Raw genomic sequence first — 57106 nt, 5'->3', positions numbered from 1 at the left:
CAATCAGTGCTGACTTCATGACAACTCCCGTGCAAAACAACACGATCGGGCAAAAAATGCCCTCCAGGCACTGCAGCGATTGGGCACAACGCTGCGCATAGACTTTTGCATGGAAGGCTGGAAAGTACTACCTGACAGAAATGACAGTTCCGACGAATGGTAGCCGACGATCGACAGCGCTCATCAACTGCGTAATGGACGCCAGGTCCGGCAGAGCGGCCTGGCTCAACCGGACTTTGCCCGCGACTGGCGACAACGGCGCCTGCCGTTCATTGAAGATAAACGCGTGATGAACCTGCGGGTTGTCGGCAAGGAAACTGAACAGGTCCAGCGCTCCAATTGCCATCGCCCCATTGACCAGCACCAGGTCCAGAGGCTCGCAACCGTACTCCACCAGTGCAAGGAGCTCGTCGAGGCTCTGCACCGGAGCCACCCGAAAATAGCCGAGCTGGTTGAACAGTCGCTCGATCCGCAGGCGGTTGAAGTGCTGCGCATCGGCGATCAGGATGCGCAAGGATTTGTTCGGCAAGGTGACCTCCAAATGGATGTCGGTTTCAAGAGGTCGCAAAGCCTACGGAAGACCTTCCTGGGTTTATGTAGGAATATTCCTAAATAAATGCTGGTTAATCTGACGCTTGCCCGGGAAACCTTGGCCGTTACTCCGTGGTACTCGGACTCCAGAACGCCTGCACCACCATGCTCGACGTCGAAATCCGCGCCACCAGCGCATCCAGTTCATCACCATCGACCGAGGTGGTGGCCAGGGTGGCTTCGATTTCAATTTCATCCGCGCCGAAGGCATGCACATCGACATCGCTGGCCGGATAGTTGCTGCGCGCAAGCTCGGCTTCGAGCAAGGCCAGCACGGTTTTCTGCTGCGTACGCCGGGCAATGACATAGACGATGTTGGTGACTTCCGCCGAAATCACATCCAGCGGCTGACGGTTGATGTTGTTGACGATCGGCCGCAGCAAGGTGTTTGCCGCGAGCACGAACAAGGTGCCAAGCAAGGCCTCGGCCAGCAGGTCGGCACCGGCGCAGGCACCCACTGCCGCCGAGGTCCAGAGCGTGGCGGCAGTATTGAGGCCGCGCACATTGCCCTCTTCGCGCATGATCACCCCGGCGCCGAGAAAGCCGATACCGGAGACCACGTACGCCACGACCCGCACGGCGCCTTCGGCCCCGCCGAGCCGGTTGGCCATGTCGACGAAAATCGCCGCGCCCACCGCCACCAGCACGTTGGTGCGCAGGCCGGCGGTGCGTTGCCGGTACTGACGCTCGAAACCGATCAGGCCACCGAGGATAAAGGCCGTGCTGAGGCTGACCAGGGTGTCGATCAGGGAGGTCAGGTTGAGGTTGTTAAGTGCTTGCATGATGAATCCCTTGAAAAATACACGCCCCCCCCTGTGGGAGCGAGCTTGCTCGCGATAGCGGTGTATCAGTTGACATGGATATCGACTGACACTCAGTCATCGCGAGCAAGCTCGCTCCCACAGGGGGTGCGTTGATTGGCCAGCCTCGCGGCTTTATTGCCAGCCAAACCGGCGAATGTAGAACCCCTTCACCGCCTGGGTCAGCGCCATGTACGCCAGCAGGATCACCGGCAGGAACACGAAGTACAGCGACGGCAACGCCTGCAATTTGAAGTAATGGGCCAGCGGTCCCATCGGCAGGAAAATCCCCACGGCCATGATCAGTCCGGTCATCACCAGCAACGGCATGGCCGCGCGGCTTTGCAGGAACGGGATCTTCGGCGTGCGGATCATGTGCACGATCAGTGTCTGGGTCAGCAGCCCGACCACGAACCAGCCGGACTGGAACAGGGTCTGGTGATCCGGGGTGTTGGCATCGAACACGTACCACATCAAGGCGAACGTGCTGATGTCGAAGATCGAGCTGATCGGCCCGAAAAACAGCATGAAGCGTCCGACGTCGCCCGGCTGCCAGCGCTGTGGTTGCTTGAGCATTTCGTCATCGACGTTATCGAACGGGATGGCGATCTGCGAAATGTCGTAGAGCAGGTTCTGCACCAGCAGGTGCATCGGCAGCATCGGCAGGAACGGGATGAACGCACTGGCCACCAGCACCGAGAACACGTTGCCGAAGTTCGAACTGGCGGTCATCTTGATGTACTTGAGCATGTTGGCGAAGGTCCGGCGCCCTTCCAGCACGCCCTCCTCCAGCACCATCAGGCTCTTTTCCAGCAGGATGATGTCGGCCGCTTCCTTGGCGATGTCCACGGCGCTGTCCACCGAAATACCGATGTCGGCGGTGCGCAGGGCCGGGGCGTCGTTGATGCCGTCACCCATGAAACCGACCACATGGCCGTTGCCCTTGAGCAGACGGACGATGCGTTCCTTGTGGGACGGCGTCAGCCTGGCGAAGACGTTGGTGGTCTCCACCGCCTTCGCCAGCTCAGCATCGCTCATACGTTCGATGTCGTTGCCCATCAGCAGGCCTTGCTGTTCCAGGCCGACCTCGCGGCAGATTTTCGCCGTCACCAGTTCGTTGTCGCCGGTCAGCACTTTCACCGCCACGCCATGGGCGGCCAGGGCCTTGATGGCCGGTGCGGTGCTTTCTTTCGGCGGATCGAGAAACGCCACGTAACCGATCAGCGTCAGTGCCTGTTCATCGGCCAGGCTGTAGGTGTCGCGCCCTTCGACCATCGGCCGTGCCGCGACCGCCACCACCCGCAGGCCCTCTGCGTTGAACGAGGCAGTGACCTGACGGATTCGCGCCAGCAGTTCTTCGGTCAAGGCTTCATCGACTTCGCCGTGACGCACCCGCGAGCAGACCGCCAGCACCTCTTCCACCGCGCCCTTGCAGATCAGCAGGTGCGGTTGATCACGCTCGGCGACCACCACCGACATGCGCCGGCGGGTGAAGTCGAACGGAATCTCGTCGACCTTGCGAAACGCCGTGCCGACTTTCAGCTCACGGTGGATTTCGACATGTTCGAGCACCGCCACATCCAGCAGGTTTTTCAGGCCGGTCTGGTAGTAGCTGTTGAGGTAGGCCATTTCCAGCACGTCATCGGAGTCGTTGCCCCAGACGTCGACGTTGCGCGCCAGGAAGATCTTGTCCTGGGTCAGGGTGCCGGTCTTGTCGGTGCACAGCACGTCCATGGCGCCGAAGTTCTGGATGGCGTCGAGGCGTTTGACGATGACTTTCTTGCGCGACAGGAACACCGCGCCCTTGGCCAGGGTCGAGGTGACGATCATCGGCAACATTTCCGGGGTCAGGCCCACGGCAATCGACAGCGCGAACAGCAGCGCTTCGGTCCAGTCGCCCTTGGTGAAACCGTTGATGAACAACACCAGTGGCGCCATCACGAACATAAAGCGGATCAGCAGCCAGCTGACTTTGTTGACCCCGGTCTGGAACGAAGTCGACGCCCGGTCAGTGGCGCCGACCCGCTGAGCCAGGGCGCCGAAATAGGTGCTGTTACCGGTGGTGAGGATCACCGCCATGGCCGTGCCGGACACCACGTTGGTGCCCATGAACAGGATGTTGTCCAGGTCCAGCGGATTGAGTGTGTCATGGTCCTGCTGGCGGGGAAATTTTTCCACCGGCATCGATTCGCCGGTCATCGCCGCCTGGCTGACGAACAGGTCCTTGGCGCTGAGCACCCGGCAATCGGCGGGAATCATGTCACCGGCCGACAGCACGATCAGATCGCCCGGCACCAGTTGCCTGATCGGCAATTCGATGCGCTGCGCGCTGTGCTCCTCAAGGTCCCGGCGCATCACAGTGGCAGCGTTGCTGACCATGGCCTTGAGGGCATCGGCGGCCTGATTGGATTTGGTTTCCTGCCAGAAACGCAGCAAGGTCGAGAGCACCACCATGGAGAAAATCACGATGGCGGCTTTCATGTCTTCGGTCAGCCAGGAGATGACCGCCAGCAACGTCAGCAGCAGGTTGAACGGATTCTTGTAGCAGTGCCACAGGTGCGTCCACCAGGGCAGCGGTTGTTCGTGCTCGACTTCGTTGAGGCCGAATTGCTCGCGCAGGGCATCGGCTTCGAGTTCGCTCAAGCCGTCGGTGTGACTGCCCAGGGTGTTGAGCAATTGACCGGTGTCGCTGCCGGCAGCGGCCACCAGGGTTTGCGCCAGGGTGGGCGGGACTTCACGGCTGACCGTGGTGTCGGTGAAGGTTTCCAGCAACGCCAGGCGGCGAAAGTGCCGGGCGATGTGGCGGTTACGCAGGAAGCCTGCGAAGAATTCCTTGAGGGTAAGTTTCATGGCTGGTGCCCCTTTGGTCAGCCGGGAAACCGTCGAGCAGGCAGGTCCACGCCGCTGCCGCCGGAACAACCGGCAAAGCAAGGCCTGGCGCGCCGGTCACGAATGACAGGCGTGTCGATAGAGCGGCGGCCACGACAAAAAGTCGAAACCACGCACTGTTCAGCGTCGATGAGAGGGACGTCGGGACATGGCCCGGACTGGCCATGATCAGGATGCCGCTGCTCGCTTTTCGGCGAGACAACGGCACAGGAGACTGCGCGTTATCTTGCCGAGAAAATGCCGGTTACCGAGACCGGCCGACAACTGTCACTCGAACAAGTACCCACTGTGGGTCTCCGTAATGGATGAAAACGCGCGAAGCTTACGCCCCGATGTTTGGCGAGTAAACCCGATACAAAAGCTTGCAGGGGCAATCTCGGGGATCTTCAGGAAGGGTTCAGGATTGAGTGTTTTGGGTGATTTCAATCGCCCCATCGCGAGCAGGCTCGCTCCCACAATGGACCTGTGTTCACTGGACTACTGTGGGAGCGGGCTTGCTCGCGAAGGCGGCCTTACAGACGCAGCAAATCTCAGCTCGCCGTCGCCAACAACAAATCCACCACCACCGAGTAATTGGTGTTGTGGTACTCGTTCACCAGTCGTTCGCGCTCGCTGTCGGGTTGCTGGAACACCAGGTCGGTGAACTCCGGCGAGAACACTGCGTTGACGAAGGGGCTGTCGTCGACCGGCTTGAGTGCCGAGCCGCGCAGGATCACTGGGCGTCCCACTGGCGCATCCGCACACGGCAATGCTTCATGGCATTGACGATGTGCTTTTCGACCAGCGCACGGGAAATACCCAGTTGCTCGGCGATTTGCGGATGGGACAGGCCCTCGATCTTGCGCAACAGGAAGCTCTCGCGGCACAACCGTGGCAGCTCCGCCAAGGCCCGCTGGAGCATGTCCAGGCGCTGGCCGTGATCGAGGACCTTGTGCGGCGAAGGCGTGAAGTAGCGTTCTTCGCTGTCGAGTACGTCCAGCGGCTCAGCGCGACGCAAGGCGTTGCGTCGATGGTCATCGATGACCAGATTCAATGCAGTGCGATAAAGAAATGCCCGGGGCTGCTCGATCGGCGCTTCGCTGGTGCGTTCCAGCACGCGCAGGTAAGCGTCATGCACCACATCTTCGGCCACCTGGCGGTTGCCCAGCCTGGCGTTCAGGAAACACACCAGCTCGCGATAGTAGTTTTCCAACATGACTCCCGTCCGCCTGGGGTGCGGTTTCTGTCCTTGAGCCGTTCCGGCGACCGCTGAATCACGCAGCGGCAAGATAGTGGCAATTTGAGTCGCGTAATTTATAGTAATTCTCATATAGATTTAAAGTACTGCTTCGACTTGCCCGGTAAATTGTCTCGAACCCTGTAGGAGCGAGCTTGCTCGCGAAGGCGGTGGGTCAGTCGAGATCAGTGTTGAATGCCTGGCGCTGGTCAATGCCTGGCTGGAAGAACGCCCGGTGTTGGTGTTCGACGAATGGGCCGCCGACCAGGACCCGACCTTCCGCCACATCTTCTACACCGAGCTGCTGCCGGACCTCAAACGCCTGGGCAAAACCATCATCGTCATCTCCCACGACGACCGCTATTTCGACATGGCCGATCAACTGGTGCGCATGGAATCGGGCCGGGTCGTCACCGAGCGCGCGACCGCCTGACGGTCGTTGCCGCACGCAGACCATTGTTTTTTGAAGTTTGTTCTCCGGTTTAGCCAAAGTGGTCCGTCTAATAATAATTATCATTATCTAAAAAACTGCACACACCATTCTGGAGCGATTCGAGCAATGCAAAGCCTTACTCTGTCCCGCGCACCGCTGGCATTAGCCATCGAACGGCAAAAGAAATTCCGAACGGTCGTGCCGGGCGCGCTGCTGACCCTGTTGCTGCTGGGCACTTCCCAGGTCGAGGCAGCCCCGGTGAACGTCAATGTGCCGGCTCAGTCGCTGGCCAGCGCATTGCGCCAACTGGGCCAGCAGACCAACCTGCAGATTCTCTACAGCCAGGACATGGTCAACGGCATCAAGTCCACGACGGTGTCCGGCAGCATGGAAGCGGAACAGGCACTGAAAACCTTGCTGCTGGGGAGCGGCATCAATTTTCAGTTGAATGGCAACACCGTGTCGCTGGTGCCGGCGGCCGGTGACTCCAGTACGTTGCAACTGGGTGCGACGTCCATCACCGGCGTGGCGCTGGGGCCGACCACTGAAGGCACGCACTCCTATACCAGCGATGAAGTGACCATCGGCAAAGGCAACATCAAGGTCAAGGACATCCCGCAGTCGGTGTCCGTCGTCACGCGCCAACGCATGGACGACCAGAACCTGAACAGCCTGCAGGACGCCCTGCGTCAGGTCACCGGCGTGACCATCAAGACCTACAACTCCGGCTCCAGCCTCAATGACATCTACATGCGTGGCTTCCTCGTCGATCAGGTGCAGGTCGACGGCGTCTCGCAACCCACCGGCCAGGGCGACATGGCCACCAGTTTCGACCTGGCGATGTACGACCGCATCGAAGTGCTGCGCGGTCCTTCGGGCCTGTACCAGGGCGCGGGTGAACCCGGCGGTACGATCAACGTTGTGCGCAAGCGCGCCCTGAGCCAATTCGCCCTCGGTGGCGAACTGGCCGCAGGCTCCTACGATCGCTACCGTTCTTCGGTGGACGTCACCGGCCCGTTGAACGACCAGGGCACCGTGCGCGGTCTCTTCATCACCGCCTACGAGAACAACAAGTCCTTCGTCAACTACGCGCAGAACGAACGCCCGATGGTCTACGGTCGCCTGGAATTCGACCTCGACCCGACCACCACCCTGTCGGTCGGCGGCGCTTACCAACAGAACCACTCCACCCCGGCCTTCGGTCTGCCGGCCTACGCCGACGGCAGATTGCTCGACGTACCGCGCTCGACCTTCGTCGATGCCAAGTGGAACACCCTCGACGAAAAGGTCTGGGAAACCTTCGCCGAACTCGACCACGAACTGGACAACGGCGGTCAGTTCAAGACCACCCTGACCTACCGCGACGCCGAAACCCCGCAGCGTAACTTCACCTGGGCCGACGGCGCGGTCGACCCCACCACCGGTGACAGCTCAGTCGTGGCCTATGACTACTACACCCACATCAAGACCATCGGCGTCGACAGTTTCGTCACCACGCCGTTCGAGTTCGCCAATCGCCGGCACGAGTTCACTCTGGGCGCCGAGTACCAGCACCTGGACAAGGACTTCACCTACGGCGGCGGCGAGTACTTCCCGATCAACGTGTTCGACCCGGGCAGCATCGACATTCCCCACAACGACTATGCGCACGTCAACGGCAACTGGTCCAAGTCCGATCAGTACGGCGTCTACACCCGTGCCAAGTTCAACGTCACCGACTGGCTCGATGTCATCGGCGGCAGCCGCGTCACCTGGTACGAAAGCGATGCGAAAAACGCCAACGCCTTCTTCGACAACTTCGGCGAAGCCCACACCAGCATCAACCGCAAGGTCGTACCGTACGGCGCCATCATCGGCAAGATCACCCCGCAGCTGTCGACCTACTTCAGCTACACCGGCGTGTTCAAACCGCAGAGCGAAATCGGCACGGATGGCAAGCCGGTCGGCCCGCGCGAAGGCAAGCAGTACGAGATCGGCGTCAAGCGCGAATTCTACGACGGTCGCCTGAACGCCAGCATCGCCGCCTTTCGCATCTACGATGAAAACCGCGCCGAATACGACAACACCTCCGGTGCCTACATGACCGAAGGCAAGGCACGTAGCGAGGGCTGGGAAACCGAGCTGAGCGGCAACCTGAGCGAGAACTGGAGCATCGTCACCGGTTACGCCTACACCTCCACCAAGTTCCTGGACGGCGATCAGGCCAACAAAGGCAAGACCTTCAGCACCATTACGCCCAGGCACAACTTCAACCTGTGGAACAAGTACGAGTTCACCGACGGTGCGCTCAAGGACTTCAGCGTCGGCGGTGGCGTGCGTGTGGTCAGCGACACCTACTACCAGCGTGACGTGAAGTTCCAGCAAGGCGGCTTTGCCATCGCCACGGCGCAGGTCGGCTACAAGTTCAACGAACACCTGTCGTCGACACTGACCGCCAACAACCTGTTCGACCGCAAGTACTACGACCGCGTCGATGCCTCCTGGGGCACCAACTTCTACGGCGACCCGCGTACCGTGACCCTGAGCCTGCGCGCGCAGTACTGATGGCTGAAAGCCTCATCTGCAACAAAAAAACCGGGCCGTTGTAGGAGCGAGCTTGCTCCGGGCGGCGATCCGACGATGGATTCAAGAGCGCTGCGTTTAGCCAGTAAACACGCGTTATCGTTAACGACCATCGCGAGCAAGCTCGCTCCTACAGGGGGGCAGCCTTTGTATCTGGAAAGGTGCTCACTCGCTGACGAATGGCAACGGTGATGCGCGTTCGTTGCGCCGGGTTCAGGATTCGACCTGACGCTCGTGCGCTTCGGCCCTGAGTTGCCCGGTATCGACGCGGACAAAGGTGGAATCCCCGACAGCGGTCAGGACATCCCCGGCGAAAACCTCGCAAATGACCCGACTTTTGCGCCCGACATCGCCCTCGACTTTGGCACGCAGTGTCAGGGGGACACCCATCGGGGTGGGCTTGATGAACTTGATGCCCAGGTGACCGGTGACGCAGGTAATGTGGGGCAAGCTGCCCGCTTCGCGCTGCTCTGCCCGATAGTGATAAGCCATCGCAGCCCAGTTGGAGTGGCAATCGACCAGCATCGCAATCAAACCGCCGTAAACCAGGTCCGGCCAGCCGCAGTACTTGTCATCCGGCAAATGCTCGGCCATGACATGCACCCCGTCTTCATGCCAGAAGCTCTTGATGTGCAACCCGTGCGGGTTCTGGCTGCCACAGCCATAACAAACGCCTTCAGGCGCGGCGATGTCTTGAAGCGAAGTGTCCTGCGTGGTCATGCCGTGTTGATCCTCAAGATTTAACCCACCTGTTTCGTTCAGCGTTTATGCCACAACGCCAATATGAATCCGGACTTCGTCAGGGCCGCCATAGGATTCAAAGTCCGTGGCGTAACGACGTTGCACCTGTTGATGCTGTTCAAAGTAGTTCCAGATATCCCCCCAGGCCTGAATGACCGCAGCGGGCATTGGGCCACGGGCTTCGAAGACCAGATACTTGCCTTCCTGAATCTCGATGCTGTCGAAGTCCGCGCTCGTCGCGGTCACGGGCACACCTGCCGTCACGTTGTACAAACCGTTGGCGTCAGATTCATAAGTTGAGTACACACCAACAACAGGTGCATTGGGTAAACGGTCCGGGATCTGCTCGGCAACGCTGCTGGCAAAGAACTGCCCCCACAGCCCGGGGATCTTCGCACTCTCCTTCCGGAATTCATCCTGGTTCTTCGTACGTACGGTCAGACCTGATACGAGGAAGCGAGAAACGTGGGCGATGTTGGGTTCCATTCCGAGATCTCCTGATTGAAGGTTTCAGATTAAAGCACAGCCTGAATCGGTGCGAGCGAGGTCGAATCGTTGTGCCTTGAAGCGGACCGGGTCACCCCGGTCCGCACCGTCGAATCAGTATTGGCAGAAGCGAATCCGATTGCCGAACGGGTCGTAGACTTGCAGCTCTTTACCCCAGCCCTGCTGAACAATATCCGGACGCCCGTATCCGTAGCGCTTGCCGAGCAATTCGTCCCGCAGCAGTTCAATATTTTTCATCGGCACAAATACCGTCGAGCCAGGACTGGCATCGCCATGATGTTCGGAAAGATGCAGTTGCAGCCCGTCGCGACTGATGCCCAGGTACAGCGGCAGATCAGCCTCGAAGCGGTGCTCGAACTCGACGCTGAACCCCAGGAAATCCAGATAAAACTCGCGCGCCTTGCCTTCGTCGAACATCCGCAGGATTGGAATGGGTTTGTCGAAAGTCGCAGCAGGCGTGGACGGCATGTTTGCCGGGGCAAGCATCGCTGACGCGGTGTTCCAGTCCTTGTAGCCCAGTTGCTGCGCGACCAGTTCCAGCGCGGTGGAATGGGTCACCACTTGATTGCGTTCCTCCAGCGAGGCGCGCAACTGTTTGGCCATTTGCCTGGCTTGCTCGATTGAAAACATGACTGCTCCTGTAGCCGAGATGCCTTGGTGCTCGCATTGCCAAATCTCGACCGTCAAGAGAGGCGACAGGGTTCGTACAAGAAGGAGATGCTTTCACCTTTCCCAGCGGGAGCGAGCGGCGGGCAGCATCGGGCCGATGCCGATAATACATAGGCGATACGGGATGCGGAAGACGGCTCGGCAGAACCCTGTCCGAGGCCTGAGGACTATTCCTTCAGGCGTGAAAGTTGCTGAACCACAAATGCCCCGACGGTCCATCAGTGAGTTCGCATTGGCTATGTCACATCCACCAATGACTTCATATGCGTCGCAAAATCATCCTGTATCGGCCGGAACCCGCAGCTAAGGTAAAAGACTGCGCCCTCGGGTGTGTCCGTGGTCAGTCGCACAACGCGGAAATACTCAGACGCCAATTCCAGCAGTTGCTGCACCAACGCTTTGCCTACGTTCTGGCCCCTTGATGCCAGCGCGGCGAAGACAAACAGCGTCCAGTGCGGCGCTTGCAACCGCGTGCACAACAACAGCAACAACAGTGCCCCACCGCCCAGCAACGCCGCCACCGGCAGAATCCGCCCCTGGCCATATCGATCCACCAGGCGCGAGACCTGCGGCGCACAAAAGGCCGTGGCCAGGGCGAACGTCGCCGCCACCGCACCGGCCATTCCGTAGCCACCCTGCAACTGCGAGAGCATGGTGATCAGGCCGATGCCGGTCATGGAAATCGGCATGCGCGCGATCATTCCGGCCAGCACGAATGCGCCACTGCCGGGGGCTTTGAACAACTCGCGATAGGGGTTTGCCATGGGTCCGGCCTCAGTCAGGGCATGCACGTTGCCATAACGGCGAATCGAGGGGGAAGCAGCAATTTGTTGGTTGAATGTGAAGGCCTCTTCGTCAAATGAACTCTCGGCCACCCAAACCAGTCAGCTACTTAGGACCCAGATTCCCGGAGTTTCACGACAATGGCTGATCCCCCTGAACGCCAAAGCCCCATCGACGCCCACGGCATCATCGGCGACATGCGCAGTGCGGCGCTGGTCAACGACAAAGGCAGTGTGGATTTTTTCTGCTGGCCGGAATTCGACAGTCCGTCGATCTTCTGCTCACTGCTGGACACCCCCGAGGCGGGGATTTTCCAGTTGTCGCCGGACTTGCCCGATGCTCGCCGCGAACAGATTTACCTGCCCGACACCAATGTGCTGCTGAGCCGCTGGCTCAGTGATCGCGCCGTGGTCGAAGTTACCGACCTGCTGCCTGTCGGCGACACCGAAGATGACCTGCCGCTGCTGATGCGGCGGATCCGCGTGGTCAGCGGCAGCGCCACTTTCCACATGCGTTGCGCTGTGCGCCATGACTACGCCCGTGCCACGACCCACGCACGCGTGGACAAGCGGGACGTGATCTTCGAGGCCGCCAGTCAACCGTCGCTGCGGCTATCTTCGGATCAGGCCTTACGCATCGACGCCAATGTGGCGGTCGCCGAATTCACCCTCGAGCAAGACCAGACAGGCCAGTTCCTGCTCGGCGCCGTCAACGATGCTCGCTTCAAGGAAGGCGCTGCCGAACTGTGCCTGGAGCGCACCCTGAAGTTCTGGCGCGACTGGATCGGCCAGTCCAACTACCGCGGCCGCTGGCGCGAAATGGTCAACCGCTCGGCCCTGGCAATGAAGCTGCTGACCTCGCGCAAACACGGCGCGATTCTCGCCGCCGCGACGTTCGGCCTGCCGGAAAGCCCCGGTGGCAAACGCAACTGGGACTATCGCTTCACCTGGATCCGCGACGCCTCATTCACCGTTTATGCATTCATGCGCCTGGGCTTCGTCGAAGAGGCCAACGCCTACATGCGCTGGTTGCGCGGGCGGGTCAGCGACTGCCATGGCAAACCGATGAAACTCAACATCCTGTACGCCATCGACGGTCGCCAGGAATTACCGGAGGTCGAGCTGCCGCACCTGTCCGGCCATGCTGGCGCACAACCGGTGCGCATCGGCAATCAGGCCTACGAACAGGTCCAGCTCGACATTTTTGGCGAGCTGATGGACGCGATCTACCTGGTTAACAAATACGGCGAAGCCATTTCCCATGAAGGCTGGAAACACACGGTGGAAGTGGTGGATCAGGTCTGCGCAACCTGGGAGCAAAAGGATGTCGGCATCTGGGAAATGCGCGGCGGGCAATACCATTTCCTGCATTCACGGCTGATGTGCTGGGTCGCCCTGGACCGCGCCATCCGCCTCGCCTCAAAACGTTCGCTGCCGGCACCGTTCGCACGTTGGGACCAGACCCGTCAGGCGATCTACGCCGACATCTGGGAGAACTTCTGGAATGAAGAGCGCGGGCATTTCGTCCAGCACATCGGCGGCACCGGCCTGGACGGTTCGATGCTGCTGATGCCGCTGGTGCGTTTCGTCAGCGCCCGCGACCCGCGCTGGCTGGCGACCCTGCAAGCCATCGAAAAGAGCCTGGTGCGCGACGGCATGGTCTACCGCTACCGCAACGACGACAGCCAGATCGACGGCCTGCCCGGCAGCGAAGGCGCCTTCGCCGCGTGCTCGTTCTGGTACGTCGAATGCATGGCCCGCGCCGGCCAGCTGGACAAGGCTCACCTGGAGTTCGAACAGTTGCTCAGGTACGCCAACCCGCTGGGGTTGTATGCCGAAGAGCTCGACAGCCATGGGCGGCACATGGGCAACACACCGCAAGCGCTGACGCACCTGGCGTTGATCAGTGCGGCGTGTTTTCTGGACCGGAGGTTGAGTGGGGAGAAAAACGTCTGGCAGCCGTGAGTACAAGCTTCCAACACCATCCACAGGTTTCGCAAACTTAGCCCTACACTTTTTAAACACCTGCCGTCAGCAAACACCCCCGAAATTACCCTTTGCCAGCCACTACATCCCCACCTAACATCCTTGCTCAACGGGTACAGCGGAGCTGTCCAGCCTCCCCGAATTCAAGGAACCAGAATGACCCAACGCATCCAGCGCAGTATCGATTCCCCGCTCCGAACCGGTTTGAACCGCGAAGAACTCTGGGAGGCCGGTGACAAGGGCTTGATCAAATGCTGGGAAGTCGGCCGCCAGCGCGCCGCCCGCTTCCCTGACCTCGCCCGACAGTGCCTCGCCGGCGAGTTGCCGGTACTAGGCTGGAAAGGTGGCGTGAGCCGCAGCCTGAAGAAACTCGAAAAATATGGCTCCCTCAAATACCTCGCACAGTGGCAAGGGTTGCGTGGGGAAGACCTGGACGTGGATCTGGCACAGGAACGAGCACTGACATGTACTCGGACCGGCATGGTGGTGACGTTTACGCCGGATCGGGCGAAGTATTTCAATCAAATAGCGGAAGTTGAATCCCAGGAGCAGTGACAATGGTCGATTTGCATCAGGAATTTCAAAACAGTGGATTCTTCCACGAAGCACGCATTGATAAACGTTCAGCCGACGCGCTGGTAGGCATTGCGGCTGGACTCGCTGCCGATGGCAAGATCAACCAGCAGGAAGCCGAGTTTCTCAAGAGCTGGATCGAAGTTCATTTGTGTCATCTGGGTGATCCAGTCGTGAACATCCTCTATAAACGCCTCTCCAACATGCTGAGTGATGGCGTGCTGGACTCCGAAGAATCGGCTGAGCTACTGGACATGCTGCACCAGTTTGCAGGTCTGCCGATTGGCTCTGACCAGATCTTCACAACTCCTTGCTGTCTTCCACTCGATAACCCTGCACCCGCACTGAACTGGATTGATCGGGTTTTCCTGTTCACCGGAGTTATGGCTTACGGTCCGCGCAAAGAATGCGAGTCGCTGATAGTCGAACGCGGCGGCCTGATTGGTGGCTCGGTCAGCAAAAAAATCAACTATCTGGTGGTTGGCAGCATCGGAAACGATCAATGGCTTCATAGCACTTATGGCACCAAGATCAAAAAAGCCGTTGAACTGAGAGAGAGCGGTGTTCCTATCGCGATCATCAGTGAAGAACACTGGCAAAGGGTGCTGTTCGGGTAACACAACTATCGGCACCAAGGGGGGATGATGATTGAGCAGCCACTAAAGACCGTCCGCACGTCACAACTCGACATTGCCTACGAAGAACACGGCCCCGCTACCGGCGACCCGGTCATCCTGCTTCATGGCTTTCCCTATTCACCGCGCGCCTACGACGAAATCGCCCCTGCTCTCGCCGCCAAGCGTTACCGCGTGATCGTCCCGTATCTGCGGGGATACGGCCCGACGCGCTTCATCAGAGCCGATACGCTGCGCTCTGGCCAGCAAGCCGCCCTTGCCCAGGATTTGCTTGACCTGATGGATGCCCTTTCCATTAAACAGGCGTCCCTCTGTGGCTACGATTGGGGCGGTCGGGCGGCGTGCATTGTGGCGGCACTGTGGCCGGAACGGGTGCGCTGCCTGGTTACGGGCGATGGCTATAACCTTCAGGACATCCCCCATTCGACACTGCCTCTGGCTCCTGAGGCCGAGCATCGCTATTGGTATCAGTACTATTTCCACACACCTCGTGGCGTCGCGGGCCTGACCGAAAATCGCCACGCTTTTTGCGAATTGCTCTGGAAACTGTGGTCACCCACCTGGGCCGACAACGCTGCACGCTATCCGTTGAGCGCCCCGGCCTTCGATAACCCGGATTTCGTCGACGTTGTGATTCACTCCTACCGCCACCGTTTCATGTATGCCCTTGGCGATCCGACGTTGGAATGGATGGAGCAGGCCCTGAGCAAACAGCCGAGTATCAGCGTACCGACGATTTCCTTGTGCGGTGCCGATGATGGCGTCGGTCCCGCGGAAGAAATCGACGAAGATATCAGGCATTTCACCGGCTCCTATGAGCGTCGAGTGCTGGCAGGCGTTGGCCACAACATTCCCGAAGAAGCGTCAGAAGCAACACTCAAGGCGCTATTGGATCTGCTCCAGCACTGACCGAAAACCGCTCCCGATAAGCCTGCGGCGTCACGCCCATGGCCCGCAGGAAACTGCGGCGCAGGGTTTCTTCGCTGCCGAAGCCGCATTGCACCGCCACCCGTTTGATCGGCACGCCAGTATCGCTGAGCAAACGCCGTGCGGTTTCGACGCGGATCAGTTCGATGGCCCGGGCCGGGGTCTGGCCGGTGTCGGCGCGGTAGTGGCGCACGAAGCTGCGCTCGCTCATGCCGGCCTGCAAGGCCAGGGTCGGGATGCCAAGGTCCTGGGTCAGATTTTCGCTGATCCAGGCGTGAAGTTCGTCGAAACGGTTGCCTTTCTGTTGCAGGGACAGGGTTACGCTGAATTGCGACTGGCCACCCGGACGCTTGAGAAACACCACCAGTTGCCGGGCGACTTCGAGGGCCATGACGCGCCCGAGGTCTTCTTCGACCATGGCCAACGCCAGGTCGATACCGGCAGTCACTCCGGCCGAGGTCCAGACCGGACCGTCGTTGATGAAGATCGGATTGGGCTCGACCTGCAAGCGCGGGTGCTGCTGCGCCAGTTGCTCGCAACGGGTCCAGTGGGTGACCACACGCCGGCCGTCGAGCCAGCCGCTGGCCGCCAGCAGGAACGCGCCGGTGCACACCGAGGAAACCCGCCGGCAGCCACGGGCATGTTCGCGCACCCAGGCGACCAGCGGCGCATCTTGCGCCGCTGCGTAAACACCCCAGCCACCGGCGATGATCAGAGTATCGCTGCCCCCATCCGGCAAAGGTTCGGCCAACAGCGCCAACCCCGCCGACGACATCACCGCCCCGCCGCCGCTGGCAATCACCGTCGGCGCGTAGGGTCGTGGCAGGCCTTGCTGACGGGCAATGTCGTTGGCCGAAGCGAATACCTGTAGCGGCCCGGTGACGTCGAGCAATTGCACGTTGGCGAAAGCGAGTACATGGATGGTTTTCGACATTTGGCGTAATTCGTGGGGATATTGGCGTATGCGCCAAAGCCTACGAGCCTACAGTCAAACCGTCCACCCACTTCACGAGAAAAACACCATGACGTTGCAGATCGGTTTTCTGTTGTTTCCACAGGTTCAGCAGCTGGACCTGACCGGCCCTTATGACGTGCTGGCCTCGCTGCCGGATGTGAAAGTGCATCTGATCTGGAAAGACCTGATGCCGGTCACCGCCAGCACCGGCCTGCTGTTGAAACCGACCACCACCTTCGATGATTGCCCGGCACTGGACGTGATCTGCGTGCCCGGTGGTAGTGGCGTCGGGCCGTTGATGGAAGATGACCAGACCCTGGACTTTCTCAAGGCACAGGCCACCAACGCCCGCTACATCACCTCGGTGTGCACCGGCGCGCTGGTGCTGGGCGCGGCGGGACTGCTCAAAGGCAAACGCGCCACCACTCACTGGGCGTATCACGAACTGCTCAAGCCGCTGGGCGCAATCGCGGTGAAAGACCGGGTGGTTCGCGACGGCAATCTGTTGACCGGTGGCGGCATCACCGCCGGTATCGACTTCGCCCTGACCCTGGCCGCCGAGCTGTTCGACCAGTCCACCGCCGAGCTGGTGCAGCTGCAACTGGAATACGCCCCGGCCCCACCGTTTAGCGCGGGCAGCCCCGAGACGGCCCCGGCCAGTGTGCTGGAGGAGGCTCGCCAGCGGGCTGCCGGCTCATTGAAGCTGCGGGCGCAGATCACCGAGCGCGCGGCGGCGAAACTCGACCGACAGTGAAAAAATGGCGGGAGAAACACGGTTCCTGCCGCCATGACTATTCCTGCGCTCACAAAAAAACCCGCCGAAGCGGGTTTTTCCAAGACCATGACGACTCCTTGTCGTAGCGTTCCTTGCAGATGGTCGATCATCCGTGATCCTGAGCACATCCTGTGCTTCAGTGGGTGAAGCGAGATTACGCATCGGATCCAATTTATAACAGACGACATCGCTACCATCGTGTGTAAGACATTCGCTATAAACCACCTTCCAAAACCCTTAAACGCCTCAGGTTTCGAGCCGACTTCCGCCACTCTGTTGCTCGTGGGACTTGGCATTATCGATCAAAAACTGCTCGATATTGTTCATTTGCTCTTCCCAGCCACGACTGTCCATGCGGAAAGCCCTTTCGCGACGGGCCTGGGGAATGTGATCGAAACCGGACTCGGAGACTTTGAGCAATGTGCCGTTGTCCATGTCTTCGAGCTCGAATTTCACCAGTGTGGTGGGCTCCTGGGAGTAATCGACTTCCGGTTTCACGGCATAAGGGTGCCAGCGAAACGAAAACAGCCGTTCCGGCTCGACTCGCTCCACCAGTACGTTCCAGCGCAAATGCTCATAACCGGGGTAGGTAACCTGCCCCTGGGTCCACTCGCCTGCCACAAAACGCTTTCCCTCCAGCGCCACGCCAAACCACTGTCCGAACATTTCGGCATTGGCCAGCACGCGCCAGACCTGTGAACGCTTGGCCTTGAGCAGGATTTTCCTTTCGATGCGATCAGATGCTGGGTTCATAAGTCACCTCCTGTACTTGAACAGTAGGTCAAAAACCACACGACCAACCTTGAAGTTGTACCAATCGGGATGTGCAATCAACCATACCTGAGATATTCGGTTGCATTTACGACAATAAGTTCTGGGGCAGGAGAATAGTCAGAGAATCGAAACTGCTAACGTTCCCCATCGAAATCTTCCCCTGAAAGGAGTCAGCCATGAATAAACTGCGCGGTAGTTGCCTGTGCAAGGCCATCGAATACCAACTCGACAGCCTCGACATGCCCATCAGCCATTGCCATTGCCAAACCTGCCGCAAGGCACACGCAGCCGCTTTTGCATCGACCGCCGGGGTCATGCGCGAGCATTTTCGCTGGACCAAAGGCCAGGATCGCCTGAGCCGCCATGAATCGTCGCCGGGCAAGTTTCGGTATTTCTGTTCGGCCTGCGGTTCACACCTGATAGCCGAACGGCCGACCCAGCCGCACGTGATCGTTCGGGTGGCGACACTGGATACCGATCCGCAGATGACGCCCCAGGCGCATATCTGGACGGCCCATGACGTGCCATGGCTGGAATACGATTCGGTGGAAAAACACGCGCAATGGCAAGCGTAGCGGGCTGAATGCCCCTCGGCGCTACACTGCATCTCTCATTCGGTCACAGCGAGCACTCGAGCATGAACCCACGCTTACTAATGGCGCTGACGCCTTTGTTGTTCACCTCCCTGGCCCATGCTGCCGTGAACTGCGACAACGCCACCGACCAGGTCACGATGAACCAGTGCGCATCGCAGCAGCATGCGGCGGCGGACAAGGAGTTGAATGCGCTTTACCAGCAAATCACTTCGCGACTCAAGAGCAACCCGGACAGCAAGAAGTTACTGGTGGGTGCGCAGCGGTCGTGGATTGCGTTTCGCGATGCCGAGTGCAGGTTCTCTGCGTCCGGGGTGGAAGGCGGGAGTGTGTATCCGCTGATCTACAGCAATTGCGTGACGGAGCTGACCAAGGCACGGGTTCAGACGTTCAAGCAGTACTTGAAGTGTCAGGAGGGGGATTTGAGTTGTCCGGTGCCGGGGGTTTGAGTGTTGCAGTGTTTTTGAGGGCCTCATCGCGAGCAAGCTCGCTCCCACAGGGTTCGGGGGTGTTCACACAATAGTGGTCACACTGAAAATCCACTGTGGGAGCGAGCTTGCTCGCGATAGCGTCAGGTCAGGCGCCGCAACTACCGCACAAAAATCTGCGCCGTGGTAATCGCCATATCCCCGCCCGGCAACTTGACGCTGCCCGTCTGTTTCAGGCTGTCGGCATCAAAGATCGCCACATCGTTGAAGGTCCCCGCCAGGTAGATCTTGCTGCCGTCCTTGTTGAAGGAAATGCAGTAGTAGGAGTGATCGAGCGTGGCGGACTGGAGCATTTTCTTCTGCTTGATGTCGTACTTGGCCAGACGGTTGAGCACGCCAAACATCAGGTTCGGGTCCTTGGGCGAGCGCATGCCGCTGAAGTAGATTTCCGTCAGAGGACCGAAGTCGGTGGTTTCGGTCTTGCCGGTCTTCAGGTCGACACTGAACAGGCCGTACAGGTATTCGGCGGTGGCCGGGTCCTGTTTCTTGTCCTTGAACTTCGCCGCGGTGTAGAGCAGCGAGAAGTCATGCCGGTAGGTCTGCTGGTTCCACACGTAGAGCACGTCCGGTGCGCTGTAGTTCGGGCGTTTCCAGTGGCGGCTGGGGATCAGCACATCGAACTTGCCGGTTTGCACATTGACCTTGTAGACGTCCGCCCCGGCCACGTACAGCGTGCCGTCGTCACCGCTCTGCATGATGGTCAGCTGGCGCGGCGCCGGGAAACTGCGCACCGGTTTGGCGTCCATGCCAGCGTTGGTGGCATACACGTCGAGTCGTGGCTGCTGTACTTCGTAACGGTCGTTCATCATCAACGTCGGGTTGGCGACCGTGTACAGCTCCTTGCCATCATGGCTGAGGGTGAAAGCAAACATCGAGCGCGCTTTCTCCCCCGGCTTCTGGGTGATGCTGGCGTGGAACACCTGTTTGCAACTGTCCAGTTCAACGCCGTAGACATCCGCATAGTGGTTGTTAAGCACGTAGGCGGTCTTGCGGTCCGGCGACAGCTGCACGGTGCCGGGGCCGAAGGCGTCGGGCATCTTGCAGGTCTTGAACAGGGTGTCAGTGGCCAGGTCGATCACGTGCAGGTTGTTCGGGTAGTTGGTGGTCAACATGTATTCGTGACCGTCTTGCAACGCGGTGTTTTCATCGGCCAGGACACTGACCGAACAGCTGCTCAGGACCGCAAACGCGGCCAGGCCGCAGGCTTTGATATTACGCATGCTGGAATCCTTCTTCTGTGATCACTTGTCTTTGGGGAAGACAGTGCCGAGGTTGCGCCAGTTTTCGTTGGACGCCTGGGCATCCTTGTTCCAGTCCGGGTAGGTGCTCATCATGTCGGGCACCTGGGCCGGCCACCAGCAAGGGTCGGAGCAACCGTAGAGGTCGGCCTCCATCGGCTGGCACAGCGAAGACACACCGCCAAACGCATCGATTTCCCAGCCCGGGTCGGTGGTCGAGGCACAGCCCGCCACAGAACTCATGGCCACCACTTCTTCAATGCGGTTTTCATCCGCGGCCTGATCCAGCTTCAACGCTTTGTTATTGATTGCCTTGAGATGTTTCATATCAGTGAGCCTTGCGCGGAGTGATGTAGCTGCTGATGAACGCAGGGTTATTGGCCATGATCCGGGTGTAGACCTCGATGCCGAAGTCGACCCAGTCACGCATCAGTTCGCAGTAGTGATAGGTCGGGTGCGTCGGGTCGCCGTAGCGGGCGTAGCTCTCGTGGTAGCAGCCGCCGGAACACAGGTTGCGGATCTGGCAGTCCTCGCAGCCGGTGTTGGTGCGATCCAGGCGCTGGGACAGGAAGTCGTTCAACTCCACCTGTTTCACGCCGCTGTGGACGTTGCCGAAGGTCGGCAGGCTCGAACCGGTAAAGCGGTGGCATAGGTTCAGCTCGCCCTTGTGATCCACCGCCAGCATCTTCAGGCCCGCGCCGCATGGCAGGGCTTTCTTGTGGCCTTCGTGGATGTCGGTGATGAGCTGGTGCAGGTTGGAGAAACCGATGTTGCGGTGCTCCAGCGCCGCTTCCAGGTAACGCTTGCCGAGTTTTTTCATGTTGGCGAACACCTGCACCAGCTCATCGCTGGTGAGGTTGAAGCTGCTGATGTCGCCGGAGGTCACCGGGGCAAAGCCGACTTCGGCAAAACCCAGTTCGTTGAACAGGTGATCCCAGATGGTTTCGACGTCGGTCACGCCGGTGGTGAGCGTTACGCGAGCACCGACCGGGCGGCTGTTGTAGCGCGACAGCAGCATCTCGGCCTTGCGCCGCACCACGTCATAGGTACCCTGCCCGCCCACGGTGATGCGGTTGCGGTCGTGCACGGTCTTCGGCCCGTCGATGCTAACGGACAGCCCGAAACGGTGGGCGTTGAGGTAGTCCACGGTTTCTTCGGTGAGCAGCGTGGCGTTGGTGGTCATGACGAATTCGACGAACTTGCCCGCCTCGCGAAAACGCTTCTCGCAATAGTCGACCATGTACTCGATCAGCTTGCGGTTGCTCAGCGGTTCGCCGCCGAAGAACACCACTGTGAAACGCTCTTCGTCCGGGGATTCGCGCAGCAGCATTTCCACCGAGGCAATCGCCGTCTCGACGTCCATCTTCTTGCCCGCCGACGGCTTGTCGAGGTCTTCCTTGTAGCAATAGGTGCAGCTCAGGTTGCAGCCGGTGTTGACGTTGAGCACCACGGTATTGATTGCCGTGCGCTCGACGCGCTTGGTGGCGATGTCCGGGGTCAGCGGCGAACCGTCGCTGACCAGTTCCAGGGCCATCAGTTCGCGCAGGGTCTCGGTGATTTCCTCGCCATTGAACCGCGCGGCCAGGCGCTGGATCAGGTCGTCCGAAGAACAACCGGGCCCGCGCAAGGTATCGATGATGGTGCCCGTCAGTTCATCGCTGGCGAACAGCGAACTGCTGGGGATGTGAAACAGCATGCGGTCGGCATCGACCTGCACTTCGTGCAGGTTGCGTTCGACCAGATTCAAGATAGCGCCCATTGCCAACCTCCTGTGCAAGCCCCGGTTGGCGGGGCTTGCGGTCATTCCGAAAAGTGTCTGAAAGCGTTTTCAGCCAAGCTCACGTTGCAACATCACGGAATGGGTGGATTGTTCCAGCGTTGCACGGTCACGATCATGTGGCCTTCGCCGGTCAGGGACTTCCCTGCGTCGTCGACGGCGGCAATCACCTTGAGGTTGCCGGCATTGTTGGTGGACATCTTGCGTGCCGGGTTCGGCCCGGCATCGCCCGGGGTGAACACGCCGGCGTCGGCCTGCATGGTGCCGGCGAACTTGACGTCTTCGTCTTCCCTGGCGCGGTCGTCGAAGGCTTCGACCTTCCACTGCGCCGGGAACACGCCGATGCGATACGGCTTGCCGTCAGCGCCCTTGCCCCAGGCTTCTGCGTCGAAACGGCCCTGGACCTTCGGCGTCGAACCGCCGCCCTCGCCGATCCGCGCTACCGAAAATTCCGGCACCACTTTGACTTCGGCAATCTTGCTGTACACCGACAGGCTCGGGCCTTTCAGCGTGTCGACGCTGACCGCGCGCGCCCCCGGTTGGGCATTGGCGGCGGCCTTGAGCTTGACCTTGATCTGCTGCGGGCTCTGCGAGACGACTTCGAGCACTTCCACGCCTTTGCCAAAGTTCGGCTTGCCGGTCAGGCCGCTGCCGATCAGGGTCACTTCGGTTTCGCTGCCGGCCTTCAGATAGCCCGGCTGCACCGCCAGCAACCGCTGGGAACCCTGTTTGGCGGCGACGAAGTCCAGGCCGCGCTCGTCGTGCTCGGCCTCGAACATCCGGCCCTGCATCGCATTGCCTTGAGCAGCGAACACCTGGCGCATGGTCACGCCATCGATGGTCACGTTGCCGCGCCATTCGTAGCCGGTGTAGAGAATTGCACTGCCGTCGCCATTGAACGGGCTGCCGTCGGCGTATTGGCCTTTGACGCTGACCTTGAAGGTGTCGCTGCCATCGGCGCTCACGGTCATCACACCGGCCAGTTCACCCTTGCCCGGCAAGTGACCGCTGAAGCTCCAGTCACCCACCAGCGCATCGGCTTTGGGCGCCACGCTCTGCCATTTTTTCCAGGCCGGGTTGTCCATCGGATAACGCTTGGCCAGCAGCGGCACCATGTCCTTGCGGGCGATGTCGAACCAGTCGCGGTCCCGGGCCAGCGCCTGATACTCCAGGGACGGCCACTGACCGAGGTGGAAGTTCACCAGGCGCTCCCACTCCTGCGCCGGACGCCGTTGCAGGGCCACCCGCGCACCGGAGTGGCAGCGGCCGCACATCTGGCTGGTCTGGTCGTCGAAGTGCTCGACGGTATTGAGCCGCCGCTCCAGCGCATAGCGCACGCCGTCGGTTTCGCTCGGCGCCAGGCCCTGGGTGTCGGCCAGGTACTTGACCAGCGTCCGGCGGTCGTCATCGCTGATCTGCAAGCCGTGCATGGTCTGCATCCGGGCAATGCTCATCAGCCAGCCTTCCGGCGTTTTGCGCTGGTGGCTGATGCGGCTGAGGGCGTTTTCGGCTTCGGGGGTGTGACAGCCCTGACAGGTTTCCTTGAGGATGGTCTGGGCGTCGCGGGCTGCCAGGCTAGGGGGTGAATGCAGCGCTACACAAGCAGCTACGGCCAGCAGGCTGGCGCTCATGCCTGATCGGAGTTTTCTCTTCATCAACGTCGAACCTCGCACGGTGCGTTCTTATTGTTGTGGCTTATCGTTTTTTTTTGGTTTCTGCCGTCGGCTTTGATCTGCTGACGGAGGCAAGAGAAACGTCTGCGATGAGCAATACACGGAGCGTGCCAGCTTACGAATACCTCAATGAATCAATGGTTTGCCAGAATCGGCGGGAGTTTTGCCAGTCATGCCATCGCGGCAACACGTTCAATTTCGCGACAACTGTTGCACTCTGAGACAAGCATAGCTTTCTGTAGGAGCGAGCCTGCTCGCGATGGTCGTTAACGATTACGCGTGCTTACCAGTTAAACGCAGCGCTCTTTAGTCCATCGCGAGCAGGCTCGCTCCTACAAAAAGCATTACGTTCCTGATGTACATTTTGTTCGGGACGTCTCACGTCGTCGCAATTTGCGACGTTTATCGATCTCATGGTGATCCACAGAGAATCTGTCACGCCCCACCAGATGGGGCCTTCTGGCCAAAAAAACACAACTGGCACAGCCATTGCGAATGACCTCGCCACACGAACAAGACGAGGTTTCATCATGTCGCTTCCAAATGTGCTTCCCGCCACTTCGGCGTTCATCCAGCGCGCCCCGCGCATGCTGATCGGCGGTGACTGGGTCGAGGCCGCCGACGGCCAGACCATGCCCCTGCACAACCCGGCCACCGGCGAAGTGCTGTGCGTGGTGCCACGGGCAACGCCTGCGGATGTCGACCGCGCGGTACTTGCCGCCCGCCAGGCGTTCGACGATTCGGCCTGGACCCGCACCCGCCCCCGGGAGCGGCAGAACCTGTTATGGAAACTCGCCGACCTGATGCAGCGCGACGCCGAGTTGCTGGCACAGCTGGAATGCCTGAACAACGGTAAAAGCGCGGCGGTGGCCCAGGTGATGGACGTGCAACTGGCCATCGACTTCCTGCGCTACATGGCCGGTTGGGCGACCAAGATCGAAGGTTCCACGGTTGACGTGTCGGCACCGCTGATGCCCAACGACCAGTTCCACAGTTTCATTCGACGTGAAGCGGTGGGCGTGGTCGGCGCCATCGTCGCCTGGAACTTCCCGCTACTGCTGGCCTGCTGGAAACTCGGCCCGGCCCTGGCCACCGGTTGCACCGTGGTGCTCAAGCCCGCCGACGAAACCCCGCTGACCGCACTGAAACTCGCCGAGCTGGTGCTGGAGGCTGGTTACCCCGAAGGCGTGTTCAATGTGGTCACCGGTACCGGCATCACCGCCGGCTCCGCCCTGACTCATAACCCATTGGTGGACAAGCTGACCTTCACCGGCTCCACTGCGGTGGGCAAGCAAATCGGCAAGATCGCCATGGATTCCATGACCCGGGTCACCCTGGAGCTGGGCGGCAAATCACCGACCATCGTCATGGCCGACGCCGACCTGAAAACCGCCGCGGCCGGGGCCGCCAGCGCGATTTTCTTCAATCAGGGACAGGTCTGCTGCGCAGGCTCCAGGCTGTATGTGCAGCGCAAGCACTTCGACAATGTGGTGGCGGACATCGCTGGCATCGCCAACGCCATGAAACTCGGCAACGGCCTCGACCCGAGCGTCGACATGGGGCCGTTGATCTCGGCGCGCCAGCAGGAGCGCGTCTACGGCTACATCGAAAAGGGCCGGGAAAGCGGCGCGACCATCGCCTGCGGCGGTGAGCAGTTCGGCCCGGGGTTCTTCGTCAAGCCGACGGTGATTGTCGATGTCGATCAGAAGCACTCACTGGTGCAGGAAGAGATTTTCGGCCCGGTGCTGGTGGCCATTCCGTTCGACGACGAGGCCGATGCCTTGCGCATGGCCAATGACAGTCCGTATGGATTGGGCGCGAGTATCTGGTCGAATGATCTGGCGGCGGTGCACCGGATGATTCCACGGATCAAGTCAGGGTCAGTATGGGTCAACTGCCACAGCGCCCTGGACCCGGCACTGCCGTTCGGCGGCTACAAGATGTCCGGGGTCGGGCGTGAGATGGGGTATGCGGCGATCGAGCATTACACCGAGTTGAAGTCGGTGTTGATCAAGTTGTAATAGCGGCGTTCTTCAGACCGCCATCGCGAGCAAGCTCGCTCCCACAGGGGATTTGTGTACGACGCAAAACCACTGTGGGAGCGAGCTTGCTCGCGATGAGGCCGGTCCAGACAGCTCAAACCTCAGGGTTTGAACCCCTGAGCCAACAACCAGCCACGAACCAACCTTCCCTGCTCCAACGTCAATCCGGCCAACACCAGATCCGCTGGCTCGCCGTGTTTTAACCGCCGCACCAACGGCGCCACCTCAACCCCCTGCACATGCCAGATCCCCAACGGCTGATCGACCGTGATCACCACCTCGGCCTCATCGACCAACCCTTCACGCAACACCGGCGCCCGCTCAATCCTCAGCGCATCGAAATCCGCCTCGGCATGGGCCACCTCGGCATCCGGCCATTGCCGTCGTGCCTGCCAGAACGGCTGGTCCGGCCAGCGCTGCTCATCGGCATAGAAATCCCGGCCGATCCGCGCAAACCGCAAAAACAACTGCTCCACCCGCTGTTGGTGAAAACGCTGGGCCAGAGCCGCTCGCTCGGGCTTGCACAGCAGCGTGTTGATCACTGCCGGCGCCTGCAACGCCGAAGACAAGGACTGAAAGATCCCGTTGCCCGACAGCGGGTCGACGGCCATTGCCGCATCGCCGACCCGAATCCAGTTTTCACCACCCACCTGCGGGCTCAGAATCGCCGTGCTGCTGCGGGCGTGCAGTTGTAGATCACACTCCGCTTCACCGGCAAAAAATGCGGCGGCCAGCTTCGAAGCATGGCGCCGCTGTCGGCAGTAATCGAGCAACATGGCCTTGCCCGGCAACCCGGCGCTGGCAACGTCCACTGTCCATTGCCAGTAGCACTGACCGTCGGCGCGTCGCGCCATCCACGCCCAGCCATCCTCAAGGCTTTCTACGGCGCTGGCGGTGCTGCCCGGCGAACCTTGCCAGCGATTGAGCAAGCTGACCGTCTCGGGTCCACGCAAGCCTTTGCCGATAGCGGGGGCCTGACGTCCGCGGGCCTCCACGAGAAACGGCGCGAGCAGTGGTTCGCGTCCGTCGATTTCTATTCGGTGGCCATTGGCCGATGACTGAACCGTCAGCACCCGGCCTTCGATCAGCTCGACCCCCGCCAGGCGCAAATCCTCGCGCAGGCCTCGGTCAAACACCGGACGGTCGAGCAAGTATTCGATGTTCTGCGCATGGTGCTGGCCGTTCCAGCTCACCTGGCGTTGAGAAGGCAGCGCCGCCTCCGTCAACGCCTGATGCAGGCCCGCGCTGCGCAAGGCATCCAGAACCCGCACGGACACGCCTTCGAGCGCGGCAAACCGGCGCCATTCGCTGATCAGCGTGACGCCATGGCCCAGCCGCCGTAGCCCCAGCGCGACGGCGGCGCCGGCCGGTCCGGCGCCAAGAATGACGACGTCGGTCATGGCCCGAAGCGCCGTTCAGGGCCACGGTAACGGGCATGGTCGCGCAACCACTCGATGACTTGCGCATTGCTGGCGTCAGGCTGTTCGGCGAGGAACCCGGCGATGTGCCCGCTCAAGGCGGCACAACCGAGGCTCGCCCCGGATTGCCCCGGATAGGTGCCCTGCACACACGCGGCGAAATCCGCCTGGGCAGTGTTGAGCCACGACCATTCCTGCTCGGCGCAGCGCGCATCGCCGGTCACCCGCACCACCTGCGGATAGTTCGCCGGGAACACCCCTTCCCCCTGGGCCGGGCTCGACGCACACAGCAGCACGCCCCGCGCCACTGCCGCCGCGCAGGCCACGCGCAACAGGCTGCGATCCTGGCGCAGGCCAAGGCTCAGATTGATCAGTCGCACGTCCTGCGCCAGCAGCCAGTCAATCGCCGTGGCGATCTGCAAGGCGCTGGTGACACCGCGCTGGTCGAACACCTGCGCCACGCAAAACAGCGCCGAGGGGGCACGCCGGCCGATCGCCTCGATCACCGCGCTGCCATGCCCCAGCGGGTCGTCGCGCAACTCGCCCTCGGCCAGACCGTCTTCGAGCAATGCAAAGCGCCGACCGGCGATCACTCGCACCCGCTGTGCCGCCGAGTGGCCGCTGTCCACCACACCAATACGCAATTCAGGTTTCATGCAGCACCGTCTTCGAGGTCAGCACGCCGTCGAGCAATTCGAAACGCAGATCGGCATCGGCCAGGGTTGAGGGGCGATGGCTGATCAGGATGCGCGTACGCCCGGCGAACAAGCGGTCGATGGCGTCGATGACTTCGCGCTCGGTGGCTTCATCCACCGCGGACGTGGCTTCATCGAGCACCAGGATCAAAGGGTCCTGCAACAGCGCCCGGGCAATCGCGATGCGTTGCTTCTGCCCGCCGGACAACTGCTGACCGCGCTCGCCCAACGGACTGTCGAGGCCTTCGGGCAAGGACTCGATCAGGCTGTCGAGTTGCGCCAGTCGCGCCACTTCGGCAATCGCTTCGCGGCTGGCGTCCGGCACCGCATAGGCCAGGTTGTCGGCGAGGCTGCCGCGAAACAGCACGATGTCCTGGCTGACGATGGCGATGCGCCGACGCAACTGGAACAGGTCCAGTTCGCGCAGATCGACGTCGCCCAGCAGTACCCGGCCCGATTGCGGATCGTGATGACGTTGCAGCAGGTCAATCAGGGTGGATTTACCTACGCCGGAGCCGCCGCTGAGGGCCACTTTCATACCGTAGGGAATCCGCGCCTCGATGCCGCGCAAGGTCGATTGGCGGCCGGGATGGGCGAAGTGCACGTTGTCGAACCAGAGATCGCCGCCATTGGGCATCGGGCGTGGCGTGACGGGCGTCAACACGGTCGGTTGTTCGCCGCGCAATTCCATGACCCGGCCGAGGCTGACCGTCATCCGCTGAATCGCGACGTAAAGCCCGAGCAGACTCTGCACCGGCCCCACGGCCATGCCCAGGTAAGTGGAAAACGCAATCAGGGCGCCGAGTTGCCAGGTGCCCTGCACCACCCAGTAACCGCCGATCAAGAATGCGCAGGCCCGGGACAGCGAGGTCAGGGTACCGGGCACGGCCTGGGTGAAAAACTCGGTGACTTGCAGGCGCAGCAACTGGCTCATGTAGCCCTGCCCCAGCGTCTCGAGGCGCCGTGCTTCGCGCTGTTGCTGGCCGGCGGACTGGATGAATTTCATCACCGGCAGCGTCTCGACCATGAACGACGACATGTCCGCCGAACGCTCGCGCAACTGCCGCACATCGCGCTCGACCTTGCGCCGCATCCAGCGCAGCCAGAGGACATCGAGGGGAATCAGCACCAGGGCCAGCAGCGATAACTTCCAGGACAAGGTCAGCAGCATCGCCACGGCCACCACCAGGCCGATCACGCTGGACACCGCCGAAAACAGCGAGTCCACGGCAAACCGCTGGATTTCCGCGACGTCGCCATCGAGGCGCGACATCAGGTCGCCGATGCGCCGCTGGCCGTAAAAGCCCGGCGACAGGGTTTGCAAATGCCGGTACAGGTCATCGCGCAAGGCAAACAGCATGCGCCCGGACAATCGCGTGTGCAGGTAGCGGTTGATGCCCGAGAGCGCTGTGCCCAACAACCCGGCGACGATCATCAGCCCGGCAATCAACACCAGCATCGGGAAGTTGCGCGCCAACAGGCCATCATCGATCAGCAGTTTGGTCAGCCACGGCTGCACCAGCACCAGCGCCGAGGCGCAGACCGACAGGCCCAACAGCCCGGCAATCGCCAGGCGATGGGGTCGCACAAAGCTGTACAGCCAGCGCAGCGACGCTTGCAGCGCCTCGGGGTTCTGGCTGTCGATCAGCCGAACGATCAGGCGCTGCATCACGATCGCAACTGTTTGAGCTTGCGATACAGGGTCGCGCGGCTGATACCCAGGGCGTCGGCGGCGGCCGAGACGTTGCCCTGATGCGTGTCCAGGGACTGACGGATCAGCTCCAGTTCGTTTTCCCGGATGCTGCCGGCCTGGGGCCGTTCGCTGGCGGTCAACTCGTCGAGCATGCTGTCGGGCAAGTGGTCGAGGGTCAGCACGGTTTCACCCGGTTCGCGCATGGCCAGTGCGGTGCGCAGAACCATCTCCAGTTGGCGGATGTTGCCCGGCCAGTGATAACCGCCGAGCAAGCGATTGAGATCATCGTGCAGAACCACGATGGGGGCGCCCAGTGTCGTCAGCATGCGGCTGACCAGCGCGGCGAAATCTTCGCGTTCGCGCAGGGCCGGGAGCATCACGCTGATGCCGTTGACCCGGTAGAACAAGTCCTCGCGAAAGTGTTTTTCTTCCACCAGACGCTTGAGGTCGCGATGGGTGGCGCAGATCAGCGCAACGTCGATGTCCTGCTCTTCCCCAGCGCCCAGGGGCGCGACCTTGCGATCCTGCAATACCCGCAACAGTCGGGCCTGCAAGGCCAGGGGCATGTCGCCGATTTCATCGAGGAACAAGGTGCCGCCATGGGCCTGCTGCAAGCGCCCGACCATGCCGCCCCGGCGTGAACCGGTGAACGCGCCTTCGCGATAGCCGAACAGTTCGGACTCGATCAGGCCTTCGGGAATGGCCGCGCAGTTCACTGCCACGAAGGGTTTGTCGCAGCGCGCTCCGGCCATGTGCAGGGCGCGGGCGATAACCTCTTTACCGGTGCCGGTTTCGCCCAACAACAAAACCGGCAGTTCATTGGCCAGCCCCTGGCGGGCCATGCGCAAGGCACGGGCGTAGCGCGTATTGCTGCCGGCGAGCGCTTCCAGATCCGGTTGCGCCTTGGCCGGTTTCGCGACAGTGCGCGGCGGGCTGCTGACGTTGATCGAGCGTTGCGGCGCACGCAGGGTTTTGTAGAAGAATTCACCCTTGGCGGTTTGCAGGCTGCCGGCCCCGCCCTGGTGCAGACGCGCCAACAACTGCAGGCCGTCGACTCCGAGAAACTCCTCGCAGCGTCGCCCGACCAGGGCCGAGCGCTCGGCGTTGAGCAACTGGCAGGCCTGGGCGCTGACCGCCAGGATCTGCCCGCCAAGACTCACGGCCAGCAGGCCTTGCCACGGCGATTCCAGGTATTGCCTGCGGCTGTGGAAGGCCAGGACGATTTCGTCAGGATAACTGGCGTTGAACACCCGGCTTTCAATCTGGCTGACCGCCATGGCCAGCAGCGCAGTGCTGTCGTGGGCACGGCCGAGCGGGCCTTCGCGGGTCAGGTCGAGGACGCCAAGAATGTCGCCTTGGGGGCAATGTATCGGCACCGAAGTACAGGAAAAATCACTGAGGCGATCCAGATAATGTTCGCCGCAATCGATCAGGGTCGGGCGGGCTTCCACCAGTGCCGTGCCGAGGGCGTTGGTGCCGCGAACCGCTTCGCTCCAGCAGGCGCCGAGGGTGATGTCCTGCAGGCCGCTGCCCTTGAGACGGTCAGCGCGGCCTTCGACGGCGAGGATGGTGGCGTCGGAGTTGGCGAGGATGATCAGCCCTTCCTTGCCCTGACGCTCGGCCAGGTAATCGATCGCTGGCAACGCGGCGTCGATCAGCAAGCGGTTGCTTGCCAGCAACACGTCGAGGCTGGCACTCGATTCCAGCGCCAGCTCGTGCTTGGCATTGAAATGCACACCATGGCTCAGACTGCGTCGCCAGGAGGCATCGATTTCCGCACGCAGGACGCCATCCGGCACTTCGCCTTCCAGGTGCAGCTTTTCCCGGGCCAGCCGGGCTTCGCGATGCAGTTTGGGGGAGTTTGTTTTTATTAGCGTCATCAAGCGCTCCGGGTCATCCGCCCTGCGCCTTCATACATCGGCGCCCTGCCGCAATCTTTACGTTAACGTCAGGGCTATGGCAAGTGCCGTAGGGCGCTTGTGTTCCGTCAGGTGGACCGGGTTATCGTTCATCGCGGGCAAGCCCGCTCCCACAGTGTCCGAGTAGAACCGCAGATTTGTGGACGACGCGAAACCTGTGGGAGCGGCGGTGCGGCGATCCGACTTGCCCGCGAAAGCAATCTTCCAGACACCCAAGATCTCAGAGCTGCCAAACCTCAGGGCTCACAAAAAACGCCCGCGCATTATCCTCCAGACTCTCCAGGTGATACCCGCCCTCCTGCACGATCAGGCACGGCAACCCAAGGCTGCGAATCCGCTCACCGAGCACGGCAAACCCTTCGCGGGTCACCGCCACTTTGCTTTGCGGGTCCAGTTCGAAAATGTCGAAGCCCAGGGACAGCACCAGCACCTCGGCGCCAAAGTCCGTCACCGCCTTCAGTGCTACATCCAATTGCTCCAGAAAGTCGGCCTCGCTGGCGCCATGGGCCATCGGCAGGTTGAGGTTGAAACCCTCGCCCGCCCCGACACCGCGCTCATCGGCGAAACCTGCGACACCCGGATAGAAGTTGGTCGGGTCGCCGTGCACCGAAACGTAGAGCACGTCATCACGCTCGTAGAAGATCTCCTGAATCCCTTGCCCGTGGTGCATGTCGGTATCCAGCACCGCTACCCGCGAAAAACCGGCGCGCAATACCTGGGCGGCCACCGCCGCATTGTTCATATAACAGAAACCACCCGCCGCTTCGGCCCGGGCGTGGTGACCCGGTGGACGGCACAGGGCATACGCTGCCGGTTCACCCTCGAGCAACGCCCGGGCACCGGCGATGGCGCTTTGCGCCGACCAGTAAGCCGAACGCCAGGTTTGCTCGCCCACCGGGCAACTGCCATCGGCCAGATAGCGCGCGGCTTGCGCGAGAATTCCGCGCAGGGCATTGGGTTCGCGGACAAAGATGTTCGACATCACTTCGTCACCCCAATCTTCGGGAATCTCTTTCCAGCGCTGATGGGCTTCCTGCAAGAACGCCAGGTACGGTGCGCCGTGCACCGTCAGCAGCAGAGCGAGCCCGGCATCGGCCGGTTGCTCAACGGTAAAACCCAACGCATGAGACGCCTGCACCAGGCGCTGCGCACGCTCCGGCACTTCCTGCGGCGTACGCATCTGGCCACGGGAGTAGTAACTGCGTGGATGGTGGAGCAATTGTTCGGGGTGGAAAAAACTGCGCATGGGATAAATTCCTGTCAGCGAACGTAGGTCTTGAAACCAACCGCATCCCACTGTGGGAGCGAGCTTGCTCGCGATGAGGCCAGCACATTCAACATTGATGGCGACTGATCCACCGCTATCGCGAGCAAGCTCGCTCCCACAGGGATCGTGTTTATTCAGTGCTTCCGGCGCGGGCCAACACGGCGTTGAGCAACACATCAGTGCCCTGGCGCATATCCTCGGGCAGTACGTCTTCGGCTTCGTTGTGGCTAAAACCGCCCACGCACGGGATGAACACCATGGCCGTCGGGCAGAACCGCGCCAGGTGGATCGCGTCATGTCCGGCGCCACTGACAATCGACTGCTGAGCGTAGCCCAGCGCGTCCATGGCCTGTTGTACCGCCGCCACGCAGTCCGCGTCGAACGGCGTCGCCGGGATGATCCAGTGCGGGGTGATCGCCAGTTTCAAACCGCGAGCGTCGGCGATCGCCTGCAGCCGCCCACGGACCTGTTGCTCCATCGCCTCGATGGTTTCATCGCGGTGATGACGCAGGTCGACGGTGAAGTTCACTAGACCCGGGATGGTGTTGTGCGACGACTTGTTGATGCCCAACTCACCGACCGTGGTCAGGCCTTCGGGGGCGAAGTCCGTCGCTTTTACTGTTTGTAGAACGCTTATGCGTGGGCCTTCAGTAGAAATTAAAAATGTGTGCATGCCTCAAGGTAAAACTTGAGCCCGGCCTTAAACCGCTGGAGCACCTGTGGGCGGAGGCTTCCACCTGTGAACTTCGACAAGCCGAGGACGAAATGCAAAAACTGAAAATGCTGCGTCCAAAAATCTCGGGCAAAAAAAATGGCCATCCCAAAGGCGGCCAGGAAAACAGGTGTTGATTCGAAGCAGGAGCTAGCGATTGCGCGCGAGTTATCGTACTGGCATTTCAATTTCAATTTTATGTTCAGCGCACGGAATCAGATGGCGAACCAAGGCGTGCCATCCCATCGTCAGACGCTGAATTTTCAACCTTGCTCTTACGATCAACCGGCTCTTTCCAAAGCGGAAAACAGGCTGACGAACTCCAATGACAGCTTATGGCGTGGAGCCAAGTGGATCATGGGCACCGACGCTTCATGGGACTCACGCATTTTGACCGTGCTGCTCAAATAATCCGGTAACACGGGTAAGCCTTCGGCCACCAACTCGTCGATCAGCATCTGGTGCAAGCTGACACGCGCCACAAATTGGTTGACCACCACACCTTCCACGATCAACGACTCATTATGGTCAGCCTGCAACTCGGCCACTTGCGCGATGACGCTATAGAGCGCCTGACGAGAAAAGCTGTCGCAATCGAATGGAATCAGCACGCGGTCGGCGGCAATCAGTGCGCTGAACGTATAGAAATTCAGGGAAGGCGGCGTGTCGATATAAATGCGTTCGTAATCTTCGGAAAGCTCCACCAACAAKCGGCGCAGCTTGTTGATCTTGAATTTGGACTCAAGCTTTGACTGCAGGTCAGCAAGCTCGTGGCTGGCCGTGACCAGGTGCAGATTGTCATAGCGAGTATCAGTGATGGCCACCCGATTCTTTTTGCTGGCCGGGCCGCTGGATAAGGTTTGCTTGAAGAAATCGGCAATCCCCATGGGGATATCATCGCCTTTCAGCCCTGTCAGGTATTGGGTCGAGTTAGCCTGAGGATCGAGATCCACCAGCAGCGTCCTGTAGCCTTCGGCAGCACTGACAGCCGCGAGATTGCAGGCGATGCTTGATTTGCCAACGCCTCCTTTTTGATTGAACACAGCTCGACGCATGAGGAAGGTAACCCTGAAAAAGATCTCCCTCGATCATAGGACTGAAACATTTCAGTAATATTTCTACGCGACAATTTTGTTTCATTTTTAAGACAGCAGCTGCCATATCCTGACTGCGTCATCCGACATGCAGTTAACGATAGGCGTGTCTGTACTTATGGCATTACAAGGAGGTCGACAATGCAATGTTCGCTGGATGAAATACGCCACCAGATCCTGGACGCCGAACCCGTTTTGAAACGACTCGATATCGAGATGGAAGGGATACAGTTTGATCCGCTGGTACCTTCAAGCGTCACTGCCGCCTATGCCAAGGTAGATCGGGTGATTGAGCATTTGTTGGCCCGGTTCAAGGCAAACCCCATCCTTGGGCCGTTAACGACAGAGCTGAACGTCCCAGTATTTTGATGGTATTCGAGCGAAGGTAGCGCATGCCAGGAATGGCAAGTAGCTTGGAACTTCGTCGGCAGCGCCCGGTTGAATCCGGGCAGTCTGGAAGGACCGACTATTCAGCAGAATCGACCAAAAGCGAACCCTCGGCAACCCGGTGTCGCTTGGGAGTCTTCAAAATGATGCCGTAACAATGGCATCTCTCGCTAATAGCCAACGTAGACACGTTCTCGCCCATAAAATCCCTCCTGGCAAGCGAGATAAATAGCTAGCTATTTGTTAGTGAAAGTCTGAAGTATTCATTTGAACTTTCAGATTCTTTCACCGCGCGGCCTGTGCCTAACATCGACTCCACAGCAAACCAGGCGCTTCGCAGCCTGGCGCCGTCGAAATGCTTTTGCAGCAGGCCCTGGGATTTTTGAGGATCACCGATGAAGCTGGAAATTTTCCGAACGCTGTGGGGCTATACCGCCAGCAAGGCTCAGGCGCTCGAGGAGTTGCTGCACGCGGGCTTTGACGGCATGGAAGCACGCCTGCCACTGGACGCCCGTGAACGGGCCGAGTTCGGCGCTTTTCTCCAGGCCAATCGCCTGGGCTATATCAGCACGGTCTTCACTGCGTACGACGTGCTGCCGGACCAGTCGGCAACGCCTGCCGTCCACCTCAATGACCTCGACCGGAAACTCGCCTGGGCCGCCGAACTCGCCCCACGCTTCGTCAACGTGCTGGCGGGCAATGATCGCTGGTCCTTGCCACAACAAGTGGAGTTTTTCGGCCAGGCGCTGGATCTGGCGCGCAAGCATGGCCAGGTCTGCAGTTTCGAAACCCACCGCTCGCGTTCGCTGTTCAACCCCTGGGTGACCCTGGAGTTGATCCGCCAACTGCCCGATCTGTTGTTCACCAGTGACATCAGCCATTGGGTGGTGACCTGCGAACGCCTGTTGAATGACCCGGCCGATGACCTCAGCGCTTTCATCGAGCGGGTTCACCATATCCAGGCCCGGGTCGGTTATGACCAGGGGCCTCAGGTTCCGCACCCGGCGGCTCCCGAATATGCAAGGGAACTGGCGTTCCATCAGCAGCACTGGGAAAGCATCTGGCGCTCTCAACAAGCCCGCGGTTACCGGGTCAGCACCCTGACCCCGGAATTCGGCGCCGACGGCTACCTGCATCATTTGCCCTTCACCAATGTCCCGGTCGCCGACCTTTGGTCATTGAACGTATGGATGGGCCAGACCGAGCGCGAACACTTCGAGCGTTTCAGCCATTCAAGCCATCCTTAGGGAGCCGATGCATCATGCCTGACAACAAAAACAACAGCGCCAGCAATGACACCCACAAAGCCAACTTCAATAGCATCCCGGTGGTCAACATCGCTGGTCTGTTCAGCTTTGAACCTGAACACCGCCTGGCCGTGGCCGAACAATTGGGGCGCGCCGCCAGCGAGGTCGGGTTCCTCTACATCACCCATCACGGTATCGACCCGCAACTGATCGCCAACCTGCGCAAGGCCGCCAAGGACTTTTTCGACCAGCCCCTGGACGCCAAGATGCGCCACTACATCGGCACCTCACAAACCCACAAGGGCTTTGTACCCGAAGGCGAAGAGGTCTATTCCAAAGGCAAGCCGGACCACAAGGAAGCCTTCGACGTCGGCTTCGAGGTCCCGGCCGATGACCCGTTGGTGCTGGCCAACACCCCATTGCTGGGGCCCAACGACTGGCCGCAGCTGTCAGGTTTCAAGGCGTCGGTGCAGGCCTACTATGAAGCGATCTTCGCCTTGGGCCGGCGCCTGTTCGGTGGCTTCGCCCTGACCCTGGGCCTGGAAGAAAACTATTTCGACAGCCTGGTCACTCGTCCGCCGTCCAAGCTGCGCCTGATCCACTACCCCTTTGACGGTGCTGCCCATGACGCACCGGGTCTTGGCGCTCATACTGATTACGAGTGCTTCACCATCCTTTTGGCCGACAAACCGGGCCTTGAGGTGATGAACGATCTTGGCCAATGGATCGATGCACCACCGATGGACGATGCCTTTGTCGTCAACATCGGCGACATGCTGGAAGTGATGACGGCAGGCGCTTTCGTTGCCACTGCGCACCGGGTGCGCAGCGTGAAGGAGGAGCGCTATTCCTTTCCGCTGTTTTATGCCTGCGACTATCACACCCAGATCAAGCCGCTGCCCGGGTTCGCCCAGGCAGGCAACGACTACGAAGAGATCACCATCGGCGAACACATGTATGGCCAGGCGCTGCAGACCTATCAGTATCTGCGCCAGAGGGTGGCCAACGGGGAAGTTCAACTGCCAGGCAAGGCACGCAAGCCCGCCAGTTTCGGACATTTGAAAAATCAGGCGCAACCGTCCTGATTGAAGTTTTCAGCTAAACCCCTACCTACGCCGGAGTCAGCACATCATGAAAAACAACAAGAAAAACCTTTTGAGCCTGGCTGTATTGGCAGCCGGTATGTTCGGTGCCTCGGTGAGCATGGCCGCGGCAGACACGTTAAAGGTCGGTATGGAGATCACCTACCCTCCTTTCGAGTCCTATGACAAGGACAAGAATGTGGTGGGTTCGGACCCCGAACTGGCAACGTCACTGGCCAAGCACATGAACGCCAAGGTGGAGTTCGTCGACACCAAGTTCCCGAGCCTGATCCTCGGCTTGAACTCCGGCAAGTACGATGCAGTCATCTCCGGCATGTACATCACGCCGGAGCGCCAGACCCAGGCCCAGACCATCGCCTATGCCAACACCGGCGCCGCGGTCATGGTGCCCAAGGGCAGCGAGATCAATGCGAAGAAGCCTGAGGACCTGTGCGGCTTGAAACTGGGCCTGGAACAGGGCACGACCTGGGTCAAGGAATTCAGGAAGCTGTCCGATGAATACTGTGTGCCGAACAACAAAGGCGCGATCACCGTCAGCGAGTACCCCTCGGCCCCCGAAGTGACCCAGGCCCTGTTGTCCAGGAACATTCAGGCTCAGGTCGAAATCGCCGGCGCGGCAAAAATGATCGCGGAAAAGACCAACGGCCGGGTGGTGATCACCACCGAGCATCCGATTTATCAGCAAACCCTGGGCATCTTCGTCAAGAAAGGTAACGACGAAACCTACCAGGCCGTGCAAATGGCCTTCGAGGAGAGCAAAAAGAGCGGAGAATACGCGGCAATCCTCAAGAAATATGGCTTGGAAGAACCGACTGCCAACTAAGAACCTGTCCTTGTAGTCTGGTCATCTGCCTCCCCTGCACCGGGGCGGCAGATCGAGGTGCCCCATGCAATTCGATTGGTCGTATTTCTTATCCCTGTTCTCCCTGCCGGACTTCTGGAAGGCCTGCGTCACAGTAGTCCAGCTCAGTGCCCTGGCCTGGTTCATCGGCATGCTGCTGGGTTTTGTCCTGGCCACGGCCAAGCTGTCCCAATCGCCCTTGCTGCGCATTCCCGCAGCGGTCTACATCTGGTTCTTCCGCAGCATCCCGTTGCTGGTGCTGGTGGTCTTCGTCTACAACCTGCCGCAATTGTTTCCCGGTAGCGGACCGATTCTGTCCAACCCCTTCTACGCAGGGTTGCTGGCGCTGGTAGTTACGGAAGCTGCGTACATGGCGGAAATCCATCGTGGCGGCCTGATCTCCGTGGCCAAGGGCCAGAAGGAAGCCGGGCGCGCGCTGGGTGTCGGCCTGTTGGGCATGCAACGCCTGATCGTGATCCCCCAGGCTTTCCGTATTTCGCTGCCGACCTTGATCAATGAATACATCACGGTGGTCAAGCTGACATCGCTGGTCTCGGTCATCTCCCTGACCGAAATCCTCACGGTCGGCCAACGCCTCTATGCCACCAACTTCCTGGTCATGGAAACCCTGGCGGCGGTAGGCGTCTATTACGTGTTGATCGTCACCGTGTTCGGTTATTTCCTGCAACGCCTGGAGCGCTATCTGGACCTGAACTTCCGCAAGCCGCACACGCTCGACGCGGCCACCATCGCCAGGTTCAAGGCCAGTGCCGAAGCGTTGCCCGACACTGCGCGCAAGGCAGCAGGCAGCAACACAACGCCGATCCTGCAACTGAAGAACATCCAGAAGAGCTATGGCACGCACAAGGTGCTGCTGGGTATCGACCTTAATGTCGAATGCGGCCAGGTGGTCTCGATCATCGGGCCATCCGGCTCCGGCAAGACTTCGCTGATTCGCACGGTCAACGGCTTGGAAACCATCGATACCGGCGACATTCTGTTGTTCGGCGAAAAATTCATCGAGGCTTCGGACAAACCCAACGGCTCCCGCCTGCGCAAAGGCGTGCGGCACATTGGCATGGTGTTCCAGAACTTCAACCTGTTCCCGCACCGCACCATTCTCGACAACGTCACGCTGGCACCGCGTTACCACGGCCAGCCGGGCGAGCTGAGTGAACATCGTGCCTATGCGCTACTGGACAAGGTCGGCCTGCTGGCCCATGCCCACAAGTACCCGCACCAGCTCTCCGGCGGGCAACAGCAGCGCGTGGCGATCGCTCGAGCCCTGGCGATGGAGCCGCAGATCATGCTGTTCGACGAGCCTACCTCGGCCCTCGACCCGGAACTGGTCAACGACGTGCTGAACGTGATCCGCGACCTGGCCAAAGAAGGCATGACCATGCTGATCGTGACCCACGAAATGGACTTTGCCATGTCGATATCCGACCGGGTCGTGTTCATGGAGAACGGTAATATCCAACTGGATGCCGCACCTGAAACCATACGATGCGATGCCAAAGGAGAACGAGTGCGGCGCTTCATGGGAATCAGTACCCCATCGCCAAGCCTGTCTGCAACGCTGGATCATGCATGAGCAGGGTGCAGCCTTAATGCCGATCAGGGTTTACGCGCAATGATCACCTGACTTTTCGCCACCACGGCATCCAGCGCCTGCTTGATCTGTGCACCCCGTGGCGAGGCCAGAATCGCCTGCCAGGTATCCGCCCAGTGGTTGAGCAACGGATGGTCCGGGTTGCTGAAATCGACCTTGGCTTCCCAGAACAACAGCATCCACATCGACCAGTAGAATCCGTACTGGCTATGGCTGATCACTTCCAGGCCGGCATCGCTGACCATGGCCTTGAACTGTTCTTCGCTGATGATGCGGATGTGGTTGGGTTTCTGGAAATACTCGGCCGCCGCGATATCTTTCTGCAGGTCTTCGGAGCTGGGGTGCGGGACGCTCAGCAGATACAACGCGCCCGGTTTACCGACGCGCACCAGCTCAGCGAGGAACTGGGCCGGATCGTCCACGTGCTCGATGACTTCGGTCGACACCACCCGCGTGGCGGTCGCATCGGCTATCGGCAGCGGGTTGCAGTCGGTGACATGACATTCGACGTCGCGGGCCGGTGTATCGCTCAGGCGCTGGCGGGTCGCTTCGACCTTCGCCGCGTCGATGTCGGCGATGATGATCTTCGCCCCGCGCATCCCGCAGAAATGCACGTTGCCGCCGTCGCCGCAGCCTACGTCCAGCAGCGTGTCCTCGGGGGTTACCGGGAAGCCGGTGAACAGTTCGCCGGTTTGCTGATTGAACCAGCCACTGAGCATCGCGTCGTGCAGGCCGAGCATGTAGGGGTCGACTTTCTCCGCCACTGGCGCCGCGGGCGCTGTCTCTGGCTGCACAGGCGCGGGCGTGCCCGCCGTGAGTTTCTTTAAAAGGCTCAGCATGAGGTAGCTCCAGAGGATGGGACGGCTGTTCGGGAGGTGCCCAGGCGTTTGACCAGCGAGGCGCCGCGGTTGCGCATGGGCATTTCGATGTAGCGATAGTTGAGTTCGCTCAGCAGCACGATCAGGCCGCCAGCCATCAGCAACATCAGAATCGGATGGCCAGCGGGACTGGGCAGCCCGGCAGCCTGTAAACGGAAAATGAATTCACGAACCAGCAAGTAGACCGGGATATGGATCAAGTAGATCCCGTAGGAACGGCTGCCGACCCACGTCATCAGGTTTTTGAACACGCCGCGCGGCAACAGGTAATCGCGGTTATAAGAAGCGATCCACACCAGCAGCGCACACAACAGCGCAATCACGCCGATCCGGTAAGAAGTGAAGGTGAAACGATCCGTTGCCATGAAGCTGAGCAGCAGCGACACCGCGATCAGTGCGGCAACACCCACCCATGGACGACGCAGGAATTTTGGCTCCCAGCGCCGGTACGAAGGCTGCACGCTCCACATCGCCAACAGCACGCCAAGGGCCAGCGCGTCGGTGCGCACCACCATCAGGATCGGCGTGCGCAAGGTAAACAATTGCAGCGCCACCAACGCCAGCAAGGCCCACACCAGGTGTTTGCGCAACAGCACGATCAGCAGCGGAAACAGCAGGTAGAACTGCTCTTCCAGCGACAGGCTCCAGTACACGAAACTGGTGCCGTACTCGTAGTGATAAAAACTGTCGGCAAAGCGAAAATTGGCGTACTGGGCGACGCCGGCCAGGGTCGCCTGAAGGTTCGCGTACAGCGTGCCGAACGCGCCGGAACGGTTGAGAAAAAGACACGCCAGCAACATCAGCGCCAGCCATAACCAGGCCGACGGCAGCAAACGAAAGGCCCGACGCAACCAGAAATTGCGCGTCTGTTGCCAATACTCCCGACGCGTGGTGCAGCGGCGCAAGCCCGGGATCAGGCTGCGGGCAATGACAAAGCCCGAGATCGCGAAAAACAGATCCACGCCCCACCACGGCTGGCTGTACAGCGTGATGCTCTGCAACAACGGCACAGCCGCCGCGAACAGGCTGTCCTGCAGGTGATGAAACAGCACGCCAAGCACCGCAATGCCGCGCAGCAACTCGATGTCCATGATCCGTTTTTCGTTGCTCATGCGCCCTCCTGGACATACGGTTTGCGAGCAATGATCACCTGGCTCTTGGGCATGAACCGGTCCAGCATCTGCTTGATCGCCAACCCGTCGGGCTGGGCCAGCAAGTCCTGCCATGTTTTCGCCCAGCTCTCCATCAGCGGCGGATACGGCGCCTGAATCCGGTCGCGAACCGCACCACCCAGATCGCGCCCGGCGGCCCGTTCACTGGCCCAGAAAAAAATCATGCCCATCACCCAGAAAAACCCGGTGGCCTGACGATGTTCGATGACCAGGCCCGCGTCTTCCACCAGCGCGGCGAATCGCTCGGGACTGAAAATCTGCACATGATTGGGCGATTGAAAATAACTGGCCGGGGCGATGCCTTTCTGCAAATGCTCGCCCACCGGGGACGGTACGCTCAGCAGGTAGAGCGCGCCGGGGCGGCCCATGCGCACCAGTTCGGCCATGAAGGGTTCTGGCTGATCGATGTGCTCCAGCACTTCCATGCACACGACTTTGCTCGCGCAACCATCGGCCAGAGGCAGTGGCAGGCTGTTGCTGACCAGACCTAGATTCGCCTTGTCCGACTGCGCTTGCACTTGCCGCGCCAGGTCGCGGACCTTGTCGTACTCACTGTCGGTGAAGATCACCGACGCGCACTGGCGCACCGCAAACAAGGTCGCGACCCCTTCACCACAGCCGACATCCAGCAAGGTGTCGTCGGCGGTAATGGCAAACCCTTTGAGCAATTCGCCGCTGTCGCCCGAAAACCAGCCGTCATGCATTGCATCGTGCAAGCCCACATCTCTTGGCGACACACGAGATTGCTCGACCGGCAACGGCGCGGGCCGGGGCTCGGGTTTCGTCTCTGCAAAGAAACGTCTGACCAATGCGCGAATCATGCCTCAGGGGTTTCCACGACACGGTTCTCGAACAGGCGCTCAAAAAATACGCCAAGCCGTTGCTCGGCGGTGGCCTGACTGCAGAATTTCTTGAGGCTGGCCACTGCGTGCGCGGACATCTGTGCATAACGCCCCGGATCACCCTTGGCCACGTCATAGCTTGATTGGTAAGCCCTGCACAACGACGCCCAATCGGTGACGTAACGCAAGGTACGAAACGCCCTGCGCGGGTCATGTGGCCAGGCCGTCAGCTCATCGGTGGAGTCAATCAGGAATGCATTATCGGCATCCAGATAATCGATCATCGCCGTGGTCCGTGGCGCCACGGCCGGTTTGCCACAGGACATGAACTCCATCAGCGGAAGACATTGGCCTTCGCCGTAGGACGTGTTGACCACGTAACTCGTGGCCTGCACCAGCTGCTCATAGTCCGCGTCAGCCAGATAGCCGTAAATCAGCACGACCCGGCAGCGGTAAGACTGGTTTTTGTACAAGTGGTGAAGGATGTCGGTCAGCGCTTCTTCGGCATCGTGATGCGTCAATTTGAGCACCAGCGTTGCGTCGTCCACCTCGCGAAACGTCACGCAAAAGGCACTGAGCATGTCTTCCCAATTCTTGCGCCCGTCACCGGGGTTGAACACCGAGGTGTAAATCACGCCGTCGAGGACCAACTCGTGTTCACTCGGCGGGGCCTCGAAATCAATACCCACACCTTGACGAGTGGCCACGGGGCCGAAGGCTCGCAAGTCGAGTTCACGGCTGTCTGCCAGCAACCCCTTGAGCGTCAACCGCACCTGACTGGCCAAGGGCTGACGTTGCAAGTGGGCGCCGCGCTCGGAAAACCGATCCCATACCGGGGCCGGTACCGCGATGACCGGATAGTCGGTGCCCATCGCCTCGCGCACCGCATTCACGGTGTAGCTGGAATGTGTAATCGCTGCACCCGCTGCCCGCAACACCGTGCGCCAGTCATTGAGCGGGTCACCGGCAAAGGGTTCGTTGGGGATGGTGCTGAATTCCCACGCGAACACCGGCAGCGTCGGGCAGGCGAAATTGACCGGCGTGCGATGAGGCGGTGAGAACGACAGGAACACGCATTCTTCACCACGGGACAGACAGTCCATGTACAAGGCATCGACTTCGGTCTGCGGGTCGCTGACTTCTACCACTCGCCCCAGCCGCTCCAGCACGGGTCGGTACTCCTTGAGCACGAAGTAATAGCTGTACTCCGAGCGGCCAAGGTTCTGGGCAATAGTCTGCTGGTTGGTTTCCGAATGAATGATGATCAGCATGAGGCGGTATCCGTCACGGTTGCTGTCGGCAAAGCCTGTGGTGCCAGCCCGAAAAAATCCGCCATGCGTTTCTGTACCGGGGCGAAAGCGCAGTAATCGTGCATGCGCTCGACGGCGGCGAGGGACATGCGCTGATACTCCAGGGGTTGTTCCTTGGCCAGACGGTAGCTGTTTTCGTAAGCGGTTTTCAGCGAACCCCAATCCGGCCGGTAACGCAGGGTGCGGTAGATGATGCGAGTGTCCTGCGGCCAGATGGTCAGCTCTTCGCTGGACTTGACCACAAACGCCACACGCTCATCGATGTAGTCCTCCATGGCCGTGTGATCCGGGGCAATCACCGGTTTACCGCTGGCCATGAACTCCATCAGCGGCAGGCACAGCCCTTCGCAGCGCGAGGCATTGACGTAGTAACTGGCGGCTTCGTACAGCCGGGCGTATTGCGGGTCGTCCAGGTAGCCGTGCATGACCACCACCCGACAGGCGAACGGCGAAAGCTGCGCGAGCAACGTCATCAGTTCGTCGTGGTAGGACGACAGATCGCTTTGGGTAATCTTCAGCACCAGTGTCGCGTCAGGCGTTTCGCGGAACGCCCAGCAGAATGCAGTGATCAGTTGATGCCAGTTCTTGCGACCGTCACGCGGGTTGAACACGGTGACGTACACCACACCGTCAACCTGTGTTTCGACCTGGGCGGTGGTGTCCGGCCACTGTCGCGGTTCTGGCTCGGGTACTGCAATCGTCTGCGGGCCGGCGATGGCCGGCAGCCAGCCAGCGAGACGCTCATGGGCGGCATCCGACAACAAGTCGCGAATCCCTTCCCAGTACCACTGGCTTAGAAAATGCGTGCGATGCACCGGGATCGGCAGCGATTTACCTTTGTCCAGGCGCCACATATGCAGGTAATGGCGAGCAATCACCAAGCGGCGCTTGAGCGTCAGCGGCGGTGGCTTCAATGCCTCCAGCTCGGCCTCGAGCGCCGCCAGTTCCTCGGCGGTCGGCACGACGGGAATCAGTGCATCGGCACTCAGCCCGAGTGTGCGCGTATCGAAGATGCAACCCTTGATGTCCAGGGTCGAGCCGGCGCTGATCGGGACGCTGGTGTGGCGACTACGAATGTCGGCGAAGTTTTCCCACAACGGCGTCGGCAACACCAGCACCGGAAAGTCTTCACCCATGGTCCGGCGAATCGCCCGGGCGGTATGGCTGGAGAGTGTGATCACCCGGCCCTGCCGCGCCAGCATTTGCGTCCAGTCCTGGCGCGGGTCGTTATCCCATTGTTCATCGGGAATCGAATCAAACTCCCAGGCCACCACGCAGATCGTCGGGCACTCAAGGTCGTTCGGGGTTTTCTGCGGCGGCGTAAACGACAGGAACAGACTGTCTTCGCCGGCGGCCAATAACTGTTTGTAGAGCGGATCGACCTCGGCGGTGGAGGACACCACATGCACTCGCCCAAGGCTTTCGAGCACAGGGCGATACGCCTTGAGCACGAAGTAGTAACTGTATTCGGGACGACCAAGGCTCTGGCTGATGGAGCTGTCGTTGATGTCCGAGTAAAGAATGAAATTCATGGCATCCCACGATGAAACCGCCATCCCGGCGGCCTCACTCTATGACGGAAAAACCATGGATCGAGCCGGCACTCGCCAGTCCTCGTCCATCGTCTTTTTGCCCGTCTACGTTCTTGTTTTAAAGGACAGATTCGCAGAGTCCCGGAACAACCCACACGAACGCCGGTTAATCGTGACGAGGGGCATTCTAAACACATCCATTGAGGATTCGTGAACCGCCCGGCGAGAATAAATCAGGCTACGCTGAGGAGAACCGATCAGTCACTTTTGGACTTGTTGAAATTACCGAGCAAATGGCACAGATTGGCTACCAAACAACTACAACAAACATTTCACCTGTCTTTCGAGCGATCATATCGGCTCGTAAACCTTTCCATGAAGACTGTGGAAACTGGATGAAATGCATGACCAAGGGGTCGCTGTTTGAAAAAACGTCTGTTTGTCACGGGTCTGACCGGATTCGTCGGACAACACATCCAGTCGCGTTTGCAGGCTGATGCCTCGGAATGGGAGCTTCTACCTGCTCCTTGTCGCTACGATCTCTGCGAGCCGGACAGCCTCGAAGGCCTGTGGCCGGAAATGCCCGATGCGGTGATTCACCTGGCCGGCCAGACTTTCGTCCCGGACGCCTTTCGTGATCCGGCGCGCACCCTGAAAATCAACCTGCTGGGCACCCTGAACCTGCTGCAAGCCCTCAAGGCGCGCGGCTTCACCGGCACATTTCTGTACGTCAGCTCCGGTGATGTCTATGGCCAGGTCACCGAAGATCATCTGCCCATCACTGAATTGCAGCCACCCTGCCCGCGCAATCCATATGCCGTGAGCAAACTGTCGGCAGAATTCCTGAGTTTGCAATGGGGCCTGAGCGAAGGCTGGCCGGTACTGGTCGCCCGCCCGTTCAACCACATCGGCACAGGGCAGAAAGACAGCTTCGTCATCGCCAGCGCCGCCCGTCAGATCTGCCGGATCAAGCAAGGCCTGCAAGGGCCAGAGCTGGAGGTCGGGGACATCGATGTCACGCGCGATTTCCTTGATGTCGCGGACGTGGTCTCGGCCTATCTGGCTTTGCTGGAGAAAGGCACACCGGGGCAGGTGTACAACATTTGCTCGGGGCACGAGCGGAGCATTCGCAGTTTGATCGAGCAGCTGGCAGATCTTGCCCAGGTCGACCTGCAATTGGTCCAGGACCCTGCGCGACTTCGCCGCGCGGATCAGCGTCGGGTGTGTGGCAGCCCTGCCAGGCTGGTCCAGACCACCGGATGGAAGTCTGAAATCACAACACAACAATCCCTGCGGGCGATCCTGTCCGACTGGGAGAAGCGAGTACGACAAGAATGACTAAAAGTGCATTGATCACAGGTATCACCGGCCAGGATGGCGCGTATCTGGCCAAACTGCTGCTCGACAAGGGCTACAAAGTCCACGGCCTGGTGGCGCGTCGCAGCAGCGACTCGCGCTGGCGCCTGCGCGAGATGGGAGTCGAAGCGGACATCGTCTACCTGGACGGCGACATGGCCGATGCCTGTTCAGTGCAGCGCGCGGTGATCAAGTCGGCGCCGGACGAGGTCTACAACCTCGCCGCGCAAAGCTTTGTCGCGGCCTCCTGGGATCAACCGGTGACCACCGGCATCGTCGACGGTCTGGGTGTTACCCACCTGCTCGAAGCGATCCGTCAGTTCAGTGCGCACACGCGTTTCTACCAGGCGTCCACCAGCGAAATGTTCGGCCTGATCCAGGCCGAACAGCAGGACGAGAACACACCGTTCTATCCGCGCAGCCCTTATGGCGTAGCCAAGTTGTACGGCCACTGGATCACCGTGAACTACCGCGAGAGCTTCAACCTGCACGCCAGTAGCGGCATCCTGTTCAACCATGAATCACCGCTGCGCGGCATCGAGTTCGTCACACGCAAAGTCACCGACGCCGCCGCCCGGATCAAGCAGGGCAAGCAGCATGAACTGCGCCTGGGCAACATCGACGCCAAGCGCGACTGGGGCTTTGCCGGGGACTACGTCGAAGCCATGTGGCTGATGCTGCAACAGGACAAACCCGACGACTTCGTGGTGGCCACCGGCGTGACCACCACCGTGCGCGAGATGTGCCGGATCGCCTTCGATCACGTGGGCCTGAACTACCGCGATTACGTGAAGATCGACCCGGCGTTCTTCCGCCCGGCCGAAGTCGAAGTGCTGCTCGGCAACCCGGCCAAGGCCCAGCGTGTGCTGGGCTGGAAACCAAAAACCGATCTGGATACCTTGATCCGCATGATGATGGATGCGGACATGAAACGCGTCGCCAAGGAGTAGGCCATGCTGATTCCCGTGATTCTCTCCGGCGGTGCCGGGACCAGGTTGTGGCCGGTGTCGCGTGAAGGCCATCCCAAACCGTTCATGGCCTTGCCTGACGGCCAGTCGCTGCTGGGCAAGACCTACCGGCGTGCCGCGGACCTGCTCGACGGCTGGGGCGATATCGTCACGGTGACCAACCGCGAGTACTACTTCCAGAGCAAGGATCACTTTCGGGACGCGCACCTGGGCCGTCATCGCGGGCACTTCCTGCTGGAGCCGACGGGTCGCAATACGGCGCCGGCCATTGCCGCCGCCGCCCTCTCCCTGCAGGCCCTGCATGGCGACGACGCGATCATGCTGGTGATGCCCGCCGACCATCTGATCGTCAATGTCGACGCGCTGAAGGACGCGGTCGAGCATGCCGTGACATTGGCCAGGCGCGGTCACCTGGTGACCTTCGGTGTCGTGCCGACCGCTCCGGAAACCGGTTTTGGCTACATTGAAGCCGGCACATCGCTGGACGACAAAGGCGCTGCCAGCGTGCGGCGCTTCGTCGAAAAGCCCGACCTGCAAACCGCGACGCATTACCTGGAAAGTGGCAACTTCCTGTGGAACTCCGGGATGTTCTGCTTCTCGGTCGCCACCCTGCTGGCCGAACTGCAAATCCATGCGCCCACGTTGCTGGAGCAGACGCAAACCTGCATGGCCGCCAGCGCCGCGGTGGAAAACGCCGGGAGCGTGCAACAGGAACTGTCGCCGGCCCTGTTTGGCGAAATCATGGATATTTCCATCGACTACGCGTTGATGGAACGCTCCGACAAGGTGGTCGTCGTGCCGGCCCGTTTCGACTGGAGCGACATTGGCTCCTGGGGTGCGGTGGCCGCGCTGGTACCGGCGGATGCACAAAACAATCGCACCGTCGGCGAGTCGATCTTCATCGACAGCCACAACAATTTTGTCCAGAGCGATAACCGTCTGGTCGCGACCGTGGGCGTGGATAACCTGATCATCGTCGACACCGCCGACGCGGTGTTGGTGGCCCACGCCGACCGCGCCCAGGATGTGCGCCGGGTGGCCAGGCAGCTCAAGGATAAAGAGCACGAAGCCTATCGCCTGCACCGTACGGTCAGCCGGCCATGGGGCACCTACACCGTGCTCGAGGAAGGCCCGCGCTTCAAGATCAAACGCATCGTGGTCAAGCCCGGCGCCAAATTGTCGTTGCAGATGCACCACCATCGCAATGAACACTGGGTGGTGGTCGAAGGCATGGCCAAGGTCACCAACAACGGCACCGGCACGCACCTGGTGGCCAAGAACGAATCGACCTTCATTGCAGCCGGGCACAAGCATCGCCTGGAGAATCCCGGCGTGATTGACCTGGTGATCATCGAAGTGCAAAGCGGCGAATACCTGGGAGAGGACGACATCGTCCGCTTCGAAGATCAATACGGCAGGACGGTTTGAATGCTGCTTTCCCTTTACCGCACGCTGAGCAGCTATCGAGGGTTCATTCTCGGTAGCGTCCAGCGAGAGTTTCAGGCGCGTTATCGCAATTCGTTGTTCGGTGCCCTGTGGACCGTGCTCAATCCGCTGTCGATGATCATTGTCTACACCGTGATTTTTTCCCACATCATGCGCGCGCGTCTGCCTGGGGTAGATGACGGCATGGCCTACAGCATCTACCTCTGCGCCGGGTTGCTGACCTGGGGCTTGTTCGCAGAGATCACGGTGCGCAGCCAGAACATGTTTCTGGATAACGCCAACCTTCTGAAAAAAATCAGCTTTCCACGGATCTGCCTGCCGGTGATCGTGCTGTTGAATGCCGGTATCAACTTCGCAATCATCATCGGCTTGTTCCTCGGCTTTCTGTTGATCACCGGTCGACTACCGGGCCTGGCGCTGTTGGCGCTCATTCCTCTGCTGGCGTTACAGGTGATGTTCTGTGCCGGCTTGGGGATCATTCTTGGCGTACTGAATGTGTTTTTTCGCGATGTCGGGCAATTTTTCGCCATCTGTCTGCAATTCTGGTTCTGGCTGACGCCAATCGTTTACCCAATGAGCATCCTGCCCGATTGGGTGCAGCGCTTGCTGCAACTCAACCCCCTGACCAACCTGATCACCAGCTACCAGAACATCTTCCTGTACGGCCAATGGCCCGTCTGGAGTTCGCTGCTGCCGATCATGGTCGCCAGCGTATTGCTCTTCGCCATCGGGTTGCGGCTGTTTCGGCAGAGGGTCGGTGAAATGGTGGATGAACTCTGATGGGGCACATACGCGTCACCGGCCTGGGCAAGGCCTATAAACAATACCCTACCCGCTGGAGTCGACTGGCCGAGTGGCTGATCCCGTTTTCGCCGATCCGCCATCGGCAACACTGGGTGCTACAGGACGTGACCTTTCAGATTGCCCCCGGAGAGTCGGTGGGCATCGTCGGGGTCAACGGCGCCGGCAAAAGCACTTTGTTGAAGATGATCACCGGCACCACCCAACCCACCTGCGGCACGATTGAGCTAGAAGGCCGCGTCGCCGCCCTGCTGGAATTGGGCATGGGTTTTCATGCGGACTTTACCGGCCGGCAGAATGCGGTCATGGCCGGGCAGCTGCTGGGCATGCAAGTCGAAGAAATAGAAGCGTTGATGCCGGACATCGAACGTTTCACGGAAATAGGCGACGCCATCGACCACCCGGTGCGCACCTATTCCAGCGGTATGCAAATGCGCCTGGCGTTCAGCGTGGCCACCGCACGGCGCCCGGACATTTTGATCGTCGACGAAGCGCTGTCGGTGGGCGACGCCTATTTTCAGCACAAAAGTTTCGACCGCATCCGCAGCTTTCGCAAAGCCGGTACCACGCTGTTGATCGTCTCCCATGACCGCTCGGCGATTCAGTCGATCTGCGACTCGGCGATCCTCCTGGAAAACGGCCACATGGCCATGCACGACACACCCGAAACCGTCATGGATTACTACAACGCCCTGCTCGCCAAGCGTGAAGGACAGACCGTGCGCCAGGAAGCCCTCGCTGGCGGCCAGGTCAGTACCATTTCGGGAACGGGTGAAGCCAGGATTCTGAGCGTGCGCTTGCTCGACCAACATGAACGCTCCATCGACGCCGCCGAAGTCGGCCAGCCGGTCGTGCTGGAGGTCAATGTCGAGGTTCGCCAGGACATCGAACGGCTGGTACTGGGCTTCATGATCAAGGATCGCCTGGGCCAGGCCATGTACGGCATCAACACCCATCGCCAGGATCAGGCATTGACCGATCTGCAGGCTGGCGAGCGCGTGACCTATCGCTTTGCTTTCGTCATGGGGCTGGGCAAGGGTAACTATTCCGTGGCGTTGAGCCTGTCACGCCTGGATTCGCATCTGGACCGCAACTTCGAGTGGCGCGATTACGGGTTGGTGTTCCATGTGATCAACAACCGCCAGGAAGATTTTGTCGGTTGCTCGTGGCTGGCCGCGAAGACCACCGTCACGCGCTCGAGCGCGCCGGTCACCTCGGAGAGCACGCCATGACGCGTCTTTTGGTGGAATGCACGCACGTATTCCAGCACCCCAAGGTCAATTCGGGCATTCAGCGGGTGGTGCGCAACGTCGTCAACCAGCTACCGGAATCGGTCGACGGTGTTGAATGCATCCCGGTTGTGATGCTCAAGGGCAAACTCTATCGGGTACTGAAACTCGGTGCGCTGAACATTCCGTTTTTCGATCAGTTGATGATGTTCGGCGGGCGACTTGGCCGGCTGGCACATCGTTTCTGGCAATGGCACCAGCGGCTCGATAAACGTTTGCCATCGCGGTTCGCCCGACGCGTAGTGTACGTGGCTTATCGACTGACAGCGCTGACCTGCTTCAGCGTGCCGCTGCGCCTGATCGACCAGCTCGATCAGTATCAACTGCCCAAACGTTGCGCACCGTTGCAGCATCAACCGGGGGACCAACTGGTGTTGCTGGACTCGTCCTGGCACACCGACTTTTTCCCGTTTGCCGAACAGCTCAAACGTGAAGGCGTGGGTATCGTTTCGGTGATTTACGACCTGATTCCCGTGACGCATCCGCAGTTTTACGACACGCGGCTGGTGCAGGTTTTCAACGAGTGGTTTGACTGGATCACCAAAACCGCCGATGGCTACGTGGCCATTTCCGCCACGGTGCGTGACCAGGTGCGTGAGGAAGTTCAGCGCCGTCTGGGCTCCGCCAAGGCCGCCGAGTTGTGGTTCGATTATTTCCACCTGGGCTCCGAACTCGATCTGAGGGAAGTCAACGCCACCGTGGAACCGCGTCTTGCCCGGCTGTTCGCGACATCGGAACCGGTGTTTCTGATGGTCAGTACCATCGAGCCGCGCAAGAACCACGCCTACCTGCTGGACGCCTTCGAACGGGCCTGGGCGGCAGGCTCCACTGCCCGGCTGTGCATTGCCGGGCGAGTCGGCTGGAAATGCGATGCACTGCTGGCCCGGGTCCGTAATCACCCGCAGCTGAACCAACGACTGTTCATGTTCAATGATCTGAGCGACACCAGCCTCGAGCATGCCTACACCCACGCCAGCTCACTGGTGTTTCCGTCTTTTGTGGAAGGCTTTGGCCTGCCGCTGGTAGAAGCCATGCAGCGTGGACTGCCGGCCATGGGCAGCGACATTGCGGTCTTTCGCGAAATCGGCGGCGAGTTCATGGCGTACTTCGATCTGGCCAAGCCACAAAGCTTGGCTGATCTGGTCATTGGTTTCGAGGGCAGCGGTCAATTCCCGGCCACTCGCGACGTCGCGGACTGGCGCTGGATCGGCTGGCGTGAAGCCAGTGCGCAACTGGCTTCACGCACCCTGCGCAATCTCCCGGACGTGCCGCTCATACAAGAGAGGCAACATGCGCATTGCCCTTAACGCGCGGATTCTCCAGGCGCCGCGCACCGGCATCGGCCACTACGTCGCCGAACTGGCGAACGCCCTGGCGGGTGAACCGGATATTGAATTGGCGCTGTTTCATGGCTGGGGCTGGAGTGATGTGCTGCCGGAAGCGGCCATGCCCGGTTATTCCCGACTGACGCCATTGCTGCGGCAGATTCCGGGGGCTTATCAGGCCCGACGGTGGCTAGAGCAGAAACGCTTCGATCAGGGCCGCGCGCAAGCCATCGACCTCTACCACGAACCGAGTTTGTGGCCGCTGTCGTTCGACGGTCCGACCGTCATCACCCTGCATGACCTGACTCACCTGCACTATCCCGAAACGCAGCCACCGGCGCGCTTGCGAGAAATCGAACGGCGCGTGGCCGACGGCGTGCGACAGGCAAGCCTGATTCTGACCGACTCGCAGTTCATTGCTGACGAAGCCCAGGCACATTTCGGGTTACCGACCGAGCGATTTGTCGTCGCCCCACTCGGTGTAGCCGCGCGTTTTCACCCGCGGTCCCCCGAGGCTATCGACGCCGTACTCAAGACCCATGGCGTCGAAGCGCGGGAATACTTCCTCTGTGTCGGTACCCTGGAACCGCGCAAGAATCTGTCCCTCGCCCTGCGCGCCCACGCCCGACTGACGGAATCAGTCCGTCAGCGTCTTCCATTGCTGATCGTCGGCATGGCCGGCTGGCAGCGCGAGCAGTTCAGCGAAGAATTGCACCAGGCCCTGGCCAGCGGTCATGTCTGCTTGCTCGGCTATTTGCCTGACGAGCACGTTGCACAGCTACTGGCCGGCGCCCGGGCATTGATTTTTCCGTCGCTTTACGAAGGTTTTGGCCTGCCGGTGCTGGAGGCCATGGCCTGCGGCACACCGGTCATTCTGACCAGCCGTTCGGCCATGCCCGAAGTCGCAGGCTCTGCGGGTAACTATGTTGAACCGGATGAAACCGACGGCTTGCGCGATGCAATGAGTCGTCTGATCGAGGATCTAGCGCATTGGCAGGCATGCCGAGAAGCCGGATTGCTACAGGCAAGGCTTTTTACCTGGGAAGGCTGCGCGCAAGTCACGGCCAGCGCTTACCGCCAGGCAATGGGAGGTTGAATGCGAGTTCTTCATTTTTTCAAGACGTACCTGCCTGACTCGGTCGGCGGGATCGAACAAGTGATTTTCCAGTTGTGCGAAAGCGGTGCCCTGCACGGCGTTGAAGGCAAGGTGCTGACCCTCAGTGCCGATCCGACACCGCCGGTGATGCAGATCGCTCAACATGAAGTCCATCGAGCCAGACTCGACATTCAGTTCGCCTCCACAGGGTTTTCCTGGAGCGTCTTCAAACAGTTTCGCGAGCTGGCAGCCGAGGCCGACGTGGTCAATTACCACTTTCCCTGGCCGTTCATGGACCTGGTGCATTTCGCCAGCGGCCTGAACAAACCCAGCGTGGTGACGTACCACTCGGACATCATCCGCCAGAAACACCTGCTCAAACTTTACCGGCCGCTGATGAATCGCTTTCTGCACAGCGCCGACCGGATCGTCGCTGCATCGCCCAATTACCTGCACACCAGTGATGTGCTGCAACAGTTTCAGCACAAGACCCGAGTGATTCCCTATGGACTGAACAAAGCAGGTTACCCACAGCCTGACAGTGATCGAGTGGCCCACTGGCGGCAAAAGCTCGGCGACAAGTTCTTTCTGTTTGTCGGTGTGATGCGCTACTACAAAGGTTTGCACATTCTGCTCGACGCCCTGAAGGACCTGGATTACCCGACAGTGATTGTCGGTGCCGGCCCACTGGAAGCAGAGCTGCATGCCCAGGCGACCGCCTTGGGTTTACGCAATGTCCACTTCCTCGGGCGTCTGGGGGACGAGGACAAAGTAGCGCTGCTGCAACTGAGCTACGCCATCGTGTTCCCGTCACACCTGCGCTCCGAAGCCTTCGGCATTTCGCTGCTTGAAGGCGCGATGTATGGCAAACCGATGATCTCCAGTGAGATTGGCACTGGCACCAGTTACATCAACATCCATAACGAGACCGGGCTGGTGGTGCCGCCGAGCAATCCATTGGCGTTTCGTGAGGCGATGCGCACGCTTTGGGAAAACCCGCTGCTGGCGGCGCAAATGGGCGAGAAGGCGCAGGCCCGCTATCAAAATCTGTTTACCGCGGACGAAATGGGTCGCAAATGGGCGGCCTTGTATGAGGAACTGCTGGAAGAAAAAGCCCTCGCCTACGCATGAGCATCCGTGATGCCTGTGCTATGAAGCCATGTGGGCTCAGACGTGAGGATCGCCCGGCACCTTGCTCGGCGCGGCGTACTGTGGCTTCAGGTGCCCGTCCTGATCGAGTAGCCAGGCGTCCATGATCTCCCGGACGACCGGTCCGGCGACGCGGCCACCCGCCTCGCCGTTTTCGATCATCACCGAAATCACGATCTTCGGGTGCTCGGCCGGGGCGAAACCGACGAACAAGGCATTGTCGCGGTTACGCTCGCGGGTTTTCTCCCGGTTGTAACGTTCGCCCTGCTTGATCGCCACCACCTGCGCGGTACCACTCTTGCCGGCGATACGATACTGCGCCCCTGCCGCTGCGGCCCGGGCAATCCCGCGGGCATCGTGCATCACCATCTGCATACCATGGTTGACCTGCTCCCAGTCGCGCGGATCCTTGAGCAGAATATTCGGCATCGGATGTTCATCCAACGGCGCGACGCCGTCCACGGTTTTGGCCAGGTGCGGGCGATTCCACACGCCTTTGTTGGCAATCAGCGCCGTCGCCTGAGCCAACTGCAGCGGCGTGACCTGCATGTAGCCCTGGCCGATGCCGAGAATCACCGTCTCGCCCGGAAACCAGGCCTGACGGCGGGTGGCGCGTTTCCAGGCTTGGGATGGCATCAGCCCAGGGGCTTCTTCATTCATGTCCAGGGAGACTTTCTCCCCCAGCCCGAACATGGCCATGTAGTCGTGCAGGCGATCGATACCGAGCTTGTGTGCGAGGTCATAGAAATAGGTGTCGTTGGAACGCATGATCGCCGCATCCATATCCACCCAACCATCGCCGCTGTGGTTCCAGTTGCGGTACTTGTGATCGAAATCCGGTAGCTGGTAATAACCGGGGTCGAACACACGGGTCTGTGGCGTGACGACACCTGCATCGAGGCCAGCGATTGCCACTTCCGGCTTGATGGTCGAACCCGGGGCATAGAGACCACGCAGGACACGATTGAACAGCGGCCGATCAATGGAATCCCGTAGCGAAGAGTATTCCTTGGAACTGATACCGGTGACGAACAGATTCGGATCGAAACTCGGGTTGCTGACCATGGCCAATACTTCGCCGGTCGACGGATCCAGCGCGACCACCGAGCCACGGCGATCGCCCAGGGCTTGCTCGGCGGCTTCCTGCAGCTTGACGTCGAGGCTCAGGACAATGTTTTCGCCTGGCACCGGGTCAGTGTGCTTGAGCACTCGCAGCACGCGGCCCTGGGCATTGGTTTCGACTTCCTCATAGCCGACATGGCCGTGCAGTTGCGCCTCGTAGAATTTTTCGATTCCGGTCTTGCCGATGGATTGGGTGCCTCGGTACTCGACCGTATCCAGAGCCTTTGACTCTTTCTCGTTGATACGTCCGACGTAGCCGACCGAATGAGCGAAGTGCTCGCCCAATGGATAGTGCCGAACGAACTGCGGCTCTACATCAAGGCCCGGCAGGCGGAACTCGTTGACGGCGAGAATGGCAATCTGCTCTTCGGTCAGTTCATAGAACAGCGTCACGGGTACGAAGGGGTGACGAGCCTGCTTCATCACCTTGTCGAACTGCGAGCGGTCTTCAGCGGGCAGGTGCAGGAGATTTACGACTTCGTCCAGCTCTTCGCTGACATTGGAAGCACGTTCGCGGGTGATGGTCAGGTTGAAGCTGGGACGGTTGTCAGCGAGGAGTACACCGTTGCGGTCATAGATCAATCCGCGGGTAGGCGTAATCGGCAGGACATGAACGCGATTGTTTTCGGAGATGGTCGAGTGATAGTCGAATTCGACGACTTGCAGGACGTACAGGCGTACTACCAGCGCACAGGTGACAGCGGCAACGAACAAGGCGCAGGCCATGAGTCTCTTGTTGACCAGGCGTGTCTCTTTTTCGTGGTCCTTGATCGGTATCGGTTCAGGCACTTGTGCAGCAACTCATTGAAAGGAATGCCGATCCGTGGGCGCAAACTCAGTCCATTAAAAATGAGCTGCACCATAGCAAAACCGTGGAGTCAGGTTTGTGTGATTTTTTTTAAAAAGCTCGCCCTGCTTTTCGAGCGCACAAACAAAACCCCAACTGCTTTCGCAATTGGGGTTTCGGAATTTAATCTTGACGATGACCTACTCTCACATGGGGAAACCCCACACTACCATCGGCGATGCATCGTTTCACTGCTGAGTTCGGGATGGGATCAGGTGGTTCCAATGCTCTATGGTCGTCAAGAAATTCGGGTACCGAGTCGTGGCCAGCTGGCCGCGCTTCAGCAAATTGGGTAGGTGATAGCTTTCGGTGTTTTGTGAGCGTCGAACTTTCGGTTCATTGCGTCTTCACACACCGCA

The 57106-nt window shown here is 60.2% G+C and carries 49 protein-coding genes, 1 rRNA gene and 3 pseudogenes (1 of these 53 cut by a window edge); 23 read left to right on the top strand and 30 right to left on the bottom strand.

The window, feature by feature from the left end; all coding sequences use genetic code 11:
* The 6 genes and pseudogenes from AC1DXW_RS17570 to AC1DXW_RS17545 all read right to left on the bottom strand — a co-directional run.
* On the bottom strand, window positions 1-19 hold the 5' end (the start) of the coding sequence (locus tag AC1DXW_RS17570; RefSeq protein ID WP_477760269.1) for a response regulator. It extends 608 nt beyond the left edge of the window; 19 of the gene's 627 nt are visible here — the first part of the coding sequence; its start codon is at window positions 17-19; the stop codon falls past the left edge of the window.
* Between the two features lie 108 nt (window positions 20-127).
* Complete coding sequence (locus AC1DXW_RS17565) at window positions 128-529, bottom strand: chemotaxis protein CheY (protein WP_477757177.1); 402 nt, start codon at window positions 527-529, stop codon at window positions 128-130.
* A gap of 127 nt (window positions 530-656) precedes the next feature.
* Complete coding sequence (locus tag AC1DXW_RS17560; RefSeq protein WP_477756335.1) at window positions 657-1373, bottom strand: MgtC/SapB family protein; 717 nt, start codon at window positions 1371-1373, stop codon at window positions 657-659.
* A gap of 153 nt (window positions 1374-1526) precedes the next feature.
* A complete protein-coding gene (mgtA, locus tag AC1DXW_RS17555) occupies window positions 1527-4241 on the bottom strand; it encodes a magnesium-translocating P-type ATPase (protein ID WP_477756336.1) in 2715 nt (904 codons plus the stop codon).
* Between the two features lie 587 nt (window positions 4242-4828).
* Window positions 4829-4996 (bottom strand): annotated as a pseudogene (locus tag AC1DXW_RS17550) (SidA/IucD/PvdA family monooxygenase); the annotation flags it as partial.
* Window positions 4993-5475, bottom strand: coding sequence for a sigma-70 family RNA polymerase sigma factor (locus AC1DXW_RS17545; RefSeq protein ID WP_477760268.1), 483 nt, complete (start codon window positions 5473-5475; stop codon window positions 4993-4995). The gene AC1DXW_RS17545 and the pseudogene AC1DXW_RS17550, both read right to left, overlap by 4 nt.
* Window positions 5476-5695: 220 nt before the next feature.
* Between AC1DXW_RS17545 and AC1DXW_RS17540 the strand changes: the two are divergent.
* Together AC1DXW_RS17540 and AC1DXW_RS17535 are read left to right on the top strand one after the other, a co-directional pair.
* Window positions 5696-5929, top strand: a pseudogene (locus AC1DXW_RS17540) (cyclic peptide transporter); the annotation flags it as partial.
* Between the two features lie 126 nt (window positions 5930-6055).
* Entirely contained in the window at window positions 6056-8473 is a 2418-nt protein-coding gene (locus AC1DXW_RS17535) for a TonB-dependent siderophore receptor (RefSeq protein WP_477760267.1), read from the top strand.
* A gap of 231 nt (window positions 8474-8704) precedes the next feature.
* On the opposite strand, the gene AC1DXW_RS17530 is transcribed toward AC1DXW_RS17535, so the two are convergent.
* From AC1DXW_RS17530 to AC1DXW_RS17515, 4 genes are all read right to left on the bottom strand, one after another.
* Complete coding sequence (locus AC1DXW_RS17530) at window positions 8705-9211, bottom strand: PaaI family thioesterase (protein WP_477753885.1); 507 nt, start codon at window positions 9209-9211, stop codon at window positions 8705-8707.
* 45 nt (window positions 9212-9256) lie between these two features.
* Window positions 9257-9718 (bottom strand): GyrI-like domain-containing protein, encoded by a 462-nt coding sequence (locus AC1DXW_RS17525; protein ID WP_477753886.1) that lies wholly within the window; start codon window positions 9716-9718, stop codon window positions 9257-9259.
* Window positions 9719-9832: 114 nt separating this feature from the next.
* The gene (locus AC1DXW_RS17520) at window positions 9833-10369 is read right to left on the bottom strand and encodes a glyoxalase superfamily protein (protein WP_477753887.1); all 537 of its coding nucleotides are present in this window, start codon (window positions 10367-10369) and stop codon (window positions 9833-9835) included.
* Window positions 10370-10644: 275 nt separating this feature from the next.
* Complete coding sequence (locus tag AC1DXW_RS17515) at window positions 10645-11172, bottom strand: MFS transporter (protein ID WP_477753888.1); 528 nt, start codon at window positions 11170-11172, stop codon at window positions 10645-10647.
* A gap of 159 nt (window positions 11173-11331) precedes the next feature.
* Here AC1DXW_RS17515 and AC1DXW_RS17510 point away from each other — a divergent pair, with 159 nt between their 5' ends.
* The 4 genes from AC1DXW_RS17510 (at window position 11332) to AC1DXW_RS17495 (ending at window position 15293) form a co-directional block, all read left to right on the top strand.
* Window positions 11332-13155: a glycoside hydrolase family 15 protein gene (locus AC1DXW_RS17510; protein WP_477753889.1), complete on the top strand. Its 1824-nt coding sequence runs from the start codon at window positions 11332-11334 to the stop codon at window positions 13153-13155.
* A 177-nt stretch (window positions 13156-13332) separates the two neighbouring features.
* Window positions 13333-13731 carry a hypothetical protein gene (locus AC1DXW_RS17505; protein ID WP_477753890.1) on the top strand — a complete coding sequence of 133 codons (399 nt, stop codon included), beginning with the start codon at window positions 13333-13335 and terminating at the stop codon, window positions 13729-13731.
* Between the two features lie 2 nt (window positions 13732-13733).
* Window positions 13734-14366 (top strand): BRCT domain-containing protein, encoded by a 633-nt coding sequence (locus AC1DXW_RS17500; protein ID WP_477753891.1) that lies wholly within the window; start codon window positions 13734-13736, stop codon window positions 14364-14366.
* 24 nt (window positions 14367-14390) lie between these two features.
* Window positions 14391-15293 carry an alpha/beta fold hydrolase gene (locus tag AC1DXW_RS17495; RefSeq protein WP_477753892.1) on the top strand — a complete coding sequence of 301 codons (903 nt, stop codon included), beginning with the start codon at window positions 14391-14393 and terminating at the stop codon, window positions 15291-15293.
* On the opposite strand, the gene AC1DXW_RS17490 is transcribed toward AC1DXW_RS17495, so the two are convergent.
* The gene (locus tag AC1DXW_RS17490) at window positions 15262-16245 is read right to left on the bottom strand and encodes a GlxA family transcriptional regulator (RefSeq protein WP_477760266.1); all 984 of its coding nucleotides are present in this window, start codon (window positions 16243-16245) and stop codon (window positions 15262-15264) included. The two genes, AC1DXW_RS17495 and AC1DXW_RS17490, sit on opposite strands and share 32 nt — an antisense overlap.
* A gap of 88 nt (window positions 16246-16333) precedes the next feature.
* Here AC1DXW_RS17490 and inhA point away from each other — a divergent pair, with 88 nt between their 5' ends.
* Window positions 16334-17020, top strand: coding sequence for an isonitrile hydratase (gene inhA, locus AC1DXW_RS17485; protein ID WP_477753894.1), 687 nt, complete (start codon window positions 16334-16336; stop codon window positions 17018-17020).
* A gap of 267 nt (window positions 17021-17287) precedes the next feature.
* On the opposite strand, the gene AC1DXW_RS17480 is transcribed toward inhA, so the two are convergent.
* Entirely contained in the window at window positions 17288-17794 is a 507-nt protein-coding gene (locus AC1DXW_RS17480; protein WP_477753895.1) for an SRPBCC family protein, read from the bottom strand.
* A gap of 197 nt (window positions 17795-17991) precedes the next feature.
* Here AC1DXW_RS17480 and AC1DXW_RS17475 point away from each other — a divergent pair, with 197 nt between their 5' ends.
* Window positions 17992-18390 carry a GFA family protein gene (locus AC1DXW_RS17475; RefSeq protein WP_477753896.1) on the top strand — a complete coding sequence of 133 codons (399 nt, stop codon included), beginning with the start codon at window positions 17992-17994 and terminating at the stop codon, window positions 18388-18390.
* A 62-nt stretch (window positions 18391-18452) separates the two neighbouring features.
* Complete coding sequence (locus AC1DXW_RS17470; protein WP_477753897.1) at window positions 18453-18857, top strand: lysozyme inhibitor LprI family protein; 405 nt, start codon at window positions 18453-18455, stop codon at window positions 18855-18857.
* 140 nt (window positions 18858-18997) lie between these two features.
* Here the strand turns inward: AC1DXW_RS17470 and peaD are convergent, their stop codons facing one another.
* The 4 genes from peaD to peaA all read right to left on the bottom strand — a co-directional run bounded on the left by peaD (window position 18998) and on the right by peaA (window position 23566).
* Window positions 18998-20116 carry a quinohemoprotein amine dehydrogenase subunit beta gene (gene peaD / locus AC1DXW_RS17465; protein WP_477760265.1) on the bottom strand — a complete coding sequence of 373 codons (1119 nt, stop codon included), beginning with the start codon at window positions 20114-20116 and terminating at the stop codon, window positions 18998-19000.
* 21 nt (window positions 20117-20137) lie between these two features.
* Complete coding sequence (gene qhpC / locus AC1DXW_RS17460) at window positions 20138-20461, bottom strand: quinohemoprotein amine dehydrogenase subunit gamma (protein ID WP_007971075.1); 324 nt, start codon at window positions 20459-20461, stop codon at window positions 20138-20140.
* A gap of 1 nt (window position 20462) precedes the next feature.
* On the bottom strand, window positions 20463-21893 hold the full coding sequence (gene peaB, locus AC1DXW_RS17455) for a quinohemoprotein amine dehydrogenase maturation protein (RefSeq protein WP_108231965.1): 1431 nt from the start codon (window positions 21891-21893) through the stop codon (window positions 20463-20465).
* Window positions 21894-21985: 92 nt separating this feature from the next.
* The gene (peaA, locus tag AC1DXW_RS17450) at window positions 21986-23566 is read right to left on the bottom strand and encodes a quinohemoprotein amine dehydrogenase subunit alpha (protein ID WP_477753900.1); all 1581 of its coding nucleotides are present in this window, start codon (window positions 23564-23566) and stop codon (window positions 21986-21988) included.
* A gap of 548 nt (window positions 23567-24114) precedes the next feature.
* On the opposite strand from peaA, the gene AC1DXW_RS17445 reads away from it, so the two are divergent.
* Entirely contained in the window at window positions 24115-25605 is a 1491-nt protein-coding gene (locus AC1DXW_RS17445) for an aldehyde dehydrogenase family protein (protein ID WP_477753901.1), read from the top strand.
* Between the two features lie 122 nt (window positions 25606-25727).
* Here the strand turns inward: AC1DXW_RS17445 and qhpG are convergent, their stop codons facing one another.
* The 7 genes and pseudogenes from qhpG to AC1DXW_RS17410 form a co-directional block, all read right to left on the bottom strand.
* A complete protein-coding gene (gene qhpG, locus AC1DXW_RS17440) occupies window positions 25728-27026 on the bottom strand; it encodes a flavin-dependent monooxygenase QhpG (RefSeq protein WP_477753902.1) in 1299 nt (432 codons plus the stop codon).
* Window positions 27023-27700, bottom strand: coding sequence for a subtilisin-like serine protease QhpE (gene qhpE / locus AC1DXW_RS17435; RefSeq protein ID WP_477760264.1), 678 nt, complete (start codon window positions 27698-27700; stop codon window positions 27023-27025). Before qhpE ends, qhpG begins: the two co-directional genes overlap by 4 nt.
* Entirely contained in the window at window positions 27690-29408 is a 1719-nt protein-coding gene (locus AC1DXW_RS17430; RefSeq protein ID WP_477753904.1) for an ABC transporter ATP-binding protein, read from the bottom strand. The genes qhpE and AC1DXW_RS17430 overlap by 11 nt, the downstream gene beginning before the upstream one ends.
* Entirely contained in the window at window positions 29408-31312 is a 1905-nt protein-coding gene (locus tag AC1DXW_RS17425) for a sigma-54-dependent Fis family transcriptional regulator (RefSeq protein ID WP_477760263.1), read from the bottom strand. The genes AC1DXW_RS17430 and AC1DXW_RS17425 overlap by 1 nt, the downstream gene beginning before the upstream one ends.
* Before the next feature lie 259 nt (window positions 31313-31571).
* Window positions 31572-32597 carry a histone deacetylase family protein gene (locus AC1DXW_RS17420; protein ID WP_477753906.1) on the bottom strand — a complete coding sequence of 342 codons (1026 nt, stop codon included), beginning with the start codon at window positions 32595-32597 and terminating at the stop codon, window positions 31572-31574.
* Window positions 32598-32748: 151 nt separating this feature from the next.
* A pseudogene (locus AC1DXW_RS17415) lies at window positions 32749-33231 on the bottom strand (M20/M25/M40 family metallo-hydrolase); the annotation flags it as partial.
* 380 nt (window positions 33232-33611) lie between these two features.
* Window positions 33612-34385, bottom strand: a complete 774-nt coding sequence (locus AC1DXW_RS17410; protein WP_477760262.1) for a ParA family protein — start codon at window positions 34383-34385, stop codon at window positions 33612-33614.
* Window positions 34386-34565: 180 nt separating this feature from the next.
* Here AC1DXW_RS17410 and AC1DXW_RS17405 point away from each other — a divergent pair, with 180 nt between their 5' ends.
* The 5 genes from AC1DXW_RS17405 to AC1DXW_RS17385 all read left to right on the top strand — a co-directional run bounded on the left by AC1DXW_RS17405 (window position 34566) and on the right by AC1DXW_RS17385 (window position 39596).
* Window positions 34566-34793: a hypothetical protein gene (locus AC1DXW_RS17405; protein ID WP_477756895.1), complete on the top strand. Its 228-nt coding sequence runs from the start codon at window positions 34566-34568 to the stop codon at window positions 34791-34793.
* A gap of 413 nt (window positions 34794-35206) precedes the next feature.
* Window positions 35207-36058 (top strand): sugar phosphate isomerase/epimerase family protein, encoded by an 852-nt coding sequence (locus AC1DXW_RS17400; RefSeq protein ID WP_477760261.1) that lies wholly within the window; start codon window positions 35207-35209, stop codon window positions 36056-36058.
* Between the two features lie 14 nt (window positions 36059-36072).
* Window positions 36073-37143 carry an isopenicillin N synthase family dioxygenase gene (locus AC1DXW_RS17395; RefSeq protein WP_477760260.1) on the top strand — a complete coding sequence of 357 codons (1071 nt, stop codon included), beginning with the start codon at window positions 36073-36075 and terminating at the stop codon, window positions 37141-37143.
* 46 nt (window positions 37144-37189) lie between these two features.
* Window positions 37190-37984, top strand: coding sequence for an ABC transporter substrate-binding protein (locus tag AC1DXW_RS17390; RefSeq protein WP_477756707.1), 795 nt, complete (start codon window positions 37190-37192; stop codon window positions 37982-37984).
* A gap of 64 nt (window positions 37985-38048) precedes the next feature.
* The gene (locus AC1DXW_RS17385) at window positions 38049-39596 is read left to right on the top strand and encodes an amino acid ABC transporter permease/ATP-binding protein (protein ID WP_477760259.1); all 1548 of its coding nucleotides are present in this window, start codon (window positions 38049-38051) and stop codon (window positions 39594-39596) included.
* Window positions 39597-39619: 23 nt separating this feature from the next.
* Here the strand turns inward: AC1DXW_RS17385 and AC1DXW_RS17380 are convergent, their stop codons facing one another.
* Genes AC1DXW_RS17380 through AC1DXW_RS17360 form a run of 5 tightly spaced genes read right to left on the bottom strand, consistent with a single transcriptional unit; the run spans window position 39620 to window position 45348 of the window.
* Window positions 39620-40453: a class I SAM-dependent methyltransferase gene (locus tag AC1DXW_RS17380; RefSeq protein WP_414873274.1), complete on the bottom strand. Its 834-nt coding sequence runs from the start codon at window positions 40451-40453 to the stop codon at window positions 39620-39622.
* Complete coding sequence (locus AC1DXW_RS17375; protein ID WP_477756418.1) at window positions 40447-41604, bottom strand: acyltransferase family protein; 1158 nt, start codon at window positions 41602-41604, stop codon at window positions 40447-40449. The genes AC1DXW_RS17380 and AC1DXW_RS17375 overlap by 7 nt, the downstream gene beginning before the upstream one ends.
* Window positions 41601-42485 carry a class I SAM-dependent methyltransferase gene (locus tag AC1DXW_RS17370; protein WP_477756417.1) on the bottom strand — a complete coding sequence of 295 codons (885 nt, stop codon included), beginning with the start codon at window positions 42483-42485 and terminating at the stop codon, window positions 41601-41603. Before AC1DXW_RS17370 ends, AC1DXW_RS17375 begins: the two co-directional genes overlap by 4 nt.
* A complete protein-coding gene (locus AC1DXW_RS17365; protein ID WP_477760258.1) occupies window positions 42482-43777 on the bottom strand; it encodes a glycosyltransferase in 1296 nt (431 codons plus the stop codon). Before AC1DXW_RS17365 ends, AC1DXW_RS17370 begins: the two co-directional genes overlap by 4 nt.
* Window positions 43771-45348: a glycosyltransferase gene (locus AC1DXW_RS17360; protein ID WP_477756216.1), complete on the bottom strand. Its 1578-nt coding sequence runs from the start codon at window positions 45346-45348 to the stop codon at window positions 43771-43773. Before AC1DXW_RS17360 ends, AC1DXW_RS17365 begins: the two co-directional genes overlap by 7 nt.
* Window positions 45349-45771: 423 nt before the next feature.
* Here AC1DXW_RS17360 and AC1DXW_RS17355 point away from each other — a divergent pair, with 423 nt between their 5' ends.
* Genes AC1DXW_RS17355 through AC1DXW_RS17320 form a run of 8 tightly spaced genes read left to right on the top strand, consistent with a single transcriptional unit; the run spans window position 45772 to window position 54760 of the window.
* Window positions 45772-46686 (top strand): GDP-mannose 4,6-dehydratase, encoded by a 915-nt coding sequence (locus AC1DXW_RS17355; protein WP_477756215.1) that lies wholly within the window; start codon window positions 45772-45774, stop codon window positions 46684-46686.
* Window positions 46683-47654 carry a GDP-mannose 4,6-dehydratase gene (gene gmd / locus AC1DXW_RS17350; RefSeq protein WP_477760257.1) on the top strand — a complete coding sequence of 324 codons (972 nt, stop codon included), beginning with the start codon at window positions 46683-46685 and terminating at the stop codon, window positions 47652-47654. Before AC1DXW_RS17355 ends, gmd begins: the two co-directional genes overlap by 4 nt.
* Before the next feature lie 3 nt (window positions 47655-47657).
* Window positions 47658-49100 carry a mannose-1-phosphate guanylyltransferase/mannose-6-phosphate isomerase gene (locus tag AC1DXW_RS17345; protein WP_477760256.1) on the top strand — a complete coding sequence of 481 codons (1443 nt, stop codon included), beginning with the start codon at window positions 47658-47660 and terminating at the stop codon, window positions 49098-49100.
* Entirely contained in the window at window positions 49101-49898 is a 798-nt protein-coding gene (locus AC1DXW_RS17340; protein WP_477756599.1) for an ABC transporter permease, read from the top strand.
* The gene (locus tag AC1DXW_RS17335; RefSeq protein ID WP_477760255.1) at window positions 49898-51151 is read left to right on the top strand and encodes an ABC transporter ATP-binding protein; all 1254 of its coding nucleotides are present in this window, start codon (window positions 49898-49900) and stop codon (window positions 51149-51151) included. Before AC1DXW_RS17340 ends, AC1DXW_RS17335 begins: the two co-directional genes overlap by 1 nt.
* Entirely contained in the window at window positions 51148-52515 is a 1368-nt protein-coding gene (locus tag AC1DXW_RS17330; RefSeq protein WP_477760254.1) for a glycosyltransferase family 4 protein, read from the top strand. The genes AC1DXW_RS17335 and AC1DXW_RS17330 overlap by 4 nt, the downstream gene beginning before the upstream one ends.
* Window positions 52499-53629 (top strand): glycosyltransferase family 4 protein, encoded by a 1131-nt coding sequence (locus AC1DXW_RS17325; protein WP_477760253.1) that lies wholly within the window; start codon window positions 52499-52501, stop codon window positions 53627-53629. Before AC1DXW_RS17330 ends, AC1DXW_RS17325 begins: the two co-directional genes overlap by 17 nt.
* Window positions 53630-54760 (top strand): glycosyltransferase family 4 protein, encoded by a 1131-nt coding sequence (locus tag AC1DXW_RS17320; RefSeq protein ID WP_477760252.1) that lies wholly within the window; start codon window positions 53630-53632, stop codon window positions 54758-54760.
* Window positions 54761-54796: 36 nt separating this feature from the next.
* Here the strand turns inward: AC1DXW_RS17320 and mrdA are convergent, their stop codons facing one another.
* Entirely contained in the window at window positions 54797-56689 is a 1893-nt protein-coding gene (gene mrdA, locus AC1DXW_RS17315; protein WP_477760251.1) for a penicillin-binding protein 2, read from the bottom strand.
* 185 nt (window positions 56690-56874) lie between these two features.
* Window positions 56875-56990: ribosomal RNA gene (gene rrf / locus AC1DXW_RS17310) — 5S ribosomal RNA — on the bottom strand.
* Window positions 56991-57106: the final 116 nt, after the last annotated feature.

It is taken from the genome of Pseudomonas sp. P4_C4 (genome assembly GCF_056402055.1).
Note: the sequence above shows the minus strand (reverse complement) of the source record. Positions and strands in the feature narration are given on the sequence as shown.

What these genes read in the sequence shown, in the direction of transcription:
- AC1DXW_RS17400 (WP_477760261.1), top strand. Translation starts at nt 35,207, where the DNA reads ATGAAGCTGGAAATTTTCCGAACGCTGTGGGGCTATACCGCCAGCAAG.
- AC1DXW_RS17560 (WP_477756335.1), bottom strand. Translation starts at nt 1,373, where the DNA reads ATGCAAGCACTTAACAACCTCAACCTGACCTCCCTGATCGACACCCTG.
- AC1DXW_RS17380 (WP_414873274.1), bottom strand. Translation starts at nt 40,453, where the DNA reads ATGCTGAGCCTTTTAAAGAAACTCACGGCGGGCACGCCCGCGCCTGTG.
- mgtA (WP_477756336.1), bottom strand. Translation starts at nt 4,241, where the DNA reads ATGAAACTTACCCTCAAGGAATTCTTCGCAGGCTTCCTGCGTAACCGC.
- AC1DXW_RS17480 (WP_477753895.1), bottom strand. Translation starts at nt 17,794, where the DNA reads ATGAACCCAGCATCTGATCGCATCGAAAGGAAAATCCTGCTCAAGGCC.
- AC1DXW_RS17420 (WP_477753906.1), bottom strand. Translation starts at nt 32,597, where the DNA reads ATGCGCAGTTTTTTCCACCCCGAACAATTGCTCCACCATCCACGCAGT.
- AC1DXW_RS17325 (WP_477760253.1), top strand. Translation starts at nt 52,499, where the DNA reads ATGCGCATTGCCCTTAACGCGCGGATTCTCCAGGCGCCGCGCACCGGC.
- peaA (WP_477753900.1), bottom strand. Translation starts at nt 23,566, where the DNA reads ATGAAGAGAAAACTCCGATCAGGCATGAGCGCCAGCCTGCTGGCCGTA.
- AC1DXW_RS17535 (WP_477760267.1), top strand. Translation starts at nt 6,056, where the DNA reads ATGCAAAGCCTTACTCTGTCCCGCGCACCGCTGGCATTAGCCATCGAA.
- AC1DXW_RS17335 (WP_477760255.1), top strand. Translation starts at nt 49,898, where the DNA reads ATGGGGCACATACGCGTCACCGGCCTGGGCAAGGCCTATAAACAATAC.
- AC1DXW_RS17375 (WP_477756418.1), bottom strand. Translation starts at nt 41,604, where the DNA reads ATGAGCAACGAAAAACGGATCATGGACATCGAGTTGCTGCGCGGCATT.
- AC1DXW_RS17370 (WP_477756417.1), bottom strand. Translation starts at nt 42,485, where the DNA reads ATGATTCGCGCATTGGTCAGACGTTTCTTTGCAGAGACGAAACCCGAG.
- AC1DXW_RS17395 (WP_477760260.1), top strand. Translation starts at nt 36,073, where the DNA reads ATGCCTGACAACAAAAACAACAGCGCCAGCAATGACACCCACAAAGCC.
- AC1DXW_RS17515 (WP_477753888.1), bottom strand. Translation starts at nt 11,172, where the DNA reads ATGGCAAACCCCTATCGCGAGTTGTTCAAAGCCCCCGGCAGTGGCGCA.
- AC1DXW_RS17475 (WP_477753896.1), top strand. Translation starts at nt 17,992, where the DNA reads ATGAATAAACTGCGCGGTAGTTGCCTGTGCAAGGCCATCGAATACCAA.
- AC1DXW_RS17365 (WP_477760258.1), bottom strand. Translation starts at nt 43,777, where the DNA reads ATGCTGATCATCATTCATTCGGAAACCAACCAGCAGACTATTGCCCAG.
- AC1DXW_RS17505 (WP_477753890.1), top strand. Translation starts at nt 13,333, where the DNA reads ATGACCCAACGCATCCAGCGCAGTATCGATTCCCCGCTCCGAACCGGT.
- AC1DXW_RS17495 (WP_477753892.1), top strand. Translation starts at nt 14,391, where the DNA reads ATGATGATTGAGCAGCCACTAAAGACCGTCCGCACGTCACAACTCGAC.
- AC1DXW_RS17445 (WP_477753901.1), top strand. Translation starts at nt 24,115, where the DNA reads ATGTCGCTTCCAAATGTGCTTCCCGCCACTTCGGCGTTCATCCAGCGC.
- AC1DXW_RS17430 (WP_477753904.1), bottom strand. Translation starts at nt 29,408, where the DNA reads ATGCAGCGCCTGATCGTTCGGCTGATCGACAGCCAGAACCCCGAGGCG.
- gmd (WP_477760257.1), top strand. Translation starts at nt 46,683, where the DNA reads ATGACTAAAAGTGCATTGATCACAGGTATCACCGGCCAGGATGGCGCG.
- peaB (WP_108231965.1), bottom strand. Translation starts at nt 21,893, where the DNA reads ATGGGCGCTATCTTGAATCTGGTCGAACGCAACCTGCACGAAGTGCAG.
- AC1DXW_RS17520 (WP_477753887.1), bottom strand. Translation starts at nt 10,369, where the DNA reads ATGTTTTCAATCGAGCAAGCCAGGCAAATGGCCAAACAGTTGCGCGCC.
- AC1DXW_RS17525 (WP_477753886.1), bottom strand. Translation starts at nt 9,718, where the DNA reads ATGGAACCCAACATCGCCCACGTTTCTCGCTTCCTCGTATCAGGTCTG.
- AC1DXW_RS17545 (WP_477760268.1), bottom strand. Translation starts at nt 5,475, where the DNA reads ATGTTGGAAAACTACTATCGCGAGCTGGTGTGTTTCCTGAACGCCAGG.
- AC1DXW_RS17320 (WP_477760252.1), top strand. Translation starts at nt 53,630, where the DNA reads ATGCGAGTTCTTCATTTTTTCAAGACGTACCTGCCTGACTCGGTCGGC.
- inhA (WP_477753894.1), top strand. Translation starts at nt 16,334, where the DNA reads ATGACGTTGCAGATCGGTTTTCTGTTGTTTCCACAGGTTCAGCAGCTG.
- AC1DXW_RS17345 (WP_477760256.1), top strand. Translation starts at nt 47,658, where the DNA reads ATGCTGATTCCCGTGATTCTCTCCGGCGGTGCCGGGACCAGGTTGTGG.
- AC1DXW_RS17405 (WP_477756895.1), top strand. Translation starts at nt 34,566, where the DNA reads ATGCAATGTTCGCTGGATGAAATACGCCACCAGATCCTGGACGCCGAA.
- qhpG (WP_477753902.1), bottom strand. Translation starts at nt 27,026, where the DNA reads ATGACCGACGTCGTCATTCTTGGCGCCGGACCGGCCGGCGCCGCCGTC.
- AC1DXW_RS17425 (WP_477760263.1), bottom strand. Translation starts at nt 31,312, where the DNA reads ATGACGCTAATAAAAACAAACTCCCCCAAACTGCATCGCGAAGCCCGG.
- AC1DXW_RS17340 (WP_477756599.1), top strand. Translation starts at nt 49,101, where the DNA reads ATGCTGCTTTCCCTTTACCGCACGCTGAGCAGCTATCGAGGGTTCATT.
- AC1DXW_RS17360 (WP_477756216.1), bottom strand. Translation starts at nt 45,348, where the DNA reads ATGAATTTCATTCTTTACTCGGACATCAACGACAGCTCCATCAGCCAG.
- AC1DXW_RS17510 (WP_477753889.1), top strand. Translation starts at nt 11,332, where the DNA reads ATGGCTGATCCCCCTGAACGCCAAAGCCCCATCGACGCCCACGGCATC.
- AC1DXW_RS17470 (WP_477753897.1), top strand. Translation starts at nt 18,453, where the DNA reads ATGAACCCACGCTTACTAATGGCGCTGACGCCTTTGTTGTTCACCTCC.
- qhpC (WP_007971075.1), bottom strand. Translation starts at nt 20,461, where the DNA reads ATGAAACATCTCAAGGCAATCAATAACAAAGCGTTGAAGCTGGATCAG.
- peaD (WP_477760265.1), bottom strand. Translation starts at nt 20,116, where the DNA reads ATGCGTAATATCAAAGCCTGCGGCCTGGCCGCGTTTGCGGTCCTGAGC.
- AC1DXW_RS17330 (WP_477760254.1), top strand. Translation starts at nt 51,148, where the DNA reads ATGACGCGTCTTTTGGTGGAATGCACGCACGTATTCCAGCACCCCAAG.
- AC1DXW_RS17490 (WP_477760266.1), bottom strand. Translation starts at nt 16,245, where the DNA reads ATGTCGAAAACCATCCATGTACTCGCTTTCGCCAACGTGCAATTGCTC.
- AC1DXW_RS17500 (WP_477753891.1), top strand. Translation starts at nt 13,734, where the DNA reads ATGGTCGATTTGCATCAGGAATTTCAAAACAGTGGATTCTTCCACGAA.
- AC1DXW_RS17530 (WP_477753885.1), bottom strand. Translation starts at nt 9,211, where the DNA reads ATGACCACGCAGGACACTTCGCTTCAAGACATCGCCGCGCCTGAAGGC.
- AC1DXW_RS17390 (WP_477756707.1), top strand. Translation starts at nt 37,190, where the DNA reads ATGAAAAACAACAAGAAAAACCTTTTGAGCCTGGCTGTATTGGCAGCC.
- qhpE (WP_477760264.1), bottom strand. Translation starts at nt 27,700, where the DNA reads ATGAAACCTGAATTGCGTATTGGTGTGGTGGACAGCGGCCACTCGGCG.
- AC1DXW_RS17385 (WP_477760259.1), top strand. Translation starts at nt 38,049, where the DNA reads ATGCAATTCGATTGGTCGTATTTCTTATCCCTGTTCTCCCTGCCGGAC.